Origin of the sequence: Paenibacillus motobuensis, assembly GCF_039521865.1 — a bacterium.
In the GTDB taxonomy this organism is placed as follows: Bacteria; Bacillota; Bacilli; order Paenibacillales; family Paenibacillaceae; genus Fontibacillus; species Fontibacillus motobuensis.
On record NZ_BAAACX010000016.1, the window covers coordinates 173,015 to 230,372 of the forward strand.

A 57,358-nucleotide genomic window follows, 5' to 3' on the forward strand; every position below is an offset into this window, starting at 1 on the left:
AGCCCATAAAATCAACAATGCGATTGGCCAGGCGATTCTGGCAAAACGGATGGGGAAGAAAAAAGTCATAGCTGAGACAGGCGCGGGCCAGCACGGTGTGGCTACGGCTACGGTCGCAGCACTGCTCGGTCTAGAGTGTAAGGTATTCATGGGAGAAGAAGATACGAAGCGTCAACAGCTTAATGTGTTTCGCATGAAGCTGCTCGGCGCGGAGGTCGTGCCAGTTATGTCTGGAACACGCACTTTGAAGGATGCTTGTAATGAGGCGCTGCGCTACTGGGTCAGTCATGTCGAGGACACCTTCTATATTCTTGGCTCGGCGACTGGACCGCATCCGTATCCGATGATGGTTCGCAATTTCCAGCGGATCATCGGTGATGAGACGCGTCGCCAGATTCTAGACGCGGAAGGAAGACTGCCGGATATGCTCGTCGCTGCGGTTGGCGGAGGCAGCAATGCAATCGGCATGTTCTATCCTTTTATCGAAGATGCGTCTGTACAATTGGTTGGTGCCGAAGCAGCAGGTAGAGGCATTGATACGGAATTTCATGCGGCAACGATGACGAAAGGAAGCAAGGGTGTATTCCAGGGTTCACTTAGTTATTTGCTGCAGGATGAGTATGGACAGGTTAAGCCGGCCCATTCAATCTCCGCGGGTCTCGATTACCCAGGCATCGGACCGGAGCACTCCTATCTGAAAGATATAGAGCGGGCACGGTACTACCCGATTACCGACAAGGAGGCGCTAGATGCTCTACAGTTACTAAGCAGAACAGAGGGAATTATTCCTGCGCTGGAATCGGCACATGCTGTGGCTCAAGTTATGAAGATGGCGCCGGAGATGAGCAGTGAACAGATCATCGTAATCTGTCTGTCAGGGCGCGGAGATAAGGATGTGGAGTCGATTATGGCTTACACTGAAGGGGGTGCTGCGCTATGAAGTCTACGGAAAAGAATCTGATGGATCAGACCTTTGCCCAGCTTCGCAAGGAAGGCAAAGCAGCACTGATGCCGTTCATTACAGTTGGTGATCCGGATGTGGAGACTACTATGGAAATATTAAGAGAAGTCGAGCTGGCCGGTGCGAACATCGTTGAGCTAGGCGTCCCCTATTCCGATCCATTAGCTGATGGTCCTGTCATACAGCGGGCATCAGAGCGTGCGCTGGCCCATCATGTTACGATCGAGACTTGCATTGAGGTAGCCCGCCTGGCTAGAGAGAGCGGCATTCAAATGCCAATCGTATTATTCACTTATTTCAATCCGGTCCTGCAGACTGGATTTGAACGCTTCTTTGGGCTCGTGCAGGAAGCAGGAATTAGCGGACTCATCATCCCTGACTTACCGTACGAGGAATCCGAGGAAATTTTGCATCTGGCGGATGAAGCGAATGTTCATCTTGTGCCACTCGTCGCTCCCACCTCGAATGAACGAATTCATCGTATTGTGTCCCGGGCCCGTGGATTCATTTATTGTGTGTCCTCACTCGGCGTTACGGGAGAAAGAGCTTCTTTTGCCCAAGGAGTGGATGATTTCATCAAGACTGTGAAGGAGGGCACCGATCTTCCTGTCGCCGTTGGCTTCGGCATTTCGAGCCGAGAGCAGGCTCAGCATTTTGCCGAGTTCTGTGATGGGGTTGTCGTCGGTAGTGCCATTGTGCGCAAGATCGAGGAAGCATTGCCATTATTACAGAGTGAAGCGACGAAGGAACAGGGCTTGTTGCAAATTCGTGACTTTGTGGCAAAATTAAGAGTGTAAGGAATGAAGGAGGAGAAAATCTATGCTGCCAAAACCGCAAATCGTAAACCTCCCGGTCTATCAACCTGGTAAGCCGATCGAGGCAGTCAAGCGGGAGCTTGGTCTTACAGAAGTTATCAAGCTCGCATCGAATGAGAATCCATATGGCTGCTCCCCTCGCGTTCGTGCAGCGATCGAAGCGGAGCTTGCTAATATCAGCATTTATCCTGATGGAAGTGCGGTGGAATTAACCGAAGAATTAGCGAGTCATCTGGGGGTACATTCTAATCAAATTATTTTCGGCTGTGGTTCGGATGAGATTATCGCCCTGATTACCAGAGCTTTCTTCCTTCCGGGAGACGAGACCATTATGGCGGATCAGACTTTCTCCGTCTATAAGAGCAACGCCGATATCGAGGGCGCAATCAGTATCGAGGTTCCTCTACAGGCAGGAACGCATGATTTGGAAGCAATGCTTCAGGCAGTTAATGATCGGACTAAGGTTGTATGGATCTGCAATCCTAACAATCCGACAGGGACTATCGTACCTGAAGCGGATTTGATCGCTTTTCTGGATCGGATTCCTGGTCAAGTACTGGTCGTGCTGGACGAAGCATATGCCGAGTACGTTACTGATCCGTCTTATGCAGATGGCATCCGGTTGTTGGATAAGTATCCGAACTTGGTCGTGCTTCGCACGTTCTCCAAAATTTACGGCCTGGCATCCCTGCGCATCGGGTATGGTGTGGGTCAGCCTGCAGTCATCAAACTAATTAATCAGGTACGTGAGCCGTTCAACACCTCGCGGATTGGTCAGGCTGCGGCGAGAGCATCGATTGCAGACCACCAGTTCGTAGCGGAATGCCGCAAGAAGAATGCCAAGGGAATTGAATACTTAAATGGTGAATTCGACCGTCTTAAGTTGTCTTATTTCCCGGCACATGGCAATTTCATTATGGTTGATGTGGAGACTCCGTCACAGGAGATGTTCCAGGAGTTGCTTAAGCTGGGAGTCATTGTGCGCGGCGGCTTCTCTAAATATCCGAATTCCATTCGGGTAACGGTTGGCTCAGAGAGCCAGAACCAGAGGTTTATCGCAGCTCTGGAGCAGGTGCTTCAGCAGCGTAAGGTACGAGTCTAGCGAGTGTATACATCTAGCCATAAATGACCTCAATGAGCTTTGACAAGTATCCTGTTTATGATGAAGTAAATAATCTTAGTAGAAGTTGAGTGAAAATTTATGACTACAAAAATTGCAATATTTGGTGTTGGATTGATTGGTGGGTCTCTAGCCCTCTGTTTTCGCGGCAAGCCGGGGATTGAGGTTGTTGGCCACAGCCCCCGTCCCGGATCGCTCGAAGTGATGCTGGACCGGGGTGTTGTGGATTCCGCGACCCTCTCTATGGAAGAAGCGGTGCGTGACGCCGACTTTATATTTCTATGTGTGCCTGTAGGTAATCTGGAAGAGTACCTGGAGAAGCTGTATGCACTTCCGCTTAAGCCAGGCTGTATTATTACAGATGTAGGCAGCACGAAGGCTTCGATCGCTGCTGCGGCAGAGAAACTGTCGCGACCGGACGTGTATTTCATTGGCGGCCATCCTATGGCCGGCTCTGAGAGATCCGGTGTGGAGGCAGCTTCGACACTGCTGTTCGAGAATGCTTATTATGTTCTAACGCCGGCAACCGGTGTTCCAGACGAGGCTTATGCTAAGCTGGAGGAACTTCTGCTATATACAAGGGCGCAGGTCGTACGGGTTAATCCTGTTCAGCATGATGAGATCGTTGGTGCGATTAGTCATTTGCCGCATATTATCGCGGTAGCGCTCGTGAATCAAGTGTGCGATTACAATGCCTCCAACGGCCTGTATCGGACCCTTGCGGCAGGCGGATTTCGCGACATTACGCGGATTGCTTCCAGCGATCCGATCATCTGGCGTGATATTCTGTTAAGCAATCGCAACGTGGTGCTATCGCTGCTTAAGGATTGGAATGAAGAGATTGGTGGCTTCATCTCCATGCTGGAGGACAGGAATGGGGAAGGTATCGTCGATTCCTTCGTCAAAGCAAACCGATTCCGCAGCGAGCTTCCTGAGCGACGCAAAGGCATGATCTCCTCGCTGTTCGATTTGTACATCGATGTCCCTGACCATCCGGGGATTATTGGACAGATTACGACGGAGCTTGGTGATCAGAACATTAACTTGAGCAATATTCAGATTATCGAGAGCCGCGAGGATGTGCCTGGACTGCTGCATTTGTCCTTCCGTCAGGAGAGCGCTATGGAGCGAGCTAAAGAGCATCTGCAATCGATGGGCTATGCTGTATATGTTTGAACTCTATTCTTATATGAATTTAACGGAAAGCGGGGTCTTTACGGCCCTGCTTTTTGATTTTAATAATACATATAAGTTCAAGCGGTCTAAAATCGATAAAAAAAACGCCACTTCGTAGTTGAAGTGACGCATGCTCACTAACGAGCATCAGATATTGGATAGGAGTGGAGAGAAACCATACTGTGCTTTTATTATAATGTATCCGTTTTCATTCTGTCAACACATTTTTTTAGCGCTTTCATTGTAGATTAACTACAAATTTTCCCTTTTACTATGAGATGCCATTAGGTCCCATTCTGTAATTTGGCGAACACGACGAGCCGCATTTCATGTTCTTTTTTCTTGCGGCTGTATTTTCCCGTACAAGTAATCAGATTGAGCCTGTGTTCTTCCGTATCGCCAAAAATTCTCTCAAGCGGAGCTTCAGCCGTAATGAAGGACTCAACGCTTTCAACTACATAGGTTAGTCGTCGCCCTGTCTTATTAGATACGATGATGGTATCGCCTGGACGCAGTTTTTTCAAATTAAAGAAGATAGCCGGACCCGTATAGCTGTCTACATGTCCGTCCATAATGACGTTCCCTTTGGCTCCGGCAAGAACGCCTGGCTGCAGAATGCCGACAATTTCAGTATCCTCTGGCACATCCATTCGTCCATCCTCTGCAACACCCACCGGCATAATCTTTGCAAAGACATTAATGCTTGGAATATACAGATGATTGGGCAGGAATGGCTCAACCGGGGCAGTATGTACGGCGTCTTCGGATGTCTTTTCTGGATGATTAGGCCGTATGATTTCGCTGTTGGATTCAGACTGTGTTGAAGTCTGTGGAAGATCGGTTTGTTTCTCCGCTTTGTTCTTCGTCTCTGGTGCAGAACAGCTCGAGCAGGCTAAGGCTATAAGCATTGTAATGATCGTGAGTTTCCATCGCAGCATTTTCATCTTGATAAATATAGAAAGAGGGGAATCCCCCTCTCTCAGCTCCTCTATTCTGTTTGTTCGCTAGCGCCGCCAAACCCTGAGCGAGGCATTTCAGTAGCCTTAGTCTTGATTCTCTTAGCCTTGTGGCTCTTTGCATGCACTTTGTGCTTTCCTGTTTTTTCCTTATGCATCGATTTGGTATGCATCTTATGCTCATACGCTTTGGTTTGATGAGCAGGTGCCGCACCAACAGCCGATGCGAAGGAAAGAAGAAGAGTTGCGGATAGCAGGACAGAAGATAGTTTTTTCATGGCTTTTTCCTCCGAATTGATATTTTATTCCCCGGGAATTATCGTCCCCCAAATTAACTTTTATATATATGGCAAAATACGGTGCTTGCTAATAGCTCGACTAAAACTCAAAGAGTATATCTTGAAGGTAAACGGGACACATTTATCTTAAATAATAACCATGAAGGGGAAATTAGCATGATCTACATTTACAACTGCTATGGGGGGACACATACCTCGGTCTTGGCTGCAGCTTATCATTTGAATCAGTTGCCGCGAGACCGTAAGCCATCAAAGGAGGAAATTTTGAATACTTACATGTTCGACAAGCTGCTTCCACAGGAACATGGGAAGTTGATCCACCATGGCAAGGATGATCAAGGGAATGATATTTTCAGTGTGGGGCGGGGCAATTCCAAAGCGGTTATTCCTGCGATAACCAGCTCATTCCAGTTGTTGGCGGATAAAGAAGAACTGTCGGAGAAGGTTATTTTGTCCAATACCTCACCAACAGTCCCTTTAATGATGACAATCGGGGGATTCTGTTCAAGACAACTCAAACTAACGACTCTTGGCCGAGCACTATTGGTGCTGGGGGCTCAGCAAACCTACAAAAATATAATACAGCTGGTTGAAAATACGAACCGGGCAGGAAACAACTCTTCCTCAAAAGTGGAGGTGTTGAACAATAAGGAAATAAAGCCCTAGATCCGCAGGTACAAACGGCTTAAACCGGAGTTGGTCCGGAAGTGAAATTGGCAATCTCCGTCGATCCGAAGAACAGCAAGCTAATAACGATGATCAAAATCAGAAGCTCAGCAAATCTTTCGCCATCAAACTCTCCCATCCCTGAAGCCCCCTTTACGTCAAACTGTCAAACGGTGTGCTATTCAATCTGTCATTTTTTTCATCGCGGCAAATACTTCATTTAGAGTAAGATCACCATTGTTCTGAAAAAATGAGACCAGCTTATCTATGTTCGATCCGTTACCGGAGCCAAGTGTTTTGTATTGGCCAATCAAGCTGATGACGACAGACGCTTCCCTGAACAATTCGACCGAGTCCACCTTTAATTTACCGGTCAACAGCAAGGCGGCAACAGCGGCTTCAATGCTCCCGGGTTTCTGCTGTTTTGATTTGGAAGATTTGCTGTTTGAATTACTGTTTGAATTGCCATTTTTGGAGCTGCCATTTCTGGCTTTGTTGCTTTTGCCGGGAGAAGACATGCTATTACCTTCTTCCGTTTGTGAAATTAGAAAACGCACTATAAAAGTAATTTATGCCGTGGTGAAGATTAATGTTATCCTATTCAACTACATGTCGTTGTCTTAGCCCGGACATATTTTTATCGGTGCTTCTTCTATGGTATAATATTGTAGGATTGCAATATGAATTGATAATGACGCCATCATATGGATGTTTTTTTTATAATTACATAAGCAAACCGCAACTTTTTTAATCCTGTTCGGTAATAATGTATAAGAATCGAACGGGGAATAAGCGCATGGACGGGCGAGGAGGTTCGCACTTAAATGACGGATTCCCAGATGATTCGTGAGATAAAAGAAGGCAATACCGAGTTATACTCGGAGCTAATGCGTAGGTATCAACGCAAAATTTTGGCATTTGTATATCACATGCTAAAGAGCGCTCAATTGGAATTATTGGCAGAGGATATTTGTTCTGAGACTTTTTATAAAGCATTTCGAAGTTTGCACTCTTTCCGTGAAGTAGATGCTTCTTTCTCTACCTGGCTTTATACGATTGCAAGAAATACCGTTCTGAGTGAATTACGTAAGCAGCGAAGTGGCAATGTGCCGTTAGAGGAGAGTGGATACATACCTGTTGCGCCGCACGAGCTTGTCCCTGAACAGGCGATTCTGCGCAATGAACGTGTTGGCCTTGTTCGCGAAGCAATTAACAATCTTCCGGAAAAGCAGCGATCGGCTCTAATATTACGTGAGTACGACCAACTGGACTATCAGGAAATCGCTTGCATTCTCGGTCAAAGTGTAAGTGCTGTGAAATCCTTGTTGTTCCGAGCACGCAGCAGTGTAAAAAGTCAGCTTGAACCCTATTTCTATGAGCCGAGCTACGAGCATTATGAAGGGATGAAAAGCAGATGAATTGTAGAGAGGCGGAGCAGTTATTTCCACTACTTCCGGATCTTCCGCAGGATGATCCTCTTAGACAAATGCTGGAGTGGCATGTTTTAGGCTGTGAAACCTGTGCGGTTGAATATCGTTTCTGGCAGGAAAGTCTAGAAGCGGTTCATGATCTGCCGTTTGAGATTACTGAAGAACAAGCCGAATCTGTGAATCGCAAGGTAATGGATAGAATTTACTCGGAATCTCCCTGGCTTGCTCCAGATGTTCGGGACCCCGGATTTCATAAACGGATTAGCAGGCGTGTCTCATTATGGGCAGCATGCTTCCTCGTAGTCTTCCTATGCAGCACATTGCTGTTCGTGATGGGTGGAAAATTGGAAGAGGATTCGAAATATGAATCTTTGACCGGAGTTCTACCGACTGCGGTGGCTACAACCGATAGCGAGAATATGAGCCATGTCTCCTTCAGTCTGCCGACCGAAGTTCGTGGCATTGTAGATCCGTTCGTAGTGCAGATGGGCCCGACTTATCCGCAATATTGGATGTACTTATCGATGGGGGGCATGGTTCTTGCCATCGTGTCCTGGAAGGGCGTACGCCGTTCCAAGAGATAGCGTGAGATTTGATAGGCGCTTCTTCCCCAGAAGAAGTGTTTATCTTTTTTTATATAGGAGTTCACCGAATTTTAGAGATATTAGAGATAATCTTTGGGAGGTTGAATATGCTAGTTGGCTTGATACGTCATGGATTAACAGACTGGAATAAGATCGGGAGAATTCAAGGGCAGAGTGATATTCCCCTTAATGAAGAAGGGCGTAGTCAGGCGAGGAAGTTAGCGGGGCGGCTGCTTACGGATCAGGAGTATAAATGGGATTTTGTCATTACAAGTGGCTTATCTCGGGCTCAAGAGACAGGGGAGATCATTGCCAGAACTCTGAATATTCCGTTATATGATCCGGATTCGAGACTGGTTGAGAAGGCTTTTGGCCAAGTAGAGGGGTTAACAGCCGAAGAGCGGGAGACGCTCTGGGGAGTGGATTGGAAGCAGCTAGATCTTGGTCAGGAGAGCGATGAAGCTATTCAGGAGAGAGCTTTGTCGTTCTTGAAGGAGATCGGTGAGAAGTATAGCGACAATAATGTGCTTGTAATCTCTCACGGTGGTTTATTAGCCCAGTTGTTTACAGTTCTTTATCATAATAAATGTACGGAGCGTATCGGTAATCTGTCCTTAACTATACTAGAAAAGAAGGATCATAATTGGGATATGCGTCTCTATAATTGCACACGCCATCTAGAGGATATATAAGTTTTTAAATGAACTATAACAAGTGAAACCGGCCTGAAAGGGCTGGTTTTTTTTGGTATGAAGGAATAATTACCGTCAAAATTCCCATAATGGTATTAAAACGGCGAGGCGGTAACCTATGAATCTGGCGGATATGCTAACTTATGCTGATATTGCGCAACTCAGCAGAATAGCGAACCATTATCAGTGCGATTGCAATGGAAACTCCAAGCATGAACTGATTCAGTCCATCCTGCAGACGGTAGGGCGGCGTGGCTTCATCGAGCATCATCTGGACGGAATGAGCATAGAGGATTTACGCTTCTTGAACGCTCTTCTGTTCGATGGCCGCAAGCAATTCAGTCTTGAGGATTTGCTGGCTTGTGCCAAGCAGTCACGAGCAGTCAAGGCCGGGCTTGATCAGGAGCAAGAGCGGGAGAATCCGCGCGAGGTTATATCCCGGTTCAGACAGCGTGCCTGGCTCTTCCAGGGAGCAACCCCTGCTACCCGTTACTTGTTCGAGGTGCCCGATGACCTGCGTCATAGGCTTCGCGAGGTACTTGAGAGGCGTATTAAGTCAGAGGTTATCCAGGCAGAGCAAGAACCTGTACTATATCGGGAAGAGCCTGAGCTCATGACGACCGATCTGCTGCTGTTCCTTGAATATGTCATGAACCATAGTGTCGCTCTTAATGCAGAGGGTGTGATGTATCGGCGCAGCCAAATGCAGATCATGGATATGCTGCATGTAAGCGAACCGCTCGTTGGCAAAGGCTGGAGGTTTGGCTATGGCCGCCGATTCAAGGATTATCCGAGCCGTTTCTCACTGCTATATGATTATGCCTATCATATCCGTCTGATTAAAGAGGAAGGCGACAGCCTCAGGCTAACCTCGACCGGCCTAGCCTATCTTAAGGAAGAACATCGTGAAGCAATGTTGCAGTTCGTGACCTTTTGGCTGAGACTGTACAAAATACCGATCCCGAACCTGCTCTCGATTATCTATTGGATCGAACGCTCTTCTGCAGACTGGGTTAGTGTGGCGTCATTGTATCAGAAACTGGGGTATCTAATATCTCCTTTCTTCTATGATACTCCTGAATCGATATTCGAAGAGCGAATTCTACGCATGATGCTTCATCTGGGAATGATCCGTATCGGAGAGAATGAAGATGGAGAACGGTATGTTCAAACAACTGGATTTGGCAAGATGGCAATTAAGCAGTTGCATAAGGACTAGGCAAGGTAATATTTAGTTTCGTTGACAATAGTGTACCTTATTGCTACAATCACTCCCAACTAAACGGCGGGAGAGTGGTTCGTCATGCTGATTGAATACCTGGGAAGAAGACCAAATCTGGATTCATCGGTATTTGTGGCCGAAGGAGCAAAGGTCATCGGTGAAGTAACGGTAGGTAAGGATTCGACAATATGGTACAACGCGGTGCTCCGCGGAGATCTAGCGCCAATCATGATCGGTGATCGCTGCAATATTCAAGATGGTGTCATCGGGCATGTTAATACCGATCAGCCGCTCATTGTTCAGAACGAGGTATCTGTAGGCCATGGTGCGATTATTCATGGCGCAACGATAGGCCAAGGTACATTAATCGGGATGGGGGCAATCGTCTTAAACGGTGCGGAAATCGGTGAATATGCTTTAGTAGGAGCAGGATCATTAGTAACAGAGAATACGAAAATTCCACCCTATACTCTTTCTCTAGGCTCTCCTGCAAGAGTCGTACGTGAATTAAAAGAAGATGATTTGCTTAGAATGAAACGGACGATGGAAAGTTATGTAGTGAAAGGCAAAGAATATAGGATCTCATGACAATGTATTGGAGGTGCATCCTATGGATCAAATGAAGGTTACTTATGAAGCGATGCTCAGTTTAGCGGCAGAGATGGTCTGGGATGAAGCGCTGCGCAAGCGCCGGTCGGAGCAAATATATAGCGAGATTGATTCTGCCCTGGCCAAAGGCGATGAGGTGGCCTTCCGACTTCTTACGGATGAACTGAAGACATTGGATCATTAGAAGGAAATGCCGCGCGGCATTTCCTTTTATTTTGCTGAAGGAGTGAAGCCGTACTTATCCTCTTAATTATGCGAGTTTAAATAACAGCTAATGGACTAAAGAAATCCACCCTTTAAATGTGACATCTCTGTGACTATAATAGGAGTGATACTAGGGGAGGAATGGAGCATGAAATTTAGTGAAATTGAGTCATCTGCCTGGGAGGAATTGCGTCCTTATCTCGATACTTGCCTAATTCCGGTTACTGCTCTTGCAGGAACGGAGCGGCCATTTGAAGTGACGGGCAAATTGGAACGGTTACGGGATATTATGGATTGCATCGAGATTCCGTTCAAAGGCAGGGTCGTTACATATCCAGCTTTTCAATATGGAGATACACAGATTGCGGAGCTTATCAACGAAGTATGTCGCAACATCAAATTATCTGGATTCAAATATGCCATTGTCATGTCGGCCGATGCGACGTGGACAACTGAAGCGTTGGCCGATGCGGATCTTATCGTGACGGCACAGGCTTTTCCTGGATATAAGACGCCCGAGGGAGCAGAACAAATTAGACAAGCTGTTCAAGCACTTTGGCAAAGTTCCGGATCGATTCAATTGTGACAAATTATTGACATTTTAATAATATACCTACTGTTTATCCTTGGAAAATATGTGTCAAATTCTTGACGCTCTCAAAACGCTAATATATTATTAAACTGACTTACATATTCATGTGATTATTGTCATTGAAAAGGGAAGATCATTAAAGATCAATTGGCGAAAAAGGGGGTTGAAGACATTATGAGCAATCAGCATGACGAGCATGAATCGTCGCATAAACCGCCCATCCGTAAGGAAATGTCCAGGCGGCAGTTTCTTACATACACATTGGGAGGCGCCACCGCATTTATGGTAGGCGGAGTGACGCTTCCGATGGTTCGTTTTGCCGTAGATCCGATTTTGCATAAAAAGGGCGAGGGCGCTTTCATTAAAGTGGTCGAAGCCAGCAAAATAACGAATGAGCCGCAGGAGTTCAATTTTGAACTTCCACAGCAGGATGGTTGGTATTCCAGCATCGCCTCGCTCACGGCATGGATTCGTAAAGATGAGAGCGGCAAAATTTATGCGCTTTCACCGATTTGTAAACATCTGGGGTGTACGGTCGGATGGAACAGTGACAAAAATTTCCCTAACGAATATCACTGTCCTTGTCATGGGGCGCATTACACGCAGGACGGCAAGCAGCTTGCTGTTGCACCGAAGCCGTTGGATGAGTACAAGGTTATGTTGAAAGATGATTGGGTTTATCTCGGCGACATTGTCGCCAATACAAGAGTGAAGTAAGGAGGCGTAGATTCGGATGTTTAAGAATGTATATAACTGGATTGACGAACGTCTCGATATCACGCCGATCTGGAGAGATGTTGCTGACCATGAAGTACCAGAGCATGTTAACCCGGCGCATCATTTCTCTGCCTTTGTGTATTGCTTCGGCGGACTGACGTTTTTTATTACTGTGATCCAGATTTTGTCGGGAATGTTCCTGACGATGTATTATGTACCAGATATTAAGAACGCTTATGCCAGCGTTGAATATTTGCAGACCCAGGTTGCCTTTGGACAGATCGTTCGCGGGATGCATCACTGGGGAGCAAGCCTTGTTATCGTGATGATGTTCCTGCATACACTGCGGGTATTCTTCACCGGCTCTTACAAAGCGCCGCGGGAAATGAACTGGGTTGTCGGGATGCTGATCTTCTTCGTTATGATCGGTCTCGGTCTGACTGGTTATTTGCTGCCATGGGATAACAAGTCCTATTTCGCAACCAAGGTTACGTTGGAAATCGCCAATTCAGTTCCGGTGCTAGGACCGGTCATTAAGGAATTACTGCAGGGCGGAACCATTGTCGGTGCCGAGACGCTGACTCGCTTCTTCGCGATCCATGTCTTCTTCCTTCCGGCTGTATTGCTGCTCCTATTGGTAGGACATTTTATCATGATCCGCAGACAAGGGATCTCTGGACCTCTATAAAAATCATGTTCAAAAAGGCCCGTTTTCAGCACCGAGAAGGCCCGTCTGAAGCTAGGGTCTGAGGAGCGGAGCTACACGTTTTCGTAGAAAACGACCTCGAAAGCATTTGCATGTAGTTTGTACGTGAGCACCTGAGATGTTTCCGTAGGAAACATGACTTCGTAAGCATTTGCTTAGACCCGGCTGAATTCAAGATTCGATGCCGAGTTACTTCATGATTCACTTCGTGATCAAAAGCGGACCTCTATAAAATAAATGAAGGAAGGGAGGCATTTACATGGCTCACGGAGACAAATCGAAAGAAAAAGTCGTATATGTCGGTGATTCACGTGTTCGTAAAGGCGACGGCTTCGTTACACCTCCCGATTACACGGCTTATCCGGGGAAATCTGAAGCGTTCATTCCGAACTTTCTACTTAAGGAATGGATGGTTGGCGTTGTTGTACTCGTCGGGTTCCTCGTGTTGACAATTTCCGAACCGGCACCGCTCGGTTTTCCGGCCAACCCTAGTGCTCAGGTCATTCCGATGCCAGACTGGTACTTTCTGTTCCTGTATCAGTATTTGAAATATCCATATGCTTCTGGAGATTATGTCGTTCTTGGAACGCTCGGGATTCCAGGTGTTGCCTTTGGTTCTCTATTGTTGGCTCCATTTCTTGACCGTGGTAAGGAGCGCAGATTCTATAAGCGCCCGATTGCTTCGTCATTAATGCTTCTGTCGATTGCATCGCTGGTCTATTTGACTAACTTCGCCTGGACTCACTATCAGAACGAGCTGAAGGCTACAGGGCTTCAACCAGAGCATATTCAGCGTGAAGAGAAGGCGCGCGAGAACCGGGAGAAGGGGCTACCAACAACCAACGTTACTCAAGACAAAGAGATCGCCATCGTTGATAAGGATGATCCGGCAATGGAGTCCTTTAAGAAGGCCACTTGTATCAGCTGTCACGGAGCTGACTTGAAGGGTGGCGGCGGCCCGTCACTGCGGGGTATTGGCGACAAGCATAATAAAGAAGAAATTCTAACTATTATTAAAGAAGGCTTTAACGGCAGAATGCAACCTATGTATGATACTGCGAAAGCAAATGGCCTAAGCGATGATGATATTGATCATTTGGCTGAATGGCTTGCGAAGCAGAAGGCCGAGGCAGTAGAATAGTAATAACTTGATGAACCTGATCGTGAATACGATCAGGTTTTTACATATCTATCGGGCTAGTCCCGCCTAATGGGGAGGAGATTGACGCTTGAGGCTGTCGACTTTATGGAGCAAATCCTTGCTCGGGAATAAATACATACTATGGTGTCTTTTCATTGTGAATCTGCTCGGTACGATCTATGGGTACATTTGGTACGATAATCAGCTGCGGGAGACTTGGGCGACTCAGCCGCATTGGCTGATTGTATTTGTTCCAGACAGCCCTACAGCTAGTTTGTTTTTTACTGTAGCTTTATTATTTCTATTGTTCCCCGAGAAGTTAGGGAAGTTCTATTTCATCCGAACGGTTATTGAAGGATTGGCCGTCGTAACGAGCATTAAATACGGAATTTGGGCGGTTACGATTATATTTGCAGGAGCGGCCCAGGGAAATGTGCTGGTATGGCAGGATTGGATGCTGGTGGCATCCCATTTAGCTATGGCAGTTGAAGCTTTGCTATATGTTCGTCTGTTTAAATTTGGTTCATTCATGCTGATCGCTGCCTGGAGCTGGACGATATTGAATGACTTTATTGATTACAGCTTTGGGGTCTACCCGTGGTTGCCGGAAGTATTGTGGAATGATGTGAACGCGGTGATGATCTTCACCTTCGCGCTGACTTGCGCCAGCACACTTGCTGGCTGGATTGCCCTCCGGGCAGCTAAGCGATTATAGAATTAGCTAGAAAAAATCTCTAACGGAAGCCACAGCTCTTACTTTGCGAATATTGGCCACTTAAGAAATGTAACGGATATGAGCTCCGCTATTCATATGCTAATGGACTAATTTCGTAGGAATCCCTTTCAATAAGGTCGCTCATCCTTGAACTACATCGATCGTTTTTTTTATCAAAAGCAGACTTTTAAACTACCTCATTAAATAAAGGTTCAAAAAGTCTGGTTTTCAGCACCGAGAAGGTTGGATGAAGCTAGGGTCTGAGGAGCGGAGCGTACGTAGTTTGTACGTGAGCACCGGAAGACCCGGGTGAATTCAAGATTCGATGTCGAGTCGGCTTCCTGAGTTACTCCGTGATCAAAAGCGGACTTTTTGAACTACCTCTAGGTTCTAAGTGTGGACAGCCTGCCATAACATGATGGTAGGGAGGGATGTCCGTGAAATGGAAAGGATATTGTCTAATAGCTGCCTTGTCAATGATCCTGCTGCTTCTGCAAGGATCCCAGGCTTATGCCGACGGGCTACCAGTCGCACAGGCCGCGGATATCAAAATAACGGAGCAAGAAAGGGCTGACAAGCTGCGGCAGTTGGAAACGGCTACGGAATTGTTGTATCAAGACATGCAGCAGGGGAATACGCAAAAAGCGAATCAGGATATGGAACAAGTTATTGATGCGTTGGAGCGCCTATCCTTCAAGGGGTTGACTTCAGTGGAGGGAATTCATGCTCTGGCTGAGAGTATCATGGATGTTAAAGAGACATTGGCCAAGGCCGTAGATGGACAAGAGGAGTGGATCAGCTCATCCGCGCGGCTTAGACTTGCCGTGAACAGTCTTACCCACTCGAAGCAGGCATTATGGCATCAGTATTATAAGGTACTTGGCGAGGATCTGCAGCGTATGAATCAGGCTCGTGCTGCTGGGAGCGGAGCTGCATTAAGAGAAGCTTATCTTAGCCTGAAGTCGCATTATGAATTAATTCGTCCAGCAGCAGTGATCCGAAAAGATATGACGGAAATCAGCCGTTTTGATTCGTGGTTGTATTATACGGATAGCTTGACGAAAGAGAAGGATGCAGATATGTCTGCGCTGACTAGTGCTTTACAGCAAGGAGAAGGGTTCATTAAGGAATTGTTCGGCAAAAAAGGAGATGAACCGGTCTTTCTACCGATTAATGGATACGGAAATCCGTGGAACTGGAGCCTGCTGATCGGTGGCTGGATTCTGCTCGCCTTGTGCTATACAGCTTACAGGAAATATCGAGCGAGCCAAACTGTGATCTCGGTTCCTGGCAAGAACGAGAAGAATGATCGTTTTCGATTCTGATTGATGGAAGAAGAGGTGCCCCATATCGTGCTGGGGCACCTCTTTTTTTATTCTTCGCGGAAACCCTCTCCGTGAACATCGCGTACATCGCTAATGATAATAAAAGCTCTTGGATCTACCGATTTGGCGATACTTTGAAGACGCCTGATCTCCTGCCGAGATACGACACAGTAAGCCATCGGCTTATCCTGCTTCGAATAGGCTCCTTTGGCGGGAATCAAGGTGACGCCGCGCTCCATATCATTGGTGATAATATCGGCAATCGCCTCAGCGTGATCGCTGATGATCATGAATGCTTTGGCGGAATAAGCGCCCTCTTGAATGAAATCGATCACTCTGGAGGCGATAAATACGGCAACGAGCGTGTATAGAATATTTTCCTTACGTACATAAAAGAGAGATAAGCCAATAATGACGACGTCAATGCTGAGGATGACCTGCCCCATGCTGAGGCCAAATTTGCGGCCAAGAATCCGGGCGATAATATCGGAGCCGCCAGTCGTGCCGCCGAAGCGGAAGACGATGCCAAGACCTGCTCCAAGCGTAACGCCGGCGTACATCGTGGCGAGAATATAATCAGTTTGGAGCATTTCGATCCAGCCTTGACTAAGGATATGTTCAAATAGCCATAAGAAGAAAGACAGCGAGCCGATACCGATACCAGTCAGAATCATCTGCCGGCCGCCGAGAATTTTCCAGCCCAGGAGGAACAAGGGGATATTGATGACTAGGTTCGAGATAGATGGAGAGATGGCGAAGGCATACTTCAACAGAATCGTAATACCGGTAACGCCGCCCTCCATGAGCTGATTCGGAATTATAAAATACAGAAGCCCAAAGGCATAAATGGCTGTTCCGATAATAATCGGAATTATGGATCGCGCATAATTTGTGATATTTTTCATAATACTCGTTTCTTCCTTTACCAGTGAGTAGTATAATCAATTTACGCATTTCTTTCATAGAAGTAGGCTCGGTGCTGAAAACCAGACTTTTTGAACATCGCACTCATAGTATATCTCCAAAAAGAATTTGTTTTCAATTTCCTGTTACGATAACATAAGAATTAATCTAGACAACAGGTTGGGGTGATAGGATGAATGAGAAATCTCTAGCTGAAATGCAGCGCGAAGTGGACAAGTATATATCACAGTTCAAGGAAGGGTACTTCAGTCCGCTGGCATTAATCGCACGAATGAGCGAGGAGCTCGGGGAACTGGCCCGTGAAGTCAATCATACATATGGAGAGAAGCCCAAGAAGCCGGATGAGCCGGAGGGTTCGATCGAGCTGGAATTGGGAGACATCCTCTTTATTACGATTTGCTTCGCCAATTCGCTTGGAATTGATCTGACGGAGGCCCATGATAAAGTAATGCGTAAATTCTCGACCCGAGATGCGGATCGTTGGACGAAAAAGGACACCGAATAAGTAGCGCCTTCATATGCTGTAATAGTGAATCAGCCCATTTGGTTAGGGGGACAGCAGATGAAGGCGAAACAGTATTTAAGCGAAGCGTACCGTAGCATTTATGAGAATGATTTTGAGCAGGCGCTCTATTGGTTTGAACAGGCATTGATTGTTGAACCGGATAATGCCGATATTCATTATCGCCATTCCATCACTAGCGCCCGCAGTAACTGCCTCGATAAGGCTCTGACACATGCTCGCCTTGCAGCGACACTTGCGCCCGATCATGAAGAATATATGCTTCATTTCGACCGCCTAAGAGCCAAAGAGCTACTTGGGATCGCCAGAAGGCATCTGGAGGGGAAGACAGAGGATAAGACAAATCGCTCTGAACAGGCCGTCCGCTTGCTTGAACGGGCGGGTGAGCTAGACCCTTTATCTGTCGGTGTGCAGGCATGGTTAGCGATTGCTTATGGCGAGATGGGGAGATATGATGCATCCCTGTCCGCTCTGCGCGAGGCTTATGCTTTGCCTCAGGATGAAGTGGTTACGAGGCAGCTCGCTGAATTGGAACAACAATTGGAGAACAAATTGAATCAGTCATCATCTTAGTTCAAGTGAAGGGGGATTAAAAATGGGAGAACAAATTAGAGTAGCCGTTGTCGGTGCAACCGGCAAAATGGGTAAAGAAGTCGTTAAGATGGTGCTTGAGGATCCAGAGCTTCAATTAGTAGCTGCCATAAGTCCGTCAGAAGAAGGATTGGACACTGGAACATTAGTTGGCAAGTCGCAGTGCGGAGTCGCGATTACCTCTGATCTGGAGCTCGCTCTTCTTGAGAGCAAGCCGCAGGTCATGGTAGATTTTACGACGCCGAAATCTGCTTATGCCAATACGGAATTGGCAATCAGATTTGGCGTGTCTCCGGTGACCGGTACGACCGGATTTACGCCGGAGCAGATCGAGCATCTGGACAAGCTATGCCATGATAAAGGGCTAGGCGGGCTTATCGCTCCCAATTTTTCCGTCGGCGCTATTTTGCTGATGAAATTTGCGGCCGAAGCGGCTAAATATTTTCCAAATGTGGAAATTATCGAATATCACGGGGATCAGAAGCTCGATGCGCCTTCCGGTACAGCGATCAAGACAGCCGAATTGATCTCGATGAATCGAAAAGAACATAGACAAGGCAATCCGAATGAAGAGGAGACCATTGAAGGGGCGCGCGGCGGCTATTATAATGGCTTCCGGATTCATAGCGTTCGTCTTCCAGGGATATTTGCTCAAGAAGAAGTCGTATTCGGGGATTTTGGCCAAACTTTGAAAATTCGCCATGATTCTTATGATCGCGCAGGATACATGCCTGGTGTTAATATAGCAGTGAAGAAGGTTTTGAACTGTAAAGGGATGATTTACGGTTTTGAACATTTTATGGAAGAGTAGGAGATGACACAGATGCTTAACATCGCATTTATAGCCCACGACAGAAAGAAAGAAGACATCGTTAATTTTGTAGTAGCTTACGAGCAAGTATTTCAAGGTAAAAATCTATATTCAACAGGAACAACGGGACAACGGATTATGGAAGCTACCAATCTGAAAATTCACCGTTTCTTATCTGGTCCACTCGGCGGCGATCAACAGATCGGGGCGCTGATTGCCCAGAATGAAATGGATCTTGTTATTTTCCTGCGCGATCCATTGATGGCCCAGCCGCATGAACCTGACATTACAGCGCTGCTTCGTCTCTGCGATGTGCACGGTATTCCAGTTGCTACGAATATGGCTACGGCGGAAATTCTCGTTCGTGCCTTGGACCGTGGTGATTTTGCTTGGCGTGAATTGGTTGAATTGCTCAAACCGGAGTTAAAATAATGAGCGAACCGCTTGATATATTAATTTTTGGTGCCCATGCAGATGATGCAGAGATTGGAATGGCCGGTACAATTGCCAAGCAGGTGACTGCCGGATACAAAGTCGGTCTCTGCGATCTGACAGAAGCTGAACTATCTTCTAACGGTAATGTTGAACTTCGCAAGCAGGAGGCCGCTGCGGCTGCCGAGTTGCTCGGGGTCACAGTGCGCCTGAATCTTGGACTGCCGGATCGTGGCTTGAACGGCTCTGCGGAACAGATTGCGGCGATAACGTCGGTAATCCGTGGATATCAACCGTCTATTATTTTTGCCCCCTATTGGGAAGATCGTCATCCAGATCATATCGCTTGCAGCAAGCTTGTTGAGGATGCAGTATTCAATAGCAAACTACGTCGTTATATGCCGGACAAGCCCGCGGTAGCTGCGCCGGAGCTCTACTTCTATTTCATTAACGACTGGAGAACTCCTGATCTGCTCGTGGATGTAACGGACAACTATGCATTGAAAGAGCAAGCCCTGGGTTGCTATCGCTCGCAGTTCGGAGCGGAGCCGCGGGAGGAGGAAATCGCGCTTACGCCGCTGAATCAAGGCTATGTTGAGAGGGTGAAGGCCCGGGATTCATTGCTTGGCCAGCGTAAGCTTATTCCTTATGCTGAGGGGTTTGCGGTCAAGACCCCATATGTTGTTAATCTATTTGGAACTCGGAGTTCATAAGTTATATAGGAACACACACACTGACTATATTTATAAGGAGGCCCCCGCCAATGAACCAGCATCTAAAAATTGGCATTACATGTTATCCTTCACTGGGAGGTTCGGGGGTTGTTGCGACCGAACTCGGTAAACTTCTGGCAGAGAAGGGACATGAAGTTCATTTCATCTGTCATGGAGTACCTTTCAGGCTAGGAAGTTTCCATAAGAACATTATTTATCACGAGATCGAAGTCAGCGACTATTATGTGTTCCGCTATCCACCTTACGATCTATCTCTGGCTACGAAGATGGCACAGGTAGCCAAGAGGGAGAATCTTGATATATTACATGTACACTATGCTATGCCGCATGCAGTGTGTGCCTTCCTGGCCAAACAGATGGTCGGGGACCAATTGAAGGTAGTTACGACACTACACGGAACGGATATTACCGTACTCGCTCAAGATGAATCGCTTAAGGATCTGATCCGACTTGCCATTAACGAGAGCGATGCGGTTACCTCCGTATCACGGGATTTAATCAAAGAGACCCGTGAAGTTCTTGATATTTCGAGAGATATCGATTTGGCTTACAATTTCGTGGATGAGCGTGTGTACTACCCTAGACCTTGTCTTGAGTGCCGCGATGATTTTGCCGCTCCCGAGGAGAAAGTGCTCATGCATATTTCTAACTTCCGTCCCGTCAAGAGGGTCAGCGATGTAATCGATATCTTCGAGAAGGTAACCACCAAGATTCCTTCCAAGTTGCTGCTTGTCGGCGAAGGCCCCGACTTGCCGAAGATCCAGTGTAAAATCAAGGAGATGGGCCTTTGCGATAAGGTACACTTCCTTGGCAAGCAAGATGATATTGCTCATGTTATCTCCATGGCTGATGTTCTGCTGCTGCCATCGGAGAAGGAGAGCTTTGGGCTCGTTGCCTTGGAGGCCATGGCCTGCGGTGTGCCGACAGTTGGATCGGTAGCAGGCGGTATCCCCGAGCTCGTCACGCATGGAGATAGTGGATTCCTCGCTCCTATTGGCGACACGGATCAAATGGCCGAGTATTGTATCTCGCTGCTCTCCGACGACAAGCTAGCGGAGCGTATGAAGAAGGCCTGCCTGGATCGCGCGAGAAATGATTTCGGCAGTGATCGGATTACCTCTATTTATGAAGCTATTTATTATCGTGTGTTGGATCGCGAAGTGCCTGGCCTTACATCGGTAAGCTGATCATCTCTGCGAGCATAGAATTTAAAAGCGGACTTTTTGAACTTCCTCTTATCGATTAATTAGCATGGAGGCTTGTAATAGAATGGATTCATGGAAACAGGTAGACCCCCTGATGTACCGTCAGGGGGAAGCGGTGTTACATATACTAATCGCGCATGACTTTGAAGCTTATTTTGTCGGAGGATGCGTGCGTGATGAAATTATGGGCCGCGAGGTTCATGATATGGATATCGCTACTTCAGCTAGACCGGACCAGGTTATCGAACTTTTTGATCGTACTGTTCCCACCGGGATTCAGCATGGAACGGTGATGGTACTTATGGGTGATTATTCGTTTGAAGTAACAACCTTCCGCAAAGAATCGGATTATGAGGATCATCGCCGGCCTTCTCGGGTCGAATTTGTCGATGCGATCATAGAAGATCTGCAAAGACGCGATTTCACGATGAATGCAATGGCGCTTGGCATGGAAGGGCGACTGATTGATCCATTTGGCGGACGAGAGGATATCGCCGCTGGCTTGATTCGCTGCGTCGGCCAAGCAGGGGAGCGATTCGAAGAGGATGCCCTGCGGATGATTAGGGCGATTCGATTTGCCTCCGTATTCGGTTTCAGGCCGGTGAAGAGCTTGTGGAGGGCCCTTGTAGCCGGAAGGGGCATGTTGTCCTTCATTGCGATGGAACGAATTCGGGCGGAATTTGAGCGGGTTATTGAAGGGCCACGTCCATTGCGTGGACTAGCTTTGATTCAGCGAAGCGGTATGATCAATGAAGTGAAATATCCGGTCTCTTATCTCGAGCCAATTCGGGAGAGTTATATAAGAACAATGGAGAATCCGTTAGTGTCCGGTTTAGTGAAGCGTCTGTATTTGCTGCTAAGAGGACTTAATATCCATGCAGAAGAGGCTGAAGAGTTGATGCGGCACTGGACATTCTCTAACCTGATTGTGGAGCGGACCACCAAGCTGATCAGATTTGACGAACAGTGGCTGGATCGTCTATATACTCTATCTCCTGCTGATCAGGAAGATGTACAAAAATGGCGGCACACCTGGATTCTATTGGAGCTTGCTTATGGCAGCGACACGGTGGTTGACTGGCTTGAATGTTATCAGGCGCTGCTACAAGAGGCTGCCCAAGCCAGTTATCCCGTTCCCGAATGGAAGCAGCTTGCTGAGCTGGACTTCCTGAACCGCCTACTCGATCAAGTTAGAGAGTGGCATGAAGGGATGACGGTATACGAGCTGCGTGATTTAGCGATAGCTGGAAGTGATGTTATACAGTGCACTGGTAAAAAGGGGGGGCCGTGGCTCGGACAGTTAATGAAGCAAATGCTCGAGTCTGTAGCTATGGGAGAATTGGTCAACGAGCGTGAAGCGTTGTTGGAGCATGTGAAAGACGTGGTGAATTGAGATGGAATCTAATCGTTTATTGCAAATGCTGCTGGATCATCCCGGACAATATATATCAGGCGAAGAGTTAAGCCGGCGATTGTCGATCAGCAGAACAGCGGTCTGGAAGCAGATTAATAAGCTGCGACAGGACGGATATGAATTTGAGGCGGTCTCACGTAAGGGATATCGACTAGTTCATTCGCCAGAACGAATCCATGGAGAAGATGTGCTGTCAAGACTGCAGACTGTAACGTTCGGACGCCAAATTCACGTTATGGATGTCGTTAAGACAACACAGGATGAAGTCAGAGCGTTAGCTGAGCAAGGTGCAGCTGAAGGAACGCTAGTGATAGCTGAAGAGCAGACTGTAGGGCGGGGTAGGCAAGGACGGAAATGGTACTCCCCATCCGGCAAGGGAATTTGGATGAGTATGCTGCTGAAGCCACGCCAGCCGATCGTCTTTGCAGCTCAGCTTACGCTACTGACAGCCGTGGGTGTATGCCGCGCCTTGCGCAAGGTCAGCGGGGTTGACGTTGGTATCAAGTGGCCTAATGATCTGCTTATTGAGGGTCGTAAGCTGTGCGGGATTCTGGTTGAATCGATTAGTGAGGACGAGCTGCTCAAATATTGTATCGTTGGGATTGGTATCGATGTGAATCTGCAGCTGGAGGATATACCTGAAGAGATACGCTCCGTTGCGACTTCGCTTCGAATCGAGAGCGACAGCAAGCAAGACCGTGCTCTTCTGATCGCAGAAATACTGTATGAGCTAGAGCAACTTTACAATTTGTACAATGAAGAGGGCTTTGCTCCGATCGGCCATCTTTGGGAAGCCTTATCTGTAACGATCGGCCGTCAGGTGCAGATCAGAACACCGCAGGGAGAAAGCAGTGGGTTTGCAACCGGTTTGGATCCGTCAGGCGCCTTACTGATCACCGATCAGCATGGGAAGGAACGGACAATCTACTCCGGTGAAATCCAGTTGGGCAGGATATAGAGGTTGAACTAACCTCTTTATTGATAAAAAATAATTTGTTATACTGTTCGCAGGAGGCGGTATCGAGGTTACCCGAACTGCACTCTTTTCGAGCGGTATAGCATGGCGATTTAGCAGATATAAGTATTCATCAAGGAATAGCTTGTTACACAAGCTATAGAAGTACAGCATAAGTACGTGTTACCACTACAAGTGAATAATAACGTCAGGTATAACGTTGGATTCTGCTCTGAGCCGAAGAGGACCGAGACAGAAGGGACGATCGAAAGTGACTCTTCTTTGGATTCGGACCTTTTTAGTGCGTAACTAAAAGGTTTTTTTGTTGTGTTCGAGATACCGCATCGAAAACGACAAACCAGGAGGAGATAGGATTATGGCTGGAAAACAAATGTTAAACATTGTGAAAATGAAACGGATGAAGCAGGATGGCGACCCGATCTCTATGATCACGGCTTATGACTATCCATCAGCGGTGCTCGCTGAAGAGGCCGGGGTTGATATTATTCTGGTCGGGGATTCGCTTGGCAATGTTGTGCTGGGCTATGATACGACGATTCCCGTAACACTGGATGATATGGTATACCATTCCCGTTCAGTAGCGAGAGGCGCAAAGAATACGTTCATCGTGACCGACATGCCGTTTATGACCTATCACCGAAGTATTGACGAGACACTGCGTGGGGTGAGCCGGATTATGCAAGAAGGGCATGCTCAAGCCGTCAAGATGGAAGGCGGAGCTGAAATCGCTGATACCGTCAAACGAATTGTTCAGGCCGGGGTTCCGGTGCTGGGTCATATCGGACTTACGCCGCAATCCGTCAATCAAATCGGCGGTTACCGGATTCAAGGTAAGGATGAAGCTGATGCGAAGCGGCTGTTTGAGGACGCCAGAGCATTGGAGCAAGCAGGCGCATTTGGCATCGTGCTAGAGCTTGTGACGGAAGAGGTTGCAGCTTATATCTCATCCGAGTTGTCTATTCCTACTATTGGAATTGGTGCTGGCCGCGGATGTGACGGGCAGGTGCTTGTATATCACGATGTACTTAAATATACTTCAAATTACCGCAATAAACGGTTCGTTAAAACCTTTGGAGACATTGGAGAGCAAATCCGCAGCGGTATCTCCGCTTATGTGCAAGAAGTCAAGACGCGGCAGTTCCCTGCAGAGGAACATGTATTTGCCGCTGAAGATAGAGTACTGGACAATCTGTATGGCAAAGGAAAGGCGGAAACTCATTCATGAAAGTATTCACAGCGATATCTGAGCTAAAGGAATTTCTGAAATTCGGGCGACTTGCCGCCATCAAGGAAGGTAAGGAACTACAAGTTGGACTGGTCCCTACGATGGGATATTTGCATGAGGGCCACGCCAGCTTGTTGAGAAGAGCAAGAACGGAGAACGACTTGGTTGTACTGAGCATTTTCGTTAATCCGATTCAATTTGGGCCTAATGAAGATTTGGACCGCTATCCACGGGATACGGAGCGCGATCTGGCACTCGCTGAACACGAAGGCGTCGATGCTGTATTTATGCCGAGTGTGGAAGAAATGTATCCACAGCCAACGAAGACAAAGGTAGCTGTTGCTGAGTTGACCTCGAAGCTGTGCGGGGCTTCCCGTCCAGGCCATTTTGATGGGGTAACGACAGTAGTTAGCAAGCTGTTCAATATCGTTGCACCAAACCGTGCTTATTTCGGTCAGAAGGATGCCCAGCAGGTTGCCGTTGTCGCACAAATGGTCAATGATCTCAATTTCGATATTGAGATCGTCCCTTGCCCGATCGTTCGTGAAAACGATGGTCTGGCACTAAGCTCGCGCAATGTATACCTAAGTGCCAAGGAACGCGAAGCAGCGCTGATTCTGTCCCGTAGTTTGAAACAGTTGGAGGCAGATGTATACAGTGGTCATACGACAACAGTGATGGAAGCACGTCAGCAGCTTACGCAGAAGATTGGCAGTGAGCCTTTGGCAGAGATCGATTATGTGGAGATAGCTGCCTTTCCAGGCTTAACCCCGCTTCAGGAGACAAACTCCCTTAGCAGTGAGCTGAAGGCGCACGCAGTGATTCTGATCGCTGTAGCCGTCAAATTCGGTACGACAAGACTGATCGATAACGTATTGTTAACGGGAAAGGGGGAGGCTATCCATGTATAGAACGATGATGAAATCCAAAATTCACCGCGCAACGGTTACAGAGGCAAATCTGAATTACATTGGGAGTATTACAATTGATGAAGATTTGATGGAAACCGCCGACCTTCTGGAGAATGAGAAGGTACAAATCGTCAACAACAACAATGGAGCCAGGCTGGAGACATATGTTATTCCAGGACCTAGAGGTAGCGGAGTAGTTTGCCTCAATGGAGCGGCAGCAAGATTAGTACAGCCAGGGGATACAGTTATTATTATTTCTTACGCTCAAATGTTGGATGAAGAGATCAAGAACTACAAGCCGACGGTCGTATTTGTCGGAGAAGATAATAAACCCGTCGAGACGGCATCTAAGGAGCTGCATTCGACCATTCGTTAATGAGGGCGCTTAGCTTGGTTCCTTAGTATGGGTATGCAATTAATGCCTGCGAGAATGAAAAGTCCCCTTGGAACAAAAAATGATCTTAAGGCTCGCACTGATTTCATTTTTTAAGGGGTGGGATGCGGATGATGTTTCAACATATGTTTGCGGAAATGAATGAAATGTTGGATGAGATATCAAAATTTTATCCGAATGCCCAAGGAACACAGAAGCAGGAACTCACGCATAAATGGAACCTCCTCAAGCACATGAGTGACGAAATTATTGAAGAATGGCTGAACTTTGAAGAGAAGATGGGAGCGGTTAGGCAAAACTGGAATGAAACTGAGGATGCTAACATTGTTCTTCCTGAGATGAAATCCGATGCTTATGAGAAAGGGGAAGGCTACTATAAGCTCCTGATGTTCTCAAAAGCGCTCGAACAATTCCGGAACGTTGTGCATGATTATCCGGATGGTCTTGTTGGCCGAACTTATTTAGCGATGTGTCATCTGCATTTGCAGCAATTATCCGAAGCTTCTTCACACTTCATCGCCGTGCTGGAGAAGGCGACCAGCAATCGGCTTCGTTCCATTATTTATAATGCGCTAGGCTGTATCGAGGCTCAGAGGGGGAAGCGTCTAAAGGCGAAAGAATACTTCGCCCTGGCTCATCGGAGCGATCCGACGCTGCCTGAACCCCTGATGAACCTGCAGGCCTGTGACAGCAGTACGGGGAAGCTGAAATTTGGAGATGAACTGTCTCCCTTAATGTAACGTACAGAATGAATCGAGCCGAGCTTATCAACGTTTTATCTGTCAGCGATGCACTCGACATATGCCGAGGCATCGCTTTGTTTTTGAATATAAAATTTGCCTCGTTCGGAGTATTCTTATCTTTTGTTTAAAATGTTAGTTAATTTTCAAAATGGCTATATTCTGTTATGCTGTTTATGAGACTGGATGGAAGGGACTTTGGAACGAGAAAATGAAATATGCGGTACTTGATTTTGAAACTACAGGCAATCAGTCCTCTGATGAGATTATTCAGGCAGGACTTGCCATTATAGACCATGATTTGACAATTTCACAAGTTTATCGCTCTTATGTAAATCCGGGAATCCCAATACCTCCATTTATTACAGGCTTGACCGGAATTACTGAAGAGGATGTCAAAGATGCGCCTGGATTGGACGAGGTTATGATGGAGATGGTTCCATTACTCGATGATGCAGTTCTGGTTGGACATAATGTAGCTTTTGACTTCAATTATTTACAGAGCGCTCTCGATAAGACGGGATATTTGCCTTTTTCCGGACGCATTCTCGATACGATGGACTTTCTGAAAATATTCTTTCCTTCGCTATCCACCTATCAGCTAGGTTTGGTATCGCAGGAATTCAATGTGCAGCATGATCGGCCCCATCAGGCAGATAGCGATGCGCTTGCTACGGCTCTGATCTTCCTCAAATGTCTGGAAGAGATCGAGCAGTTGCCTCTGCTTACACTGCAGCGGCTGTCTGATCTGTTCAACAACGAGGACAGCGATCTGGCCTGGTTCTTTGACGCGATGCTTCAGGAGAAGCAGCAGAAGGAGCTTGGCGTTAATCCGGATGGGTTCACGTATTATCGGCAGTTCGCGCTCCAGGTTGATGACTGGATGGATATTGAGCCGGCTCGGGATCATATGCTTGTGAATCCGCTCAAGGACGTGTCCTTTGAACAGTTCATGGAGCAGGTCCGAGAACAGCTGCGGGTGAAGTTGCCTGAATATGAAGAACGTGAAGCCCAGACCATGATGCTGGACAAAGTGATGCAGGCCTTTGCCGAGGATAAGCATCTCTTGATTGAAGCCGGTACCGGAACCGGAAAGTCACTTGGATACCTCCTGCCTGCGATTTACCATAGTGTGAAGCAGGATGAGAAGGTTATGATCAGCACTCATACGATTAACTTGCAGGAGCAGCTCAGGGAGCGAGACCTTCCGTTATTAACGGAGGTCGTGCCTTTTCCGTTCCAGGCCGCTATCTTCAAGGGAAGGCAGCATTATTTGTGTTTGCGCAAATTTGAACATAAAATAAATAAAAGAGATTTCACAACCCCAAAAGAAGAGGTGATGACGGCCGCACAAATGATCGTGTGGCTCGCTCAAACGGAAACCGGGGATGATGAGGAGCTTAATCTAGGAAATCGCGGCGGCGATTTCTGGGAAACAGTGGCTAGTGACTCCGACTCTTGTCTTGGACGTTCCTGCCCTTGGTTCCGCAAATGCTTCTATCACCGTGCTAAGCATGAAGCGGGTGTAGCCGATGTCGTCATAACGAATCACTCCAAGCTGTTCACTGATATTCAAGCAGGACACCAGCTTCTACCGGCGTATGATCGTTTGGTTATCGATGAGGCTCATCATCTTGAGGACGTTGCTGGCAAGCATCTTGGCTTGCAGCTCAAATATTTTACAGTTGTCCATACCCTGACCCGATTGTTCAAGGATAGCAAGACGGGGCAGCTTCCATCCTTGCACTTCATGCTCCAGCAAGCGGGAGCAGAAGCGGCGATGAAATGGATGACGGTCATTGATGAAATGTATCCGTCATTGATCGAGGTAAAGGAGAATTGGGATAAACTGAGCGAACTGTTATTTGCTTTAATATCTGAGCGTTCCGATGCGGCCCCTGGAGATCCAGGGCAGTTCGTAACCCGGCTCCTGCCCGATAAGAAGCCCAAGGCTTGGGATGCTCTAACTACATTGGAGAACTCGATATATATTACCTTGGGGGATATCCTCCGCAAGGGCGAGCGAATGGTGGCCGAAATCCGCGAGGAACAGGATGATTACGGCGCAGAGAGCTTGATTACGGATATCAGCGGACTGCTCAAGGATTTGGCCAATGAACGTGAGACACTCCGTTTCTTCATGAAGCTTGAGGATGAGAATACGGTATATTGGCTTGAAGCCAATGGGAATTATCGCAATCGTTCATTGCAGATTTTTGCTGTACCGATTGATGTCAGCGCTCAATTGAAGGCATATTTCTTCGATAAGAAGAAGAGTGTAGTTATGACTTCGGCGACATTGACCGTTGATAAATCGTTTCAATATGTGATTGAACAGCTCGGTCTTCAGGAAGCAGCTAGTGAAGACCTCTTGATGACTGCGATGCTGCCCTCTCCTTTCAATTACCGGGAGCAAGCATTAGTGCTCATACCGCGGGACTTCCCGAGCGTTAAGGGCAGCGTAGGCGATGATTATTTTATCGAGACCTTGGTGAAGTCTTTGGCGGATACAGCTATTGCTACCAAGGGACGGATGCTTGTTCTATTCACATCCTATCGGATGTTGCGGCAAGTATATGACCCATTAAAAGAGCGGCTGGTCGATGAAGGGATTACCGTCATTGGACAAGGGATGGATAGCGGCAGCAGAACGAAGCTGACCCGTCGTTTTCAAGGGCAGCAAGCATCGGTACTGCTCGGGACAAGCAGCTTCTGGGAAGGCGTAGATATTCCTGGCGAAGCATTGACGAGCCTGGCGATTGTCCGCCTGCCGTTCCAGCCGCCGAATCACCCGCTGGTTGAGGCTAAGAGTGAAAGACTTCAGAGAGAGAAGAAGAACCCCTTCATGAAGCTGTCGGTACCTCAGGCGGTCATTCGCTTCAAGCAAGGGTTTGGGCGTCTAGTTCGTTCTTCCGCGGATCGAGGAATTGTCGTTGTATACGATACTCGCATCTTGGAATCTTATTATGGCAAATACTTTTTATATTCATTACCGGGACCGAAGATGGAACATATGACACTTACGCAGATGGTTCCTCGGATCTCAGAATGGTTAAACGATGACGAAGAGTCGTAATTTCTTCGAAATGCACCTGTAGGGGGAAAATATATGAAATCAGAAAAAATTTCAGATGCGGTTGTGCGCAGATTGCCTGTATACTTGCGGTTTCTTAATGAATTAAGCCATCGCGAGGTCTTGACGGTTTCTTCCCAGGAGCTCGGACAGAAGCTGGATCTAAATCCAGCTCAAATCCGCAAAGATCTCGCTTATTTCGGCGATTTTGGTCGGAAGGGGATCGGGTATGACGTCTCATACTTGATCGAGAAAATACGGCAAATTCTAAATTTAGACCAGCAGATTAATGTAGCTCTTGTCGGAGCCGGTAATTTGGGGCAAGCCTTGTCCAATTACAATACTTATGTGAAGGATAATATGCGGATTATCGCAGTCTTTGACGCCAACCCGGACAAGATCGGCAAGAAGATCAAAGACATTACGATTCAGCCGATCGAGGAGTTGGAACAGACTGTAAGAGATAAGCATATTCAGATCGGGATTATTACGGTACCTGATGTGGAGGCGCAGCGCGTTGCCGACCAGCTCGTTGCCGCAGGTATAGGGGCGATTCTGAACTTTGCGCCTACAATCATCAAGGTTCCTTCTGACGTGCGTATCCATGCGGCAGATTTCACAACAGACCTTATTAGTCTTGCTTATTATTTGCAGAGCGGAAAGGAATTACCGGAAGATGAGTCGTAAATGGTTGATTAAGAATGGTACATTCGCAGTACTGGACGGGAAAAATCCGATCGTCCATGGTTATATGCTGATCGAAGGAGATACGATCTCTTATATCGGCGAGGAGCGCCCAGAGGGCGTAGAAGGTGCGGAGACATATGATGGCAAAGGCCTGCTCTTCATGCCGGGCCTCGTCAATTCACACGGGCATACGGCGATGTCATTGCTGCGTGGTTATGGAGACGATATGGTCCTGCAGGAATGGCTGGAGCAGAAGATGTGGCCGATGGAGGCAAAATTTACTCCTGAGGATGTATATTGGGGTGCTTCTTTATCTGTCCTGGAAATGGTCAAAGGTGGAACTACGACCTTCCTAGATATGTATGATCATATGGATCAAGTGGGTAAGGTTGTTGAGGAATCGGGCATCCGAGGTGTTCTAACACGCGGTGTGATCGGCCTCTGTCCACCTGAACTACAGGATCAGAAGCTGGCCGAAGCGATCCGCATTGCTCGTGATTGGCACGGCAAGGCTGAAGGACGGATTACAACAATGATGTCGCCGCATGCTCCGTACACATGCCCGCCGGACTATATTGAGAAGTTTGTGCAGGCAGCGCATGATCTTAATTTGCCATTACACACACATATGTCCGAGACAAAAGCGGAGGTCCAGCAAAATGTTGACCAGTATGGCGTTCGTCCTGTTCAACATCTGCTTAATCTGGGCTTCTTTACTCGTCCATCTTTGGTAGCTCATGCGGTGCATCTGACCGATGAAGAGATTGAGATTCTTGCCGCCCATAAGGTGGCAATCTCTCATAACCCGGGCAGTAACCTCAAGCTGGCTAGCGGGGTAGCGCGGGTACCGGAGCTGCTGAAAGCAGGCGTTACGGTGTCGCTAGGTACAGATGGCCCAGCGAGCAACAATAATCTCGACATGTTCGAGGAGATCAGGCTGGCCGCTCTGATCCATAAAGGGGTGTCCGGCGATCCAACGGCCGTACCTGCCCTTGAAGCCCTTCGTATGGGAACAGAGTATGGGGCGAAATCGCTCTACTTGAACAATACGGGCAAATTGGCAGCTGGAATGAAGGCCGACATGATCGCCGTAAACACTGACCAAGCTCACTTCTTGCCGCGGACTGATTATATCTCTCATATCGTCTATTCAGCAGGCCCTAAGGACGTAGCGCATGTATGGGTCGATGGCAAGCAGATTGTCCGTCATGGTGAATGTCTGACGCTGGATGAGGAGCGCATTCGTTATGAGGCGCAAACGGCTTTTGAAGGACTTCTCGGCCGGTAAGGTGAGAATTAGAACTCTAACTGGGAAGGAAGAGAAGGTTGAAGAATAGAACCAAATGGATTCTGCTCTCCATTGTGATCCTGCTGATCATCTTCTTTGGCCTTTACCGCTTCTATTTATATATTCAAGAGGATATTTGGCAGGGAGAGAATGCGGCGGTAGCACTGGCCAGACAAGAGACCGGACTTGTTGAATCGGAAAAGGTGTGGAAGTCGGTCTGGGATGAGGTGTGCTGGGTCGTCCAAGGTAAGAATGCGAACGGCGAAGAGGTCATGGTCTGGCTGCCCGAAGGGAAAGCGGCAGTGGAGAAACCTCTGTCCGAAGGGGTATCCGAGCCGCAGATTCGTAAGATTATACAAGATAAGTTGCCTGGAATCAATATTGTTAGATTGACTCCGGGTATATATAACAATCAATATGTATGGCAATTGTTCTATAAAGATAATTCACATTATTATTACCGTTTCTATAGCTTCAGCAATGGCGAGTCTTTATCAGAAATGTTCACATTGCCTAATCGTTAGAAGTAGAGATAGATAACAAGCCTTGTTCCAAAAGACTAGCGAAATCGAAGTATGAATATACGATCGATGCGCTTTTATCCTCTTTTGAACAGGGCTTGTTTTTTTAGCATTAAGATGAGAATAGCCAGGGATGGAAACATTTAATATCTTAGATTTAAAATAGTGTTCACACTTCACTTTCTTCTTGGGCATAAAATGTGATATACTGAATCCAGTCGTTTTGATAGATTGAAGTATATACTATTAATATATCATGTTGAAGGGGGACATCTCGTGAAACTGCGAATTGGAACGATCGCTGCTAGTGTTGCGGTTTCCGCACTGCTATTGTTTGGCGGCTGGTATTCTTATCAGCATTGGGTGGTAGAGAGCCCGTTCGAGAAGACAGTGAAGCAATTTGACGGCGTGAACAGCGTCGAATCCGATATAAACCGGCAGCAAGTAGCCTTGAAACTGGATCTTAAGCCCGGCACCGACCTGGGTGAACTGGTCAAGTATATTCAGGAGGATGGCAAGAAGTGGGTGGGTCAGCGTAAGTTGTCATTTGAGATCAAGGATCAATCGAATCGCGATCTGAACAGAGCATGGAACAAGGTTCTGTTCCCGATTGCCCAAGCGATGGAGAACAAGCAATATACCGATATTAATACAGCGCTTGACCAACTACAGCAGCAGAATCAATCTATTACAGCGAAGGCTGAGATGGATGATAAAAATGTGTATATTACACTTACAGACGGTAAGGCCAGTAAATTTATAATTTTACCTCGCGTTCCAGAGCGAATGGGGGCATGGCCAAATGCGTAAGAGAATAACGGAAATTATCATTGGCGTAGTACCTGTACTGCTTATTTTTCTAGCATTTATCGGCGTTAATATATTGCCTTTGGTGTTCATCGGTCTGATCGCCTGCGGTTTGTTTGTTCTGGCCAAGATGCGCGGTGGTATTGCCGTAGGTGCAGCACAAGATCGTAGACGCAGAAAGAATGGACCGGCAAAGCTGACGTTCGCAGAGATCGGTGGTCAGGAGAGCGCTAAGCAAGAGTTGATCGAGGCGCTTGATTTCATGGTCCGTTATGAGGAAATATCCAAATTCGGTATCCGGCCGATCAAAGGCATCCTGCTTACAGGTCCGCCGGGAACCGGGAAGACGCTGCTGGCCAAAGCCGCCGCCCAATACACGAATTCCGTGTTCGTAGCCTCTTCCGGTAGTGAGTTTGTTGAAATGTATGTCGGTGTCGGGGCAAGCCGGATCCGCGATTTATTCAAGGATGCGCGTACCCGTGCCGCGAAGGAAAATAAAGAAAGTGCCGTTATCTTCATCGATGAGATCGATGTGATCGGCGGTAAGCGCGAGGGTGGACAGCAGCGTGAATACGATCAGACACTGAACCAACTGCTGACGGAGATGGATGGGATCTATACTTCGGATACACCTCGTATTCTGTTAATCGCGGCCACCAACCGCAAAGAGATGCTCGACAATGCCCTACTACGTCCAGGACGATTTGACCGTCATATTCAAGTCGATCTTCCCGACAAAAGAGGGCGGGTGCACATCCTTCAGCTCCATGCTAAGAATAAGCCACTGGCCGAGCATGTCGATCTGGAGAAGGTAGCTGAGGAGACATTTGGCTTCTCGGGTGCGCAATTGGAGAGCGTGATGAACGAAGCAGCGATCTATGCGATGCGTGAATCCAAGGACCTGATCACACAACTGCATCTGTCGCTAGCGATCGATAAGGTCATGCTTGGGGAGAAGACGGATCGTGAGTCAACAGTGGAAGAGAAGCGACGGGTTGCTGTGCACGAGCTTGGCCATGCCGTTGCTGCCGAGGTTGTCTCGCCAGGCAGCGTCAATCAGGTCGTCTTAAGTCCGCGTGGTCGGGCGCTCGGCTATGTTCGACATAATCCGCAGGATGAGAAATATTTATATACCAAAGATTATCTTGAAGGACAGATTATCGTCGCTCTGGCGGGAGCAGCGGCGGAGGAAATCTATTACGGAGGACGTAGCACTGGTTCAAGTAATGACTTTGAGCAGGCCTTGAACATTGTTCAGACGATGATGACATCCGGCCTTACCTCTTTGGGAATTATGAATATGGATATGGTGACGAAGGAAGTGCTCATGAGAGAGAATTCCAGAATACTGGATGAGCTTGCAGCCAAGTCCAAGCAAATTTTAAACGACCATTCGGCGATATTCGACAATTCCTTGGAAATCCTTTTAAAGGAAGAAAGATTGTCTGGGGAACAATTCCGATGTCAATTTAGTGAAATCAGTTATTTACCGGCATAAAACATGATGCCGGTTATTTTTTTTTACTTTTTCTTCGTGCTAAGATATTATTATATGTTGGGTATAAAAAGATGTATTATTCGACATCTGGGGTACAATATTACGTAAGATCATGAAAGGATGGAGCGAAAGAACCATGAATTTCAAAAAGATAGGTGTCATAGGCGGCGGCACAATGGGGCAAGGGATTGCTGAAATGCTCGCAGCTAAAGGACTTGATGTACTGCTCGTTGAAGAAACGAACGACAAACTTAACCATGCTTATAGCATGATTGAGACGAGCCTTGATAAGCAGCTCGAGAAATGGGCTATTACAAAGGCCGAGAAGAAACTGATCTTATCCAAAATTCATAAAGTAACTCATTTTGCCGAACTCGGTACCTGCGATATGGTCATCGAGACCATTTCGGAGGATTTGGATGCCAAGAAAAAGGTATTCAAGCAATTGGATCAGGTATGCCCAAGCAACATTATTCTGGCCAGCAATACTTCCACGCTCAGCTTGACTGAAATTGCCGGCTCCACGAAATATCCGGAACGCGTTATTGGTATGCACTTCATTTATCCAGTAGCTAAAATTAATCTCGTTGAAATTATTCGCGGATTGAAGACTTCGGAATCCACCTTTGAAGAGACGAAACGCTTCGTGGAAGAAGTTGTAGATAAGCACGGAATTATGGTCTACGAATCCCCGGGCTTTGTGACCTCCCGAATCATCTGCTTGATGATTAATGAAGCACTGCATGTACTTGGCGAAGGCGTTGCTACAGCCGAGGATATCGATGATGCAATGCGCATCGGTTATCAATTCCAATACGGGCCTCTGGAAATGGCCGACCGCTTTGGTCTTGATTCGGTACTTGCTGCTCTTGAGCGCATGTTCCGTGAATTCGGCGAACTTAAATATCGCCCTTCCTACGTGTTGAAGAAAATGGTTCGCGCCGGATCTCTCGGTGTGAAAACTGGTGAAGGATTTTTCAAATACGATAAGGATGGTGACCGGGTGTGAAATTGCTCGTAATTAATGCAGGTAGTTCATCTTTGAAATATCAATTGTATGATATGACCGATGAATCGGTATTAGCTAAAGGCCTGGTTGAACGGATTGGTATGGATTCCTCGATCCTGAATCATAAGCCAACAGGCAAAGAGGAAGTTACTGAAGTTAGCGAAATCCTCGAACATACAACGGCTATCCGTAAAGTGCTTGACAAATTGACCGATAAAGAGCACGGCGTTCTGAACTCCGTAGAAGAAATTCAAGCTGTAGGCCACCGCGTCGTTCATGGCGGGGAAGCGTTCAAAGGTTCTGCGCTCGTTACTGGCGATGTAAAATCGGAAATTCGCCGTCTGTTCGACTTGGCTCCTCTTCATAATCCGCCAGCTATTCTGGGTATTAATGCAGCGGAGAAGAATATGCCTGGGGTGCCTCAGGTTGTTGCCTTCGATACAGCTTTCCATCAGACGATGGAAGAGAAGGTATATCTGTACCCGATCCCGAAAGTATTATATAAGAAGCACCGGGTTCGTCGTTATGGAGCTCACGGTACATCTCATGACTATGTAAGCAAGGTAGCGGCAGAGTACTTGAACCGTCCGCTTGAAGATCTGAAGATCATCACTTGTCATATCGGCAACGGCGCTAGCTTAACAGCTGTCAAAGACGGTAAGTCTATGGACACTTCTATGGGCTTGACACCACTTGAAGGCCTTATGATGGGAACTCGCAGTGGTGATCTCGATCCAGCTGTTGTTACGTTTGTCATGAACAAAGAAGAGCTGTCGCTAAGCGAAGTTAACTCGATGCTGAACAAGCATAGTGGTCTGCTTGCGATCTCGGGAAGCAGTAGTGATATGCGCGATATTACTGATGGCATGGCTGAGGGCGAGCCAAACTCCACATTGGCGTTTGAAATGTATGAATACCGTCTGCGCAAGTATATAGGGTCTTATGCAGCAGCGATGAACGGCGTTGATGTAATTGTATTTACAGCAGGTGTAGGGGAGAACTCTGTAGTCGTCAGAGAGAAGGTATGTGAGAACCTGACTTACCTCGGTGTTGAGATTGATCCAGAATTGAACAAGGTACGTTCCGGAGATCCGCGTCGTATTTCTACGCCGAATTCGAAGGTGGAAGTATTGGTTATTCCGACCAATGAGGAATTGATGATTGCACGTGACACGTACCGCATCGTTCAGGAGAATAACTAGTAGCAATTTATTTAGATTGAATGTTCAAAAAGGCCGGTTTTCAGCAGAAGCTGGACTTTTTGAACAGCCTATTAAGAGGAGAGATAAGGGCATGGCGAACAAAAGCGTGATTCGTCAAGTTGGCGAGCATGTTGGCGAGACTGTCGTCATTGGCAGCTGGCTTAATAACAAACGTTCCAGCGGCAAAATTCAATTTTTGCAGCTTCGCGACGGTACTGGATATATCCAGGGCGTTGTCGTGAGAAGCGAAGTGGGTGAAGAGGTATGGGAGAAGGCCAAGAGCCTGACCCAGGAATCCTCCATGTATGTTACCGGAGTTATTCGTGAAGAGCCTCGCAGCCAATCCGGCTACGAGATGACAGTAACGGATATTGAGATTATTCATTTGACAGAGAATTATCCAATTACGCCGAAGGAGCACGGAGTAGACTTCCTGATGGACCACCGTCACCTATGGCTGCGCAGTCCTAAGCAGCGCGCGGTTATGGTTGTCCGTGCAGAGATCATTCGCGCGGTTCAGGAGTTCTTCAATACGAACGGATTTACAAAAATGGATCCGCCAATCTTGACTCCGACCTCGGCGGAAGGGACAACGAATCTGTTCCATACGAAATATTTCGATGAGGATGCCTATTTGACACAGAGCGGCCAGCTCTATATGGAAGCTGCAGCAATGGCTCTGGGTAAGGTATATTCCTTCGGGCCGACATTCCGGGCTGAGAAGTCGAAGACTCGCCGTCATTTGATTGAGTTCTGGATGATCGAACCGGAAATGGCATTTACGGATCACGAGGAGAGCCTTGTCGTACAGGAGAACTTCGTTACTCATATCGTGCAATCGGTATTGAAGAACTGTCGTCCTGAACTGGAGACACTGGGCCGCGACATCTCTAAGCTGGAGAATATCAAGGCGCCGTTTCCTCGCATTTCGTATGATGATGCGATCGAATACTTGCATACACAAGACTTCGATATCCCATGGGGCGAAGATTTCGGAGCGCCTCACGAGACCGCAATCGCGGAACGTTACGACAAACCGGTGTTCATTACGAACTATCCCGCTGGCATCAAGGCATTCTACATGAAGCCTGACCCTAACCGTCCTGAAGTTGTATTATGCGCTGATATGATCGCACCTGAAGGCTATGGCGAGATTATCGGGGGATCGCAACGGATTGATGATCCTGAATTGATGGAAGAGCGTTTCAAGGAGCATAATCTGTCTTCAGAAACTTATCAATGGTATTTGGATTTGCGTAAATACGGTTCTGTGCCACATTCCGGCTTCGGTCTAGGCTTGGAACGTACGGTTTCCTGGATTTGCGGACTTGAGCATGTCCGTGAGACGATTCCGTTCCCGCGGATGCTGTACCGCTTATATCCATAAGCAAGGTGGTTAAGATGGAGATGAACGATAGCTGGAAAGTATGGTCCAAAGGGATTTCCTTCGGACTTGAGGCGGCAATGGTGAATATTCCTTATGTTCTGTTCGTCCATTACCGGCAGCTGCATTTAGATGAAATGGAAGTCATGCTGCTCGTTCAGCTGCTTTCATTCAAGCAGGTGGAGCATAATGATTTTCCTTCTATCGATCAACTGGAGCTGCGGATGGGCACAGCGCCCGGCGGGCTCTCCCCTGTCATCAGACGGCTGATGAAGGAAGGCTGGCTTAGTATCGATGACTTCATGGATGAGGCTGCCGGGATTCAATCGGAGCGTTACAATCTATCGGGGATGTATGAGAAGCTGGGGAAATGCCTGGCTGAGCAACGTGCCACAGGGCGGCAGGCTGAAGCGCAAGCCTCTGCACCTGCACCAAAGGAGGAAGAGCAACGTAATTTATTCGTTATTTTCGAGAAGGAATTTGCTCGTCCGCTATCGCCGATGGAATTTGAGACGATCTCCGGCTGGGTGGATCAGGACAGCTATCCAGAGGATTTGATTCTGCTGGCTCTGAAAGAAGCGGTATTTGCCGGAAAGGTTCATTTCCGCTACATCGACCGGATTCTACTGGAATGGAGCCGCAATCGGGTCAAGACGGTAGAGGATGCGAAGGCCCATATTCAGAAGTTCCGTACCGGGTCCCGCTAAGATGAACAGGAACAGGAAGCAATGAATTGCATAAGAAGAGCCAGGCCTCCGTTAAGTGAAGGATAGCCTGGCTCTTTGTTATATAGCCGTCACTGATTAGGCGCGGGGCCGATCAGTTGCCACGGTCCCCATTGACCAGTCGTACCTGGCTCTTGGTTCTGAGTCCACCAAAGCGCTTTCCACAACTGTCCGTTATGCACGACGATCTCGCCTTCCGTGTATACTCGGATGTTGTTCCAGACGAGGTACTCACCGAAACGGTTTGGATCTCCTGGGAAGCCGGGAGCCGGGTTTGTAGGTGCGGATGGATTAATGGACAGGTTGACATCAATGACTTGATAGAACGCATTAACTGTATCGGCAATATCCCATACAGCTACGATGACATAATATCCTTCACGGTCGTTCGGAATGAAGCAATCATTGTACACATCATTTGGCGGGATTGCGCCGTCATCCACATATCTGCAGAACAGTTCCAGATCGGAGCGCTTGAGCGGCGAATTCGGGTCCCAGCCTTTCTTAGTAATATAGTAGTCCCAGGTATTTGTGCTATGATTAGCGACGATTTTCCAATGGAAAGTATGCTCTCCACCGGTCATGTTCACTTTTGTCCAGCGAGTTGATGACTGTTCATCAAGCTCAAAGAATTTGTTACCGCTAGCAATCTTTCCATCAGGCACACCGATTTCTGGGAAGTCGCCGCGTCCCTCAACACTCCATGGCTCATATTGTACGGCTCCGCAGTTCGTATTCTGTCCTGTAAAACATAAATTAGCGCGGCTATTTACCTCATAGCCATGTGCAGAAGCGCTATTCGCAAAGATCAGAGAGCATGCAAATATTAAGAATAAGGTACCTGCTGTAACGTAGAGCATCTTCAGTCTTGAGAAATGAGTGCCAGCAAAAGCTTGAACCGTCATACTAACTCCTCCTTCGTTTAAATAAAATAAATTCCTCTTTATTCTAGTTAATACAAAGTTAGCGCTTACATATGACTGAATTCTAGGGTCATGTAAATCTCAGAAGTGCATTCGCAGCAGTGAACCGCCCTCCTCCTTTCATAACTAGCAATTATGATCAACTCCCGAAGCCAAGGCGTATACCCAAATCCAAACGATAAAATGGGAGCCGGGCTTCTTCAGGAGATGATGTCGGTGCTTGTAGAAGAATTAACTAAAACTATAAAATGAACTCTATATCAAAGTGTCGCATATTAAAATTTTTAATAGTTAAATTTGTTATATATTATTCCAAAATACTAGAAATGTCAATTGCTTTACAAAAAAAGATATATTTTTCGTTATATGTTATTTGGTAGCGCGTTTATGGCCGCATAATTCTACAAATGATTCTTTTCTATGAAATTCTAATCAGAGATGCTAACTAAGTGGCCCTATATCCGTTACATAGTACGTACAGGGAAGAAACTGTAGAGTAACATAGGCCACAACAAATAAAAAAATTTTTAAAATGATGCAGGGGTTGCACAGTTAGCCTACGTCTATTATATGGAAGGAGGGGAGAAAGATTGGCGAAAAGGATGAAGTGCGCTTTATTCAGGAGCTCAGACAAGGGGACCGGGAAGCGTTCCGCGAGCTTGTGAAGACTTACCAGAACCATGTCTATCGAATAGCTTACTCTGTGCTGCATGATGAACAGGAAGCCGAGGACGCCGCGCAGGAAACTTTTCTGCAGATCTATAACTCTCTCTCCGAATACCGTGAGCAAGGCTTCAAGACCTGGTTAACCCGAATAGCTCTACATAAAGCGATTGATCTGAAGCGCAAGCGGGAGCGTCGCAGGGAACAGCAAGGGGATGTAATTGAGTTGGCTTCACGAATGCTGGTCCAATCGGAGCATATACTGCAAGGGCTGCTCGTAGAGGAGCAGAGGGATGAGCTGAGACAGAAAATCAAGCAGCTTCCGGACGGGCATCAGACGATCATTACGGCCTTCTATTTGGATGGCAAGAGCTATGGTCAGATCGCCGCTGAGTTGGATATCACCGAGAAGACGGTGGAATCGAAGCTGTATCGTGCGAGAAGATGGATGAGAGAGCATTGGAAGGAGGAGGAATGGTAGTGAGACCACAGGATCAAGCATCTATGCAGATTTGGAAGGCGTATATTCAAGGAGAGTTAACTTGGGAAGAAGAGAAGCGGTTGGAGAATATGCTGCTTGAAGATGAGGAAGCCTCACTCCTTTATTCTGAAGCTCTATCATCGTTAGAGAGTGAACTGCCGGAAATGAGAGAGGATGAGCGTTGGCTTGAGGGGCTGATGGCCTCATTGCCGGATGCCTCGGATAAAGCCACAGACCCTGCGAAGGAGCAGAGCTCAATCGGCAGATGGTTCAATCAGGCTTGGCTGCAATACGTAATCGCTGCGTCAATTACTTTGCTGCTGATGACAGGCGGTTTCTTCGACCATTTATTCTTAAGGGCTAATGAGGCAATCCACCGTCCTAATCAGGATGTATCGGTTAGCGATAGGCTGATGAAGGCGACTACTGGCTGGTTCGATAAATTGAATCAGTAAATGGAATAGCATGACTAATACTTGATACAGAAAGGAAGGAATGACATTGGCACATTATCGCAATCGCTTGCTTGCGCTTATATTAAACCTGATTCCCGGCCTGGGGCATCTTTATTGGGGGAAGAAGGTAAGAGGCGTACTCTACCCGGTATTTTTCTTCGGGGGGATTTTGTTCGGGATTCTATTAGCAATAGCTTCAGGAGGGGAAGTATTCCTTGGTATAACCGCTGTTGCAGCGTTTATTCTCTGGTGCATCTCCATGCTCGATCTTATTATCGTGCTGCTACGGGAACCGGCTGTCGTTCAGCAGTCTAATATTGCAGATCCGCTTGATCCGTTGGGAATTATTCCTCCACCGATGAGTCAAAAAGATAAGGACACGGAGCGTTTCTTCATTATTCTTCTCTCATTCGTGCCTGGCCTCGGCCATTTCCAGATGGGACTGATGCAGAGAGGTCTGTCCTTCCTAATCTCGTTCTTCGGACTGTTTACGATGCTGCTGTTCGTGACGGGCATTACACATGAGTCGGTGTTTCTTCTGTTCCTTGGGCTGCTGCCAATCATTTGGCTCTATTCTTTGTTCGATGCAGTCGGGCTCGTTCACCGCAAGCAGGCGGGGGAGATTATCAGGGACCGCAATTTGTTCGATGAATGGGAATCCGGCCGGATCGACGGCAGACGCAGCAAAATTCTTGCTACCTTGCTATCGGCATTTCCAGGCGCGGGTCAAATGTATCTCGGTCTTCAGAAGCGCGGTTTGCAATTAATGGTGCTGTTCCTCGGCAGCTTCTATGTGATCGATGTACTGCGTTTGAAAGTGTTTCTGTTCGTGATCCCGATCATCTGGTTCTTCAGTCTGTTCGATGGGCTGCAGCATATTAGTCGTTATGGCATTTTGCCGCTGGAGGACCGGCCATTAATCGGTAGCAAAGGAAATTATCAGCACTGGCTTGGCATCATTCTGATTCTGTTAGGAGTCTATTATGTCTCTATGGATCTGCTGGTTCCGACGATTGAGAAGTATTTCCCGGGACTGCGCATCACTTACTTCGTATACGAATATTTACGTCCTGCCCTGATTGCTTTCCTGTTAATCGGTGGGGGATTGAAGTTGCTGTCTGCTGGCACGCGGAATAAATCGGCACTCTGAGGCGATGAACCGAGGGGATCATTGACTGTGCTAACTTTAACCAGAACATAAGCGTTTATTATTAGAGGCTTCGCTCCCAAAGAGCTGTTGCCTCTCTATTTTTATATGTATGTCTATTTTTGTTACAATTCAGGAATAAGAGTCGGACAAAAGGAGATTGCTCATGTTCAAAATATTCATTGTAGAAGACGATCCAAGCATAGCCGGTATGCTGAGGGATTACTTGCATCGCTTCGATTACGATACATTTGCAGCGGTTGATTTCGATACAATCAAGCAGCAATTCGAGGAGTATGAGCCGCATTTGGTGCTGCTAGATATCAATCTGCCCAAATTTGACGGCTATTACTGGTGCAGACAGATTCGCAGTCTATCGACATGCCCCATCATCTTCATCTCAGCCCGCGAGGGCAAGATGGATCAGGTTATGGCGCTTGAGAACGGAGGCGATGACTATATTACGAAGCCGTTCGACTATGACATCGTGATCGCGAAGGTGATGAGCCAGTTGCGGCGGGCTTATGGATCATATGCTTCTGGTACCGGGGACAGGACGGTATCCGTTGCTGGACTGTCGCTGGATAAAGAGCGGTTATTTCTGTCCATTGATGAGTCAAAAGTAGAGCTGAGCTTGACCGAGATGAAGATTCTTGATGAGTTAATGGGACGGATGGAGCGGATCGTCAGTAGGGATCGTCTGCTGGAGAAAATTTGGGATGATCAGAAATTTGTGGATGACAATACCCTTAATGTGTATGTCACCCGTGTGCGTAAGAAACTGCAGATGTTAGGTATAGAGGATGCGCTGCAAACGGTGCGTGGGCAAGGTTATCGACTGGTACCCCATTGGGAGGGTGAAGCGTGAGATTGTTTCTGAAGGAGCAGCGTCCGCTTATATTCATTTATTTATTGCAGCTTCTCGTTGTATCACTAGTTTATTGGCTTGATGGATACCGCAATATAGCTGTGATCCTGTACTCTGTGCTCCTGAGTGGCGCTATATTGCTGCTCTATTTGACCTACCGTTACATCACTCAGCGTACCTTATACCGAAGTCTGGAGCAGCGGACAAGCTCATCGTTGGATCGATTTAAAGAGATTCACACCGGCACGCCGTTATTGGAAGCATTACATCATTTGTTGAAGTCGCAATACCGCAGTTATTTGGCCAGCTTGAACGTTCAGGAGGAGAAAATTCACCATCAGGTGCAATTCATGAATCAATGGGTACATCAGATGAAAACACCACTTTCTGTTATTCATTTAATGATTCAGGATGAGGATGACCCACGCTTCGATGCGCTTAGAGATGAGCTGGATCGACTGCAGAAGGGGCTTGAGCTGGTGCTCTATACGGCGAGGCTTGATGCGTTCGAGCATGATTTTGTCGTGGAGCAGTTGCAGCTGAGCGACTTGATCAGGACGGTTGTATCAGCACAGAAAAGGCTTTTTATCCGCGGTAAGGTGTATCCGGATATCGCGGTACCTGACTCATTGTATATACATTCGGATGAGAAATGGTTGTCCTTTACTATAACGCAGCTGATTACGAATGCGGTGAAATATACAGTCGAGGCTGGGGGAAAAGTTTATTTTCGTGGCTTTCAGCAAAAGGGGCATACGGTCTTGGAAGTGACAGATGAAGGAGTCGGAATTCAAGAGAGCGATTTGCCACGTGTCTTTGATGCCTATTTTACCGGGGAGAACGGGCGCAGCTTCCAAGAGTCCACCGGGATGGGCCTGTATCTGGCGAAACAAATCTGTGAGAAGCTAGGGCATCGGCTGGAGCTTGAATCGAAGGCCAGTCAGGGGACGACGGTACGGATTTTTTTTGAAGCATAGTTATATTTCGGGGGAGAAGGCTCTAACCTTACAAACAAGTAAGGTAGTGTAAGATTAACCAATGGCAGCGGTGATCTGTCCCTTAGTATACTCAAATTAGCGAAGGAAAAGGAGCGCAGTTCATGCCAGTTCTAGAAGTTAACGGACTGTCCAAAATTTACGAAGGCAAAAAAATATCGACGAGAGCACTGGACCATGTGTCCTTCAAGATCGAAACGGGACAATTCGTTGGAATTATGGGACCGTCCGGCAGCGGCAAGACGACGCTGTTGAATGTGATCGCTACGATTGACGAGCCAACAAGCGGAACGTTGACCCTGAATGGCCTGGACCCGCAAAAGCTGAACAAGGATGAGACAGCTCTGTTCCGCAGACGTCAGCTCGGATTCATATTTCAGCGCTTCAATCTACTCGATACATTGACGGTGGAAGAGAATATCGTGCTGCCGCTAACCCTGGAAGGTCTGCCCATCCATGAGATGAAGAGCAGAGCCCAGTCGCTCGCCGCCAGGCTAGGAATTGAATCTATTATGAAGCAGTATGCAGGTGAAATATCAGGTGGGCAGATGCAGCGGACAGCCATCGCCCGCGCTCTGATTCATAAGCCTTCATTGTTGCTTGCGGATGAGCCTACGGGCAATCTGGATTCCAGATCATCACGTGAAGTCATGGAAGCGTTCGAGCTGATTAACCGCGAGGATAAGACGACGATTCTGATGGTCACTCATGACGCTATTGCGGCCAGTTATTGTCATCGAGTCCTGTTCATCAAGGATGGAAGGATTTATAACGAGATCTATCGCGGGGATAACAGGCAGGTCTTCTTCCAGAAGATTATTGACATGATGTCGCTGCTGGGAGGGGAATCTCATCACTTTCCGACAGTTCGCCCATAGCAATGTGCTGCGCAATAAACGGATCTATGCTGCCTATTTCCTAAGCAGCTCCTTCTCGGTCATGATCTTCTTTGTCTGCGCATTGTTCTTGTTCCATCCCGATCTTACGAAGCAGCCGCTGTATAGTCCGGCCAAGGTCGTTCTTGCTGAAGCGGTGTCGATCATGTATGTATTCTGCTTCTTGTTTGTGCTGTATTCGGTCGGTTCTTTTCTCCGCTCACGGAGACATCAGTTTGGAACATTGCTGTTGCTGGGGATGACGGATAAGCAGCTTCGTAAGATGCTGTTCTATGAAAATATGCTGATCGGTGCCGGTGCTATTGTCGTTGGGATAATCGGTGGTTTACTCACTGCCAAGTTATTCCTCATGGCAGGTTCCAATCTGTTAGGGATTGTCTCGCTGCCGTTCTATGTGTCGCTATATAGCTTATTGCTTACGATCGGAGCCTTTGCCTTGCTGTTTCTCGTCATTTCCCTATGTACAATGATGCTGCTGGGTTCTACCCGTCTCATCGATCTTTTCCAGTCGGATCGTCACCGGGGAGCACCGCCACAGGCTTCCAAGCTCCTGTCGCTATTGGCGGCTCTATTGCTGGTGGCAAGCTACTATCTTGCAGCTTCAGCTACGGCATCCACCGTATTAATCCGCATGGTGCCAGTTACGTGTATGACTATTGTTGGGACCTATTTCTTGTACACTCAGCTCAGCCTGTCATTGCTCGAATGGGCCAAGAGAACGATTGAATTTTATTGGAGAAAGACGAATCTGGTCACGATCTCGAATCTGTCTTACCGCTTGAAGGATAATTCGAGAATGTTCTTTCTCGTTACGATTATCTCAACAGTTACCTTCTGTGCGATCGGCGTGTTCGCTTCGATCAACAGGCTGTCGGATGAATTCGAGGCGGATTACCCGGCGGATATTGCCTATGTAGCCAAGCAAGGAAGCAGGCTTGCATCCAAACATCTGGAGCAAATCCGCTCCGAGCTTCAAGCCAGGCAAGTACCGTACCAGATGGGCGGTATGGACCTGATCTATGTCAAAGTGAAGGAATCTACGCTTGATTCTGAGCCGCGAACGATTCCCTTGATTGGCTTCACGGATTATGAAGCAGCGATCAAGGCGGCTGGTCTTATGGTCAGTGAGCATCCGCCCGGAGCGCAGGAAGCGTTGGTACTGCTTAGCTCGCAGCGGGAGAGGCTGTTGCTGGAGGAGCGGAAGCTAGCGGAATATACGCTAGAGGAGCGGGGAATCCGCTTGAGAGAGACGGGAATTACCGAGCATGTTGCAGTGCCCGAATATTTAACCCCGGAGCTTGGGAATAGTCGGGAGGGAACCTTCTCTGGTCTGGTCGTTAATGATTCGCTGTTGCAGAACCTCAAGGAAAGAGAGCGGACGGACCGATTCACAGGCTTTTATGTCGATCACCAGGAACAGACCATGGGGATGGCTATGGAACTGACCAAGCATGGCAAAATGGACTTCGAGGCAGGTAAGCCCTATGCATTGACGGTGAGCGGTACACTGTTCGAGGTGCAGAGGAGCTCGTATGGTGCGCTGTTGTTCTTCGCACTCCTCGTAGGGACCGTATTCTACATCGCCGCAGGCAGCGTACTGTACTTTCGACTATACAGCGATCTGGATTATGACCGCAGGCAGTATGCTGCCCTCACGAAGCTCGGATTAACCCGCCAGGAGATGGAGAAGGTCGTGTCACAGCAGTTGGCATTACTGTTCTTCGTTCCGATCGGAGTAGCAATGATCCACAGCCTGTTTGCATTTATTGCTCTGCAGAGCTATTTATATATGTCAATTGCCTGGGAAGCTGGGCTGATTCTGAGTAGCTTCTGTCTGGTACAGGTTGTCTATTTCCTGTTCATCCGGGCCCGTTATTTGCGCAATTTACAGAAGGCAATCAGAATTTACTAATTGAAATGAAGCTTAGGTAGACAGGAGGGCCCGCTTCAAACTTAATTCTAAGTTTACACGGAGGTATACATGGATAATTGGATTACGAGCATTATGGAACAGTTCGGATACTTCGGCATCTTGTTTCTGATCGCTCTTGAAAATGTGTTTCCGCCGATCCCTTCGGAAGTCATTTTAACGTTCGGCGGTTTCATGACTACTTCTACAAGCATGACTGTTACAGGCGTAGTTATCGCCTCCACGTTAGGATCGGTGCTGGGCGCTGTTATTTTGTATGGAATTGGCTATCTGCTCAATGTAGATAAGCTCGAAGGGATTATCGAAAAATATGGGCGCTATCTAAGAGTGAAGAAGGAGGATATACGTAAGGCTGATTCCTGGTTCGATAAATACGGCTACTGGACCGTATTGTTCTGTAGAATGGTGCCGTTGATCCGCAGCCTCATCTCCATTCCGGCAGGGATGAACAAGATGAAATTCAGCTTGTTTCTGCTCTTTACTACCATCGGGACCTTGGCCTGGAACGTGATTCTTGTCTCGCTAGGTGCCGCCGTGGGCGGCTCCTGGGAGAGTATTGTGGAGTTTATGGATGTCTATTCCCATATCGCCTATGCAGTCATCGCCGTGGGTGCACTCACTTTTGCCGTGCTGTTCTGGCGTAAACGAAGAAAAGTGCAGTCCTAGAGCAACTCAATCTATATAGCTTAGGAGCGAAAGCAAGCAAATGGATATCATTTCACTTATAAAAGCATTTATTCTCGGCATTGTAGAAGGGCTGACGGAATTTGCTCCGGTCTCGTCTACGGGGCATATGATTATCGTCGACGATATGTGGCTGAAGACCGATCTGATCTTCACCTCTAAATATGTCGCTAACACGTTCAAGGTAGTGGTTCAGCTCGGGTCCATTCTTGCCGTGCTCGTCGTATTCAAAGATCGCTTCATCGATATGCTTGGGCTGTCTCGGTTCAAAGCCAAGGGACGGGGAGAGCAGAGGAGTGAGAATATGTCTGGGCGGTATCAAAGCAGACGCTTGAAGCTGGGTCATGTTATTGTCGGCTTGATCCCGGCAGGGCTGCTCGGCGTGCTGCTGGAGAATTATATCGATGAATATCTGTTCTCTACCGCCACAGTATTGATCGGTCTGGTCGTTGGAGCGATTTTAATGATCGTGGCAGATCGCTTCCGTTCTAAACGTCCGGTAATCGAGACAGTGGATCAGATTACATATAAGCAGGCCTTCTCTATTGGCTTGTTCCAGTGCCTCTCCATCTGGCCGGGCTTCTCGCGATCTGGATCGACCATATCCGGCGGCGTACTGCTTGGACTTAGCTATCGAGCAGCCGCAGACTTTACATTCATTATGGCAGTGCCGATCATGGCCGGTGCCAGCGCGCTCTCTTTAATTAAGAATTGGCAGTACTTCACACTCGACGCTCTGCCCTTCTTCATTGTTGGATTTATCGCGGCCTTCTTGTTCGCTTTGCTGTCAATCCGCTTCTTCCTGAAGCTGATTAACCGGGTGAAGCTGGTCCCGTTTGCGGTGTATCGAATAATACTGGCAGCCGTTATCTGGTTCGTATATTTCTAGAATAGTTCACTGGAAGATTTTAGGATAGGAAATGATCTGCATACAGCTCTTTGGACCCTCTGTCGGTTAATCCGGTGGGGGGTTTGTGCATTAGGATCAAACATTGATATTACGAGAACCATAGATTTAAAATAAAAAATGCAGGTATTTATTTTCCAGACAATGAAATATATAGGGTGAATTAAGATACTAAGGATATAAACAACACGCATAACGAGACAGGAGGCTAATAATGCGATTTATGATGATGGTCAAAGCAACATCCGATTCCGAGGCTGGCGTGAAGCCCAGTCCGGAGCTTCTGGAGGCGATGCTCAGGTATAACGAGGAATTGGCGAAAGCTGGAGTTCTAATATCCGCAGACGGTCTGCAGCCGAGCTCGGGTGGAATCCGCATTTCCTATCCGGAGCCCGGAGGGAAGCCAAAAGTTGTGGACGGGCCGTTCACCGAATCGAAGGAGATTATTGCAGGCTATACCCTGATCGAGGTGAATTCACGAGAAGAGGCGATTGATTGGGCGCTGCGGATGCCGGACCCGCATGGTCAAGGGCAAGGTGAGATCGAGCTGCGGCAGATTTTTGAACCTGAAGAGTTATCGTCCGATGCTGACACCCAAGCCAAGATCAAAGGGCAGTTCGGATGATGAACGATGGCAAAATAGACTAAGACATATTTTTTTATAAATATTTTTGATACTTGTCGATTTTGCGATTTCCCATTCGTCATTAAGATAGAAACGGCTTCCAAGCAGTTGAAGCATGCAGGTTTCAATCTAATAAATGGTGAAAGGCAGGTCGTTGAAATGAATGCAAAATTAGTTCCTTATCTGATGTCGGAGGATGCAAGAACTCAGGCAGAGAAATCCGTTATCCGCTCGAGCTTCAGCCATGGGGAGCCTGTTATGGTGAAATTTTGGACCGGTTCGGTGTTACGTGGCAGTTTGCTACAACAATCTGATCATGGAATTGGAAGAACTCTATTTTATGCTTAAAGGAGAAGATGAAATGAACCAGGAAGTTACGGATTTTATCAATGAAATCAAGGAGAATTGGCAAAGGGAAGTAGCGGTCAGCTTGCGTGAGTTGGTTTATCAGGCAATCCCGGATGCCCAGGAGCGTCTTCAATATAAGAAGCCTCATTTCTTGAAAAATGGAAAATATGCCGCTGTAATTTCCACATCCAAGGATGCGGTCAGCTTTACGATTTTTAATCCGGCGGGGATTGAATTTCCCGAAGGAATATTCGATGGTCCGCCTGAACGAAAAACGTTGAAGCTGCGCCAGGGAGAGGCTTATGTCCCGGAGCAGCTGGCGAATCTTGTTGCCCAGGCTACGAGTATATAACCATCCGCCAGAAATAACCCTTCGATCATTTATATGACGGAGGGTTATTTTGCAGACAATTCCTTGTACATGCTCCGATACGCGGAAGGGGTGAGGCTCTCGAACTTCTTGAACGTCTTAATGAAATAGCCCGCATCGCAGAAGCCCAGATCATCGCTCACTTGATTGACCGACAAATCGGTGGATTCAAGCAGCTGCTTGGCCCATTCAATCTTCAATCTGGCGATGAAGACCGAGAAATTCTCTCCTGTCTCCTTCGTGAAGATCCGGCTGAAGTAACTGGGACTAAGATGACAGAGCTTGGCCATCTCCTTCAAGCTGAAGCTCTCCTGCTTATGCGCATAAATATAATCAAAGGCAGGCTGGAGTACGGTATTCGAGGAGATGAATCTGTCGGCTCCGTTCTTTAACTTCGTGTTGATTAACGCTCCCGACAACTCTTGCTGGATCGATTGAATTTTGCGATATGTACGGTCGGCTGGACTCAGTTCCTGGCCAGAAGTAGGACCGGAAGCGTCTAAATTTGCGGTCAGCATTCCTTTGTACAGATTGACGGTCGTATGCTTCTGAATCGCTTCTTCCACGATATAAGTGCTTAATTGCAGCAGCAGGTCCACGCATTTCGTCACTTCTTCATAAGATAGGATCGGCAAAGCATTGTAATGCTCCTCTAGCGCTTGGAACTTGCGATGGGTCTCAACATTGGGAGGCCTCGATACGACTTGCTCTAGCAGCGGCATATCAGGTTCACGGAGCTTAAGCTGACCAGCCATAATGGCGCCAAGATATTGATTGTCGATAATGATCGGTATGGCGATATCGATAATATTGAAATGGCATAAATAGATATAAGGTTTATTCTGGCGGACAGCTTCAAGACCCCCACGGGCATCGCATTTTTGACAATATTGCGAGAGATGGGAGTCCTGACGTACCCCTTGGCAGAAGGGCTGACAGTAGCTGTGTTTGGTCACAGGAATCCCCTTATAATCGACCGTTAGAATGGCCATCTTCGTTACAAGCGATAGAGCATCCTGCAGCTTTTCCCATTTCTCCAGATCTATGATTTCCTCTAAGTCAAATCGGGATTTGGACATGATGGTAGTCTCCTATTGAAGTAATAGAAATACTATATCTATTATAACGAATTGTTCTACTAGAGGACAAAAAAATACAATTATATAGAACTATGACAAGAAAACACGATAAGAAAACGCTTTAAATCAAGCTCTTTGTTTCATGCTTCTCAAAATAGAGCATCCTATAATTAAAATATAAACAATTTGAGGAGGATGTAAGATGAGAAGAGCGTTTATTAGTCCAACGAAATATGTGCAAGGGGAAAATGAACTGTTAAATCTGGGCTATTTTGTGAAGACATTTGGTGATTCTGCGCTGCTAATTGCACATCCTGATGATGTAGCCCGTGTGAAGGGTAAGCTTGAGGCAACTAAACATAAATTCGATATTACCTTTGTAGAAAGCGGATTCCATGGGGAATGTTCGCGTCAGGAAGTAGCAAGATTGCAAGCGTTGGCGAAGGAGCATAACTGCGCATGTACGGTTGGTCTTGGCGGCGGCAAGGCGATTGATACGGCAAAATGTGTAGCTGAAGGCGAAGCACTGATCATCGTACCGACGATCGCGGCTACCGATGCACCAACAAGCCATTCCGCCGTTCTCTATACTCCAGAGGGAGAATTCGATGATTATGCGTATTTTAAGCAAAGTCCGAGTGTAGTCATGATCGATACGACAGTCATTGCTCAAGCGCCGACGAGATTTCTCGTTGCCGGGATGGGGGATGCGCTCTCGACTTATTTTGAGGCTAGAGCGACGGCAAATTCGTATTCCAATGTGAATGCCGGATTGCCGTGCGGTGTCCGCGAAGGCGTATGCGGTGATGCCAAAGGAACGATTACAGCGTTGGGACTCGCCAAGCTATGTTATGAGACACTGCTGGAGAACGGATATAAGGCCAAGCTGGCCTGTGATCAGAACATGGTGACCCCGGCTTTGGAGAATATCGTTGAGACGAATATTCTGTTATCCGGATTAGGCTTTGAAAGCGGCGGACTGGCTGCGATTCATGCGATTCACAACGGCCTGACAGCTCTGGAAGGGACGCACCATTATTACCATGGGGAGAAGGTTGCCTTCAGCACGATTGCCCAATTGGTGCTTGAAAATGCCGACCGGGAAGAATTGAAAGAAGTGCTGGATTTCTCCCTCTCCATCGGCCTCCCGGTATGTTTGGCAGATATCGGTGTAGAGCATGTGACCTATGAGGAACTGCTTGAAGTGGCTGAGAAAGCATGTATCGCTGAAGAGTCCATCCACTCGATGCCGTTCCCGATTTCCGAAGAAGCGGTTGCATCGGCGATTATGGCTGCTGACCATTTGGGACGGCAATATAAATTAACCAAGGAGGTTTAAGATGAAGAAAATAATGAATAAGCCTGAAACCTTGGTTCGGGAAATGTGCAATGGGCTTGTGTTGGCGCATCCTGAGCTGGATTTCAATGATAAATTTAAAGTCATTTCTAAAAAGAAGATCAATCCCGATAAAGTGACGCTGATCAGTGGTGGTGGGAGCGGACATGAGCCTGCCCATGCCGGATTTGTAGGCAGCGGGATGCTGGATGCGGCCGTATGTGGCGACGTATTCGCTTCTCCATCACAAATCCAGGTGTATCAAGCGATTCGCAATACGGCGGGCAGCAAAGGAACTCTGTTGATCATTAAGAACTATAGCGGCGATATTATGAATTTTAAGAATGCAGCTCATCTTGCTAGCGAAGACGGCATTGAGGTGGATTATGTCAAGGTGGACGATGATATTGCTGTTGAGGATAGTCTCTATACGGTAGGAAGAAGGGGCGTCGCCGGAACGATACTTGTTCATAAGGTTGCAGGAGCGGCTGCCGAGGCAGGCTTGTCATTGCCTGAAGTGAAGGAAGCAGCTCAGCACGCGATTGACAATGTGCGTAGTCTTGGCTTTGCTTTTACCTCCTGCACGGTGCCAGCCAAGGGTACTCCTACCTTCCAAATCGAAGATCATGAGATGGAATACGGGGTAGGGATTCACGGTGAGCCGGGGATTCGCCGGGAAGAGCTGGTGTCTGCTGATGAATTGGCAAAACGCATGGTCGAATCGTTGTTGGATAATCTGCACCTCAGTGATCCGACGGAGCAGGAAGTGGCCGTATTGATTAACGGGTTCGGTGCCACACCGCTTCAAGAGCTGTATCTGCTCAACAATTCGGTGATTCGGGAATTGACGGCGAAGAACAAGCGGGTATTTAAGACGTTTGTTGGCAACTACATGACAAGCATCGATATGGCTGGTGCCTCCGTGACCCTCATGAAGCTCGACGATACGCTGAAGAAATGGTTGTCTGCACCCTGCGATACGCCGGCATTAGCTGTTAAAGCCCCGTTCGAGCCGGTAAATTATACCGAGGTCATTCGTGAGGAGAAAGCGGCAGACGAGGTATCGTATAAGAATGAGACCGACCCTGCGGCAGCGGTCATTCAGAACGATCGGCTATCGTTGCAAAATATCGTCTACCTAATCGATCAAATGAGTGAGGTCATTATCGAAAATGAAGTTCCGTTCTGTGAGCTCGACGCTCACGCGGGTGATGGCGACTTCGGAATGAGTGTGGCCAAAGGCTTCAAACAGTTAAAAGTGGAGTGGGAGGAGATTCTCGCTCACCATGGGCAGAATATCGGCGATTTTCTCGATGCCTGCTCGCTCGTCATTATGGAGCACTGCGGCGGGGCCTCTGGACCGATCTGGGGATCGGGCTTCCGGGCCGCAAGCAAGCATGCTCAGCAGAAGCAGGAGCTGTCCGTCAGCGAGGTTGCCGGTATGATGCAGGCCGTGGTCAAAGGAATCCAGGATACGGGTGAGAGATCCTTCGGCCGGGGAGCCGTTGTAGGCGACAAGACACTCATCGATGCGCTTGTGCCGCTCGCGGATCAGTGGACGAAGAGCGCTGAGCAAGGTGATAATCTGAAGCAAGCGGCTGTTAAGGCGGCTGAGGCTGCAGTTCAAGGTGCGCAGAAGACAGCGGAGATTGTAGCCCGGATGGGCCGAGCCGGCACGGTAGGTGAACGGAGCATCGGTTACCCGGATGCGGGGGCGTACGCGCTTGGGGTTATTTTCACAGAGCTGGCGAAGGCAATGAAATAATACGAATTGGTTTTGGGGAGATTTACCTTATTCCAATGAATGCTCGAACAATTTGCATAAACAGCCCTCGTTGGGAAACGGGGGCTGTTTTTAAAGCGCAGAATCTTCTTTTTTGACAAAATTACTGCAACAGCGTCTTACAGTAATTTAAGACAGGTTTGACGGGCGCCATGCAACGTCACACCGCATGCTGGGAGCTGCGGGTCCTCAGGCGATTGTATCTAAGAGGCGCTTGAAAGCAGATTATCAAAGCAAGGCGAGGCGTCGATATTCCAGCTCAAAAATAAATTCAAAGGCTTCCAGGTGCCGTTTGGCTTCCCAGATGCTGTTGCCCCAGGCATAAATGCCATGATTGCGCAATACGAATCCGGGAATATCGGAATGAATCGCTCCGGGCACCAGTTTGGCAATGGAAGGGATATCTACGTAGTTAGGCAGTACGGGAATTTCAATCGCAGCATTCTCTTCCCAAATTCCGAGCTCTTTGAGCAGTTCGTTGCCTTGAACCGGGATGAATCCTTGATCCCCGTAAAATTCGCTAATCAAATTATTGAACACCGTATGTACATGAAAAATAGCGCTGCAGCCAGTCATTCGGTAGATTTTAGCGTGAATCAGAGATTCCCTACCTGGCTTAAGGGAGGTTGTCTCACAGGCTTCGCCCGCAGCATCAATGAACAGAAAATCCTCTGGTGTGTGCATCGCTTTATCCTTACCGCTAGAAGTGATCGCAAAATAAAATTCATCTGGAGTATACTCGCCGACACGAGCTGATAAATCGCCGCTTGTACCTGGGAACCAGCCCTTGGTAGCTAACTGTTCTTTGACGTCCTTAAGCTCGGCAAGCGTGGCTTGCTTCTTTTCCAAGGCAATTTGTGCAAAGGCCATCATTGACTACTGTCCCTCCTTAAAGATGCAGATCTCTTCTAACTCGTATGATCAAATATATGTCTGCACGCTATATTCCCAGCTGAGATGAGATGAATACATAATTGCTAGAAAAAAATTCCTGCCGGCCATGTCACTTTGAAGCTGGCCCGATCCAGGAAGACATCGAGCCAGCTTCAGGATTAGACTATTCCTTGGCACAAGATTGGAACTGGCCTGACCTTGCAGATACGGTATGTTATCAGTCGTCTAGAACAGCTTATTGTAACGTTTCCTTCACGGCTTGCCCCATCTCGCGCGAGCGTTCCTCTGCTCTGCGGACGGCTGCTTTGACCGCCTCTGTAAAGCCGCCCTCACGCAGTACATCCAGTGCGGCCTGGGTCGAACCATTCGGTGATGTAATATCAGCGCGCAGCTTGGCCGGGTCCTCGCCGGTCTCGCGCATCATTACAGCCGCGCCGAGCACGGTCTGTATCGTTAATTCTCGCGCTTGCTCTGGCGATAGACCACCCTCGATACCAGCAGCGATCATCGCTTCCATCATGAAGTAGACATAGGCCGGGCCGCTGCCTGAAACACCTGTCAGAATTTCCATTTTCTCTTCCGGAATGACCGAGACGGTTCCGACCGCCTCGAACATCGTCAGTACTTGCTGTTTCTGTTCTTCGCTGACTTCGTCAGAGAAGGAGATCCCGGTTGCCCCGTAACCGATGGTGCTTGAAGTGTTTGGCATCGTTCTGGCAATCGGGGCCGCGAAGCCAAGCAATTTCTGAATCGTCTCGATGGACAAGCCAGCGATGACGGAGACGAGCAATTGCTTCTTCGAAAGGTGAGGGGCGATCGCAGTGATTGCTTCCCTGGCATCCTTCGGTTTCATCGCCAGTACGATGATAGAAGCTTCGCTTAACAGCTTATTCTTCTGTTCCTCCTGATTGCTCGTGACTACTCCGTATTGATTCGTCAGGTATGCCAGACGCTCCTGATTGCTGCGATTCAGCATCGATATCGAGGCAGGCCTGGCTACCTGCCTATGAATGAGTCCACGGGCGATCGCTTCTGCCATGGAGCCGGCGCCGTAGAAGCTGATCGTACCTGGATTTGGAGTGCTTTTGTTCTCGTTAGTGACCATGGTATGACCTCCTCTGTTGATAACTAGATTTGTATTGTCTAAGTATCCCCGAAGTACGACTGGGTAACTATATAAGAGGAGGACCAGTATCAGCGGCTAGCTGAGCCTGATAACTCCATGTTAGGGAAACGCAGCTGTAGCTCGTGTAATTACCCGCGGATTTGGCCATTGCCGTGAATGATATATTTGGTTGATGTCAAAGCTGGAAGCCCCATCGGGCCTCTGGCATGCAGCTTCTGTGTGCTGATGCCGATCTCGGCGCCGAAGCCGAATTCGAAGCCATCCGTGAAGCGGGTGGAGGCATTATGATAGACGGCAGCTGCGTCTACTTCTTGCAGGAAGCGCTCGGCATGATACAGATCCTCTGTCACGATGCACTCGGAATGCTTCGTGCTGAAACGGGCAATATGGGCCAGTGCTTCATCCAGATCCTTGACGACCTTGACGTTAAGAATGTAGTCGTTGTATTCGGTAGCATAATCCTCATCGGTTGCTGGCTTAGCCCAATCAATGAGAGCTCTCGTCTGTTCGCAGCCTCTGAACTCTACGTTTGCTTCGCTGAAGCGCTGCGCCAAAGCAGACAGATGCGCAGCGGCGAAATCCTGATGAACGATCATCGTCTCCATCGAGTTGCATACAGAAGGTCGCTGTACTTTGGCATTAAGCGTAATATCTGTAGCCATCGCTGCATCTGCGGTGGCATCCAGATAAGTGTGACAGATGCCTGCGCCTGTCTCAATGACCGGAACGGTAGCGTTATTGACAACGTTCTGGATGAGCGAGCTACCGCCGCGAGGAATAACGACGTCAAGCAGGCCATTCAGCTTCAGCATCTCGTCCACCGAGGAACGGTTGGAATCCTCAA

General features: G+C 47.7%; 62 protein-coding genes (2 of these 62 cut by a window edge). 53 read left to right on the forward strand and 9 right to left on the reverse strand.

Annotated features, from left to right (window positions below; translation table 11 throughout):
* The 4 genes from trpB to ABD014_RS18730 all read left to right on the forward strand — a co-directional run.
* Nucleotides 1-940, forward strand: partial view of a tryptophan synthase subunit beta gene (gene trpB / locus ABD014_RS18715; protein ID WP_343863751.1) — the 3' portion only. 260 nt of this gene lie to the left of the window's left edge; only the last 940 of its 1,200 coding nucleotides appear in the window; the start codon falls outside the window, past its left edge; it ends in the stop codon at nt 938-940.
* Nucleotides 937-1,758 carry a tryptophan synthase subunit alpha gene (gene trpA / locus ABD014_RS18720; RefSeq protein ID WP_343863585.1) on the forward strand — a complete coding sequence of 274 codons (822 nt, stop codon included), beginning with the start codon at nt 937-939 and terminating at the stop codon, nt 1,756-1,758. The genes trpB and trpA overlap by 4 nt, the downstream gene beginning before the upstream one ends.
* A gap of 22 nt (nt 1,759-1,780) precedes the next feature.
* The gene (gene hisC / locus ABD014_RS18725; protein WP_343863587.1) at nt 1,781-2,878 is read left to right on the forward strand and encodes a histidinol-phosphate transaminase; all 1,098 of its coding nucleotides are present in this window, start codon (nt 1,781-1,783) and stop codon (nt 2,876-2,878) included.
* Between the two features lie 99 nt (nt 2,879-2,977).
* Nucleotides 2,978-4,072: a prephenate dehydrogenase gene (locus tag ABD014_RS18730; RefSeq protein ID WP_343863589.1), complete on the forward strand. Its 1,095-nt coding sequence runs from the start codon at nt 2,978-2,980 to the stop codon at nt 4,070-4,072.
* A gap of 284 nt (nt 4,073-4,356) precedes the next feature.
* On the opposite strand, the gene ABD014_RS18735 is transcribed toward ABD014_RS18730, so the two are convergent.
* Both ABD014_RS18735 and ABD014_RS18740 read right to left on the reverse strand, forming a co-directional pair.
* The gene (locus ABD014_RS18735; protein WP_343863591.1) at nt 4,357-5,010 is read right to left on the reverse strand and encodes a class F sortase; all 654 of its coding nucleotides are present in this window, start codon (nt 5,008-5,010) and stop codon (nt 4,357-4,359) included.
* Nucleotides 5,011-5,060: 50 nt separating this feature from the next.
* On the reverse strand, nt 5,061-5,306 hold the full coding sequence (locus tag ABD014_RS18740) for a hypothetical protein (RefSeq protein ID WP_343863593.1): 246 nt from the start codon (nt 5,304-5,306) through the stop codon (nt 5,061-5,063).
* 177 nt (nt 5,307-5,483) lie between these two features.
* On the opposite strand from ABD014_RS18740, the gene ABD014_RS18745 reads away from it, so the two are divergent.
* Nucleotides 5,484-5,993 (forward strand): DUF3189 family protein, encoded by a 510-nt coding sequence (locus tag ABD014_RS18745; RefSeq protein WP_343863595.1) that lies wholly within the window; start codon nt 5,484-5,486, stop codon nt 5,991-5,993.
* A gap of 182 nt (nt 5,994-6,175) precedes the next feature.
* On the opposite strand, the gene ABD014_RS18750 is transcribed toward ABD014_RS18745, so the two are convergent.
* The gene (locus ABD014_RS18750) at nt 6,176-6,511 is read right to left on the reverse strand and encodes a hypothetical protein (protein ID WP_343863597.1); all 336 of its coding nucleotides are present in this window, start codon (nt 6,509-6,511) and stop codon (nt 6,176-6,178) included.
* Nucleotides 6,512-6,817: 306 nt separating this feature from the next.
* On the opposite strand from ABD014_RS18750, the gene ABD014_RS18755 reads away from it, so the two are divergent.
* The 12 genes from ABD014_RS18755 (at nt 6,818) to ABD014_RS18810 (ending at nt 15,930) form a co-directional block, all read left to right on the forward strand.
* Nucleotides 6,818-7,411: an RNA polymerase sigma factor gene (locus tag ABD014_RS18755; RefSeq protein WP_126997856.1), complete on the forward strand. Its 594-nt coding sequence runs from the start codon at nt 6,818-6,820 to the stop codon at nt 7,409-7,411.
* The gene (locus tag ABD014_RS18760) at nt 7,408-8,007 is read left to right on the forward strand and encodes an anti-sigma factor (protein ID WP_343863601.1); all 600 of its coding nucleotides are present in this window, start codon (nt 7,408-7,410) and stop codon (nt 8,005-8,007) included. Before ABD014_RS18755 ends, ABD014_RS18760 begins: the two co-directional genes overlap by 4 nt.
* Nucleotides 8,008-8,114: 107 nt before the next feature.
* Nucleotides 8,115-8,699: a histidine phosphatase family protein gene (locus ABD014_RS18765; protein ID WP_343863603.1), complete on the forward strand. Its 585-nt coding sequence runs from the start codon at nt 8,115-8,117 to the stop codon at nt 8,697-8,699.
* 118 nt (nt 8,700-8,817) lie between these two features.
* On the forward strand, nt 8,818-9,918 hold the full coding sequence (locus ABD014_RS18770; RefSeq protein ID WP_343863605.1) for a hypothetical protein: 1,101 nt from the start codon (nt 8,818-8,820) through the stop codon (nt 9,916-9,918).
* A gap of 84 nt (nt 9,919-10,002) precedes the next feature.
* Nucleotides 10,003-10,509: a gamma carbonic anhydrase family protein gene (locus ABD014_RS18775; RefSeq protein WP_343863607.1), complete on the forward strand. Its 507-nt coding sequence runs from the start codon at nt 10,003-10,005 to the stop codon at nt 10,507-10,509.
* Nucleotides 10,510-10,531: 22 nt separating this feature from the next.
* Entirely contained in the window at nt 10,532-10,714 is a 183-nt protein-coding gene (locus tag ABD014_RS18780; protein ID WP_251411902.1) for an IDEAL domain-containing protein, read from the forward strand.
* A gap of 168 nt (nt 10,715-10,882) precedes the next feature.
* A complete protein-coding gene (locus tag ABD014_RS18785) occupies nt 10,883-11,320 on the forward strand; it encodes a DUF2487 family protein (protein ID WP_343863611.1) in 438 nt (145 codons plus the stop codon).
* 180 nt (nt 11,321-11,500) lie between these two features.
* The gene (locus ABD014_RS18790) at nt 11,501-12,043 is read left to right on the forward strand and encodes a Rieske (2Fe-2S) protein (protein WP_193556447.1); all 543 of its coding nucleotides are present in this window, start codon (nt 11,501-11,503) and stop codon (nt 12,041-12,043) included.
* Between the two features lie 16 nt (nt 12,044-12,059).
* Complete coding sequence (gene qcrB, locus ABD014_RS18795; RefSeq protein WP_068781722.1) at nt 12,060-12,731, forward strand: menaquinol-cytochrome c reductase cytochrome b subunit; 672 nt, start codon at nt 12,060-12,062, stop codon at nt 12,729-12,731.
* A 277-nt stretch (nt 12,732-13,008) separates the two neighbouring features.
* A complete protein-coding gene (locus tag ABD014_RS18800; RefSeq protein ID WP_343863614.1) occupies nt 13,009-13,890 on the forward strand; it encodes a c-type cytochrome in 882 nt (293 codons plus the stop codon).
* A gap of 88 nt (nt 13,891-13,978) precedes the next feature.
* A complete protein-coding gene (locus ABD014_RS18805) occupies nt 13,979-14,605 on the forward strand; it encodes a DUF1405 domain-containing protein (RefSeq protein ID WP_343863617.1) in 627 nt (208 codons plus the stop codon).
* A 431-nt stretch (nt 14,606-15,036) separates the two neighbouring features.
* Nucleotides 15,037-15,930, forward strand: a complete 894-nt coding sequence (locus tag ABD014_RS18810) for a sporulation protein YpjB (RefSeq protein ID WP_379340952.1) — start codon at nt 15,037-15,039, stop codon at nt 15,928-15,930.
* A 47-nt stretch (nt 15,931-15,977) separates the two neighbouring features.
* On the opposite strand, the gene ABD014_RS18815 is transcribed toward ABD014_RS18810, so the two are convergent.
* Nucleotides 15,978-16,835, reverse strand: coding sequence for a YitT family protein (locus tag ABD014_RS18815; RefSeq protein WP_343863621.1), 858 nt, complete (start codon nt 16,833-16,835; stop codon nt 15,978-15,980).
* Between the two features lie 191 nt (nt 16,836-17,026).
* Between ABD014_RS18815 and ABD014_RS18820 the strand changes: the two genes are divergently transcribed.
* The 22 genes from ABD014_RS18820 to ABD014_RS18925 all read left to right on the forward strand — a co-directional run bounded on the left by ABD014_RS18820 (nt 17,027) and on the right by ABD014_RS18925 (nt 38,986).
* The gene (locus ABD014_RS18820; protein WP_309158663.1) at nt 17,027-17,359 is read left to right on the forward strand and encodes a nucleotide pyrophosphohydrolase; all 333 of its coding nucleotides are present in this window, start codon (nt 17,027-17,029) and stop codon (nt 17,357-17,359) included.
* A gap of 57 nt (nt 17,360-17,416) precedes the next feature.
* Nucleotides 17,417-17,950, forward strand: a complete 534-nt coding sequence (locus tag ABD014_RS18825) for a tetratricopeptide repeat protein (protein WP_343863625.1) — start codon at nt 17,417-17,419, stop codon at nt 17,948-17,950.
* 22 nt (nt 17,951-17,972) lie between these two features.
* Entirely contained in the window at nt 17,973-18,779 is an 807-nt protein-coding gene (dapB, locus tag ABD014_RS18830; protein WP_343863627.1) for a 4-hydroxy-tetrahydrodipicolinate reductase, read from the forward strand.
* A gap of 12 nt (nt 18,780-18,791) precedes the next feature.
* Complete coding sequence (gene mgsA / locus ABD014_RS18835; protein WP_343863629.1) at nt 18,792-19,211, forward strand: methylglyoxal synthase; 420 nt, start codon at nt 18,792-18,794, stop codon at nt 19,209-19,211.
* On the forward strand, nt 19,211-19,924 hold the full coding sequence (bshB1, locus tag ABD014_RS18840) for a bacillithiol biosynthesis deacetylase BshB1 (protein WP_343863631.1): 714 nt from the start codon (nt 19,211-19,213) through the stop codon (nt 19,922-19,924). Before mgsA ends, bshB1 begins: the two co-directional genes overlap by 1 nt.
* Nucleotides 19,925-19,974: 50 nt before the next feature.
* A complete protein-coding gene (bshA, locus tag ABD014_RS18845) occupies nt 19,975-21,132 on the forward strand; it encodes an N-acetyl-alpha-D-glucosaminyl L-malate synthase BshA (RefSeq protein ID WP_343863633.1) in 1,158 nt (385 codons plus the stop codon).
* Nucleotides 21,133-21,214: 82 nt separating this feature from the next.
* Complete coding sequence (locus tag ABD014_RS18850) at nt 21,215-22,543, forward strand: CCA tRNA nucleotidyltransferase (RefSeq protein WP_343863635.1); 1,329 nt, start codon at nt 21,215-21,217, stop codon at nt 22,541-22,543.
* Between the two features lies 1 nt (nt 22,544).
* Nucleotides 22,545-23,522, forward strand: a complete 978-nt coding sequence (locus tag ABD014_RS18855; RefSeq protein WP_343863637.1) for a biotin--[acetyl-CoA-carboxylase] ligase — start codon at nt 22,545-22,547, stop codon at nt 23,520-23,522.
* A gap of 373 nt (nt 23,523-23,895) precedes the next feature.
* Entirely contained in the window at nt 23,896-24,765 is an 870-nt protein-coding gene (gene panB / locus ABD014_RS18860; protein ID WP_343863639.1) for a 3-methyl-2-oxobutanoate hydroxymethyltransferase, read from the forward strand.
* Nucleotides 24,762-25,676: a pantoate--beta-alanine ligase gene (panC, locus tag ABD014_RS18865; RefSeq protein WP_343863641.1), complete on the forward strand. Its 915-nt coding sequence runs from the start codon at nt 24,762-24,764 to the stop codon at nt 25,674-25,676. The genes panB and panC overlap by 4 nt, the downstream gene beginning before the upstream one ends.
* On the forward strand, nt 25,669-26,052 hold the full coding sequence (gene panD / locus ABD014_RS18870) for an aspartate 1-decarboxylase (protein ID WP_343863643.1): 384 nt from the start codon (nt 25,669-25,671) through the stop codon (nt 26,050-26,052). Before panC ends, panD begins: the two co-directional genes overlap by 8 nt.
* Nucleotides 26,053-26,180: 128 nt before the next feature.
* Nucleotides 26,181-26,810, forward strand: a complete 630-nt coding sequence (locus ABD014_RS18875) for a tetratricopeptide repeat protein (protein WP_343863645.1) — start codon at nt 26,181-26,183, stop codon at nt 26,808-26,810.
* 211 nt (nt 26,811-27,021) lie between these two features.
* Entirely contained in the window at nt 27,022-29,886 is a 2,865-nt protein-coding gene (gene dinG / locus ABD014_RS18880) for an ATP-dependent DNA helicase DinG (protein WP_343863647.1), read from the forward strand.
* 33 nt (nt 29,887-29,919) lie between these two features.
* Nucleotides 29,920-30,570, forward strand: a complete 651-nt coding sequence (locus tag ABD014_RS18885; protein ID WP_068781704.1) for a redox-sensing transcriptional repressor Rex — start codon at nt 29,920-29,922, stop codon at nt 30,568-30,570.
* A complete protein-coding gene (locus ABD014_RS18890; protein WP_343863650.1) occupies nt 30,560-31,858 on the forward strand; it encodes an amidohydrolase in 1,299 nt (432 codons plus the stop codon). The genes ABD014_RS18885 and ABD014_RS18890 overlap by 11 nt, the downstream gene beginning before the upstream one ends.
* A gap of 38 nt (nt 31,859-31,896) precedes the next feature.
* Complete coding sequence (locus ABD014_RS18895; protein ID WP_343863652.1) at nt 31,897-32,382, forward strand: cell wall elongation regulator TseB-like domain-containing protein; 486 nt, start codon at nt 31,897-31,899, stop codon at nt 32,380-32,382.
* Between the two features lie 273 nt (nt 32,383-32,655).
* Entirely contained in the window at nt 32,656-33,189 is a 534-nt protein-coding gene (locus ABD014_RS18900) for a hypothetical protein (protein ID WP_343863655.1), read from the forward strand.
* Nucleotides 33,182-34,684, forward strand: coding sequence for an AAA family ATPase (locus ABD014_RS18905; protein ID WP_343863657.1), 1,503 nt, complete (start codon nt 33,182-33,184; stop codon nt 34,682-34,684). The genes ABD014_RS18900 and ABD014_RS18905 overlap by 8 nt, the downstream gene beginning before the upstream one ends.
* Before the next feature lie 136 nt (nt 34,685-34,820).
* Complete coding sequence (locus ABD014_RS18910) at nt 34,821-35,693, forward strand: 3-hydroxyacyl-CoA dehydrogenase family protein (protein ID WP_343863659.1); 873 nt, start codon at nt 34,821-34,823, stop codon at nt 35,691-35,693.
* Nucleotides 35,690-36,895 (forward strand): acetate/propionate family kinase, encoded by a 1,206-nt coding sequence (locus tag ABD014_RS18915; protein WP_343863661.1) that lies wholly within the window; start codon nt 35,690-35,692, stop codon nt 36,893-36,895. Before ABD014_RS18910 ends, ABD014_RS18915 begins: the two co-directional genes overlap by 4 nt.
* 91 nt (nt 36,896-36,986) lie before the next feature.
* Nucleotides 36,987-38,282, forward strand: a complete 1,296-nt coding sequence (asnS, locus tag ABD014_RS18920; RefSeq protein ID WP_343863663.1) for an asparagine--tRNA ligase — start codon at nt 36,987-36,989, stop codon at nt 38,280-38,282.
* A 14-nt stretch (nt 38,283-38,296) separates the two neighbouring features.
* The gene (locus tag ABD014_RS18925; RefSeq protein WP_379340962.1) at nt 38,297-38,986 is read left to right on the forward strand and encodes a DnaD domain-containing protein; all 690 of its coding nucleotides are present in this window, start codon (nt 38,297-38,299) and stop codon (nt 38,984-38,986) included.
* A gap of 89 nt (nt 38,987-39,075) precedes the next feature.
* Here ABD014_RS18925 and ABD014_RS18930 read toward each other — a convergent pair whose 3' ends face one another.
* Complete coding sequence (locus ABD014_RS18930) at nt 39,076-39,909, reverse strand: lytic polysaccharide monooxygenase (RefSeq protein WP_343863665.1); 834 nt, start codon at nt 39,907-39,909, stop codon at nt 39,076-39,078.
* Nucleotides 39,910-40,534: 625 nt separating this feature from the next.
* Between ABD014_RS18930 and ABD014_RS18935 the strand changes: the two genes are divergently transcribed.
* From ABD014_RS18935 to ABD014_RS18990, 12 genes are all read left to right on the forward strand, one after another.
* Nucleotides 40,535-41,071: an RNA polymerase sigma factor gene (locus ABD014_RS18935; RefSeq protein WP_343863667.1), complete on the forward strand. Its 537-nt coding sequence runs from the start codon at nt 40,535-40,537 to the stop codon at nt 41,069-41,071.
* Nucleotides 41,071-41,526 (forward strand): hypothetical protein, encoded by a 456-nt coding sequence (locus tag ABD014_RS18940; RefSeq protein WP_343863669.1) that lies wholly within the window; start codon nt 41,071-41,073, stop codon nt 41,524-41,526. Before ABD014_RS18935 ends, ABD014_RS18940 begins: the two co-directional genes overlap by 1 nt.
* A gap of 46 nt (nt 41,527-41,572) precedes the next feature.
* Nucleotides 41,573-42,676 carry a hypothetical protein gene (locus ABD014_RS18945; RefSeq protein WP_343863671.1) on the forward strand — a complete coding sequence of 368 codons (1,104 nt, stop codon included), beginning with the start codon at nt 41,573-41,575 and terminating at the stop codon, nt 42,674-42,676.
* 163 nt (nt 42,677-42,839) lie between these two features.
* Nucleotides 42,840-43,541 (forward strand): response regulator transcription factor, encoded by a 702-nt coding sequence (locus ABD014_RS18950; protein ID WP_343863673.1) that lies wholly within the window; start codon nt 42,840-42,842, stop codon nt 43,539-43,541.
* Nucleotides 43,538-44,518, forward strand: a complete 981-nt coding sequence (locus tag ABD014_RS18955) for a sensor histidine kinase (RefSeq protein ID WP_343863675.1) — start codon at nt 43,538-43,540, stop codon at nt 44,516-44,518. Before ABD014_RS18950 ends, ABD014_RS18955 begins: the two co-directional genes overlap by 4 nt.
* A gap of 122 nt (nt 44,519-44,640) precedes the next feature.
* Entirely contained in the window at nt 44,641-45,414 is a 774-nt protein-coding gene (locus ABD014_RS18960) for an ABC transporter ATP-binding protein (RefSeq protein ID WP_343863677.1), read from the forward strand.
* Nucleotides 45,415-45,418: 4 nt separating this feature from the next.
* Nucleotides 45,419-47,344, forward strand: a complete 1,926-nt coding sequence (locus ABD014_RS18965; protein WP_343863679.1) for an ABC transporter permease — start codon at nt 45,419-45,421, stop codon at nt 47,342-47,344.
* 69 nt (nt 47,345-47,413) lie between these two features.
* Nucleotides 47,414-48,028 (forward strand): DedA family protein, encoded by a 615-nt coding sequence (locus ABD014_RS18970; RefSeq protein WP_343863681.1) that lies wholly within the window; start codon nt 47,414-47,416, stop codon nt 48,026-48,028.
* A 40-nt stretch (nt 48,029-48,068) separates the two neighbouring features.
* Nucleotides 48,069-48,935: an undecaprenyl-diphosphate phosphatase gene (locus tag ABD014_RS18975; RefSeq protein WP_343863683.1), complete on the forward strand. Its 867-nt coding sequence runs from the start codon at nt 48,069-48,071 to the stop codon at nt 48,933-48,935.
* Between the two features lie 232 nt (nt 48,936-49,167).
* Nucleotides 49,168-49,578 (forward strand): YciI family protein, encoded by a 411-nt coding sequence (locus tag ABD014_RS18980; protein WP_343863685.1) that lies wholly within the window; start codon nt 49,168-49,170, stop codon nt 49,576-49,578.
* Nucleotides 49,579-49,737: 159 nt separating this feature from the next.
* A complete protein-coding gene (locus ABD014_RS18985; protein ID WP_343863687.1) occupies nt 49,738-49,926 on the forward strand; it encodes a hypothetical protein in 189 nt (62 codons plus the stop codon).
* Between the two features lie 13 nt (nt 49,927-49,939).
* Nucleotides 49,940-50,278 (forward strand): DUF1801 domain-containing protein, encoded by a 339-nt coding sequence (locus ABD014_RS18990; protein ID WP_343863689.1) that lies wholly within the window; start codon nt 49,940-49,942, stop codon nt 50,276-50,278.
* 44 nt (nt 50,279-50,322) lie between these two features.
* Here ABD014_RS18990 and ABD014_RS18995 read toward each other — a convergent pair whose 3' ends face one another.
* On the reverse strand, nt 50,323-51,375 hold the full coding sequence (locus ABD014_RS18995) for a PocR ligand-binding domain-containing protein (protein ID WP_343863691.1): 1,053 nt from the start codon (nt 51,373-51,375) through the stop codon (nt 50,323-50,325).
* 202 nt (nt 51,376-51,577) lie between these two features.
* Between ABD014_RS18995 and ABD014_RS19000 the strand changes: the two genes are divergently transcribed.
* Nucleotides 51,578-52,714, forward strand: a complete 1,137-nt coding sequence (locus tag ABD014_RS19000) for a glycerol dehydrogenase (RefSeq protein WP_343863693.1) — start codon at nt 51,578-51,580, stop codon at nt 52,712-52,714.
* Between the two features lies 1 nt (nt 52,715).
* Nucleotides 52,716-54,476, forward strand: coding sequence for a dihydroxyacetone kinase subunit DhaK (dhaK, locus tag ABD014_RS19005; protein ID WP_343863695.1), 1,761 nt, complete (start codon nt 52,716-52,718; stop codon nt 54,474-54,476).
* A 246-nt stretch (nt 54,477-54,722) separates the two neighbouring features.
* On the opposite strand, the gene mtnB is transcribed toward dhaK, so the two are convergent.
* The 3 genes from mtnB to ABD014_RS19020 all read right to left on the reverse strand — a co-directional run.
* Nucleotides 54,723-55,364, reverse strand: coding sequence for a methylthioribulose 1-phosphate dehydratase (gene mtnB, locus ABD014_RS19010; RefSeq protein ID WP_343863755.1), 642 nt, complete (start codon nt 55,362-55,364; stop codon nt 54,723-54,725).
* Between the two features lie 259 nt (nt 55,365-55,623).
* Nucleotides 55,624-56,493 (reverse strand): pyrroline-5-carboxylate reductase, encoded by an 870-nt coding sequence (gene proC, locus ABD014_RS19015; protein WP_343863697.1) that lies wholly within the window; start codon nt 56,491-56,493, stop codon nt 55,624-55,626.
* Nucleotides 56,494-56,642: 149 nt separating this feature from the next.
* On the reverse strand, nt 56,643-57,358 hold the 3' portion of the coding sequence (locus tag ABD014_RS19020) for a glutamate-5-semialdehyde dehydrogenase (protein ID WP_343863699.1). Its footprint extends 532 nt past the window's final position; the window shows 716 of its 1,248 coding nt (coding positions 533-1,248); the start codon falls outside the window, past its right edge; its stop codon occupies nt 56,643-56,645.

Excerpts from the sequence above, each read along its gene's own strand:
- trpA (WP_343863585.1), top strand. The coding sequence starts at position 937 with ATGAAGTCTACGGAAAAGAATCTGATGGATCAGACCTTTGCCCAGCTT.
- hisC (WP_343863587.1), top strand. The coding sequence starts at position 1,781 with ATGCTGCCAAAACCGCAAATCGTAAACCTCCCGGTCTATCAACCTGGT.
- ABD014_RS18730 (WP_343863589.1), top strand. The coding sequence starts at position 2,978 with ATGACTACAAAAATTGCAATATTTGGTGTTGGATTGATTGGTGGGTCT.
- ABD014_RS18735 (WP_343863591.1), bottom strand. The coding sequence starts at position 5,010 with ATGCTGCGATGGAAACTCACGATCATTACAATGCTTATAGCCTTAGCC.
- ABD014_RS18740 (WP_343863593.1), bottom strand. The coding sequence starts at position 5,306 with ATGAAAAAACTATCTTCTGTCCTGCTATCCGCAACTCTTCTTCTTTCC.
- ABD014_RS18745 (WP_343863595.1), top strand. The coding sequence starts at position 5,484 with ATGATCTACATTTACAACTGCTATGGGGGGACACATACCTCGGTCTTG.
- ABD014_RS18750 (WP_343863597.1), bottom strand. The coding sequence starts at position 6,511 with ATGTCTTCTCCCGGCAAAAGCAACAAAGCCAGAAATGGCAGCTCCAAA.
- ABD014_RS18755 (WP_126997856.1), top strand. The coding sequence starts at position 6,818 with ATGACGGATTCCCAGATGATTCGTGAGATAAAAGAAGGCAATACCGAG.
- ABD014_RS18760 (WP_343863601.1), top strand. The coding sequence starts at position 7,408 with ATGAATTGTAGAGAGGCGGAGCAGTTATTTCCACTACTTCCGGATCTT.
- ABD014_RS18765 (WP_343863603.1), top strand. The coding sequence starts at position 8,115 with ATGCTAGTTGGCTTGATACGTCATGGATTAACAGACTGGAATAAGATC.
- ABD014_RS18770 (WP_343863605.1), top strand. The coding sequence starts at position 8,818 with ATGAATCTGGCGGATATGCTAACTTATGCTGATATTGCGCAACTCAGC.
- ABD014_RS18775 (WP_343863607.1), top strand. The coding sequence starts at position 10,003 with ATGCTGATTGAATACCTGGGAAGAAGACCAAATCTGGATTCATCGGTA.
- ABD014_RS18780 (WP_251411902.1), top strand. The coding sequence starts at position 10,532 with ATGGATCAAATGAAGGTTACTTATGAAGCGATGCTCAGTTTAGCGGCA.
- ABD014_RS18785 (WP_343863611.1), top strand. The coding sequence starts at position 10,883 with ATGAAATTTAGTGAAATTGAGTCATCTGCCTGGGAGGAATTGCGTCCT.
- ABD014_RS18790 (WP_193556447.1), top strand. The coding sequence starts at position 11,501 with ATGAGCAATCAGCATGACGAGCATGAATCGTCGCATAAACCGCCCATC.
- qcrB (WP_068781722.1), top strand. The coding sequence starts at position 12,060 with ATGTTTAAGAATGTATATAACTGGATTGACGAACGTCTCGATATCACG.
- ABD014_RS18800 (WP_343863614.1), top strand. The coding sequence starts at position 13,009 with ATGGCTCACGGAGACAAATCGAAAGAAAAAGTCGTATATGTCGGTGAT.
- ABD014_RS18810 (WP_379340952.1), top strand. The coding sequence starts at position 15,037 with ATGTCCGTGAAATGGAAAGGATATTGTCTAATAGCTGCCTTGTCAATG.
- ABD014_RS18815 (WP_343863621.1), bottom strand. The coding sequence starts at position 16,835 with ATGAAAAATATCACAAATTATGCGCGATCCATAATTCCGATTATTATC.
- ABD014_RS18820 (WP_309158663.1), top strand. The coding sequence starts at position 17,027 with ATGAATGAGAAATCTCTAGCTGAAATGCAGCGCGAAGTGGACAAGTAT.
- ABD014_RS18825 (WP_343863625.1), top strand. The coding sequence starts at position 17,417 with ATGAAGGCGAAACAGTATTTAAGCGAAGCGTACCGTAGCATTTATGAG.
- dapB (WP_343863627.1), top strand. The coding sequence starts at position 17,973 with ATGGGAGAACAAATTAGAGTAGCCGTTGTCGGTGCAACCGGCAAAATG.
- mgsA (WP_343863629.1), top strand. The coding sequence starts at position 18,792 with ATGCTTAACATCGCATTTATAGCCCACGACAGAAAGAAAGAAGACATC.
- bshB1 (WP_343863631.1), top strand. The coding sequence starts at position 19,211 with ATGAGCGAACCGCTTGATATATTAATTTTTGGTGCCCATGCAGATGAT.
- bshA (WP_343863633.1), top strand. The coding sequence starts at position 19,975 with ATGAACCAGCATCTAAAAATTGGCATTACATGTTATCCTTCACTGGGA.
- ABD014_RS18850 (WP_343863635.1), top strand. The coding sequence starts at position 21,215 with ATGGATTCATGGAAACAGGTAGACCCCCTGATGTACCGTCAGGGGGAA.
- ABD014_RS18855 (WP_343863637.1), top strand. The coding sequence starts at position 22,545 with ATGGAATCTAATCGTTTATTGCAAATGCTGCTGGATCATCCCGGACAA.
- panB (WP_343863639.1), top strand. The coding sequence starts at position 23,896 with ATGGCTGGAAAACAAATGTTAAACATTGTGAAAATGAAACGGATGAAG.
- panC (WP_343863641.1), top strand. The coding sequence starts at position 24,762 with ATGAAAGTATTCACAGCGATATCTGAGCTAAAGGAATTTCTGAAATTC.
- panD (WP_343863643.1), top strand. The coding sequence starts at position 25,669 with ATGTATAGAACGATGATGAAATCCAAAATTCACCGCGCAACGGTTACA.
- ABD014_RS18875 (WP_343863645.1), top strand. The coding sequence starts at position 26,181 with ATGATGTTTCAACATATGTTTGCGGAAATGAATGAAATGTTGGATGAG.
- dinG (WP_343863647.1), top strand. The coding sequence starts at position 27,022 with ATGAAATATGCGGTACTTGATTTTGAAACTACAGGCAATCAGTCCTCT.
- ABD014_RS18885 (WP_068781704.1), top strand. The coding sequence starts at position 29,920 with ATGAAATCAGAAAAAATTTCAGATGCGGTTGTGCGCAGATTGCCTGTA.
- ABD014_RS18890 (WP_343863650.1), top strand. The coding sequence starts at position 30,560 with ATGAGTCGTAAATGGTTGATTAAGAATGGTACATTCGCAGTACTGGAC.
- ABD014_RS18905 (WP_343863657.1), top strand. The coding sequence starts at position 33,182 with ATGCGTAAGAGAATAACGGAAATTATCATTGGCGTAGTACCTGTACTG.
- ABD014_RS18910 (WP_343863659.1), top strand. The coding sequence starts at position 34,821 with ATGAATTTCAAAAAGATAGGTGTCATAGGCGGCGGCACAATGGGGCAA.
- asnS (WP_343863663.1), top strand. The coding sequence starts at position 36,987 with ATGGCGAACAAAAGCGTGATTCGTCAAGTTGGCGAGCATGTTGGCGAG.
- ABD014_RS18925 (WP_379340962.1), top strand. The coding sequence starts at position 38,297 with ATGGAGATGAACGATAGCTGGAAAGTATGGTCCAAAGGGATTTCCTTC.
- ABD014_RS18930 (WP_343863665.1), bottom strand. The coding sequence starts at position 39,909 with ATGACGGTTCAAGCTTTTGCTGGCACTCATTTCTCAAGACTGAAGATG.
- ABD014_RS18950 (WP_343863673.1), top strand. The coding sequence starts at position 42,840 with ATGTTCAAAATATTCATTGTAGAAGACGATCCAAGCATAGCCGGTATG.
- ABD014_RS18960 (WP_343863677.1), top strand. The coding sequence starts at position 44,641 with ATGCCAGTTCTAGAAGTTAACGGACTGTCCAAAATTTACGAAGGCAAA.
- ABD014_RS18970 (WP_343863681.1), top strand. The coding sequence starts at position 47,414 with ATGGATAATTGGATTACGAGCATTATGGAACAGTTCGGATACTTCGGC.
- ABD014_RS18975 (WP_343863683.1), top strand. The coding sequence starts at position 48,069 with ATGGATATCATTTCACTTATAAAAGCATTTATTCTCGGCATTGTAGAA.
- ABD014_RS18980 (WP_343863685.1), top strand. The coding sequence starts at position 49,168 with ATGCGATTTATGATGATGGTCAAAGCAACATCCGATTCCGAGGCTGGC.
- ABD014_RS18985 (WP_343863687.1), top strand. The coding sequence starts at position 49,738 with ATGAATGCAAAATTAGTTCCTTATCTGATGTCGGAGGATGCAAGAACT.
- ABD014_RS18990 (WP_343863689.1), top strand. The coding sequence starts at position 49,940 with ATGAACCAGGAAGTTACGGATTTTATCAATGAAATCAAGGAGAATTGG.
- ABD014_RS18995 (WP_343863691.1), bottom strand. The coding sequence starts at position 51,375 with ATGTCCAAATCCCGATTTGACTTAGAGGAAATCATAGATCTGGAGAAA.
- ABD014_RS19000 (WP_343863693.1), top strand. The coding sequence starts at position 51,578 with ATGAGAAGAGCGTTTATTAGTCCAACGAAATATGTGCAAGGGGAAAAT.
- dhaK (WP_343863695.1), top strand. The coding sequence starts at position 52,716 with ATGAAGAAAATAATGAATAAGCCTGAAACCTTGGTTCGGGAAATGTGC.
- mtnB (WP_343863755.1), bottom strand. The coding sequence starts at position 55,364 with ATGGCCTTTGCACAAATTGCCTTGGAAAAGAAGCAAGCCACGCTTGCC.
- proC (WP_343863697.1), bottom strand. The coding sequence starts at position 56,493 with ATGGTCACTAACGAGAACAAAAGCACTCCAAATCCAGGTACGATCAGC.